The following is a 55917-nucleotide window of genomic DNA, read 5'->3' on the forward strand; positions in this document are numbered from 1 at the left end:
CTCGCGGTGAAGCTGAAGAGCGGCAATGCGACCGCGCTCAAGAACGCCGCTCAGTTCGCGGGCTTCCAGGGCGACGCCGCCGCGCCGAGTGCGGTGCTGCTCGTCAACAACGGCCTGCATGTCGAGGTGAAGATCGATCGTGGCAGCACGATCGGCAAGGACGATCCGGCCGGCGTCGCCGACATGATCATGGAAGCGGCCGTCTCGACCATCCTGGACATGGAGGACTCGGTCGCCGCGGTCGACGCCGAAGACAAGGTGCTGGTCTACCGCAACACGCTCGGCCTGATGAACGGCACGCTGTCGGCCGACTTCGAGAAGGGTGGCAAGACGCTGACGCGTTCGCTCAACGCCGACCGCGTCTACAAGACGCGCGACGGCAAGGGCGAAGTGAAGCTGCACGGCCGCAGCCTGCTGCTCATGCGCAATTGCGGTCACCACATGTTCACCGACGCGGTGCTGGACGAGAAGGGCGAGGAAGTGCCGGAAGGCCTGCTCGATGCCGCCGTCTCCGGCCTGCTCGCGATCCACGACCTCAAGGGCAACTCCACGGTCAAAAACAGCCGCACGGGATCGGCCTATATCGTCAAGCCGAAGATGCACGGCCCCGACGAGGTCTCGTTCACCTGCGAGATCTTCGATCGCGTCGAGAAGATGCTGGGCCTGCCCGAGAACACCCTCAAGGTCGGCATCATGGACGAGGAGCGGCGCACCACCGTCAACCTCAAGGCCTGCATCCAGCGCGCCTCCAAGCGCATCATGTTCATCAACACCGGCTTCCTCGACCGCACCGGCGACGAGATCCACACCTCGATGGAAGCGGGCCCGATGATCCGCAAGAACGAGATGAAGGTGCAGGCCTGGATCAAGGCCTACGAGGACTGGAACGTCGACATGGGCCTGACCTGTGGCCTGCCCGGCCACGCCCAGATCGGCAAGGGCATGTGGGCCGCGCCCGACAAGATGGCGGACATGCTGGCCCAGAAGCTTGGCCATCCGCAGGCCGGTGCCACCACGGCCTGGGTGCCCTCGCCGACAGCAGCGACGCTGCACGCGCTGCACTATCACCAGGTCAACGTGATCGCGCGCCAGCAGGAGCTGACCAAGGGCGGTCCGCGCGCCAAGCTCTCCGACATCCTCACCATTCCGGTGTCGAAGTCGAACTGGGCGCCCGATGACGTCAAGCAGGAGATCGACAACAACTGCCAGGGCATCCTCGGCTATGTCGTGCGCTGGATCGACCAGGGCGTCGGCTGCTCCAAGGTGCCCGACATCCACGATGTCGGCCTGATGGAAGACCGCGCGACGTTACGCATCTCCAGCCAGCATCTCGCCAACTGGCTGCACCAGGGCGTGATCACCGAGGCGCAGGTGATGGAGTCGCTCAAGCGCATGGCCGTCGTCGTCGACAAGCAGAACGCCGCCGATCCGATCTACAAGCCGATGGCGCCGGCCTTCGACGGCGTCGCCTTCAAGGCCGCGTGCGACCTGATCTTCAGGGGACGCGAGCAGCCGAACGGTTACACCGAATACATCCTCACCGCGCGCCGCCGCGAGGCGAAGGCGCAGGGTTGAACCAGGTCACGCCAGTGTCAAAAGCCCCGGCGCGAGCCGGGGCTTTTTTGTTGGACGAAACGTCGCGACAGCTTGCCGGAACGGCTGCACGCGCCTTTGCGTTGTACGGCCAGCAACCCATGGGAGATGGTCATGGACTGGAATCGGATCGAAGGAAACTGGAAGCAGTTCAAGGGATCGGCCAAGGAGAAATGGGGCAGGCTTACTGACGACGATCTCCAACTGATCGAGGGCCGCCGCGAGCAGCTCGAAGGCCGGCTCCAGGAACGCTACGGCAAGGCCAAGGACCAGGTTCGCCAAGACGTCGACGACTGGCTGAAGTCTCTGCACTAGCACAGCATCAATGAAGCCCCGGCTCAGGCCGGGGCTTTTTGTTGAAAACGGTCGCACGCGTGGCCCGGACGGAGCGTAGCGGAATCCGAGCTACGCCCGCGATACCCTCGCTAGAACACCGCGAGATATTTCAGCAAGGACACAATGCCGATGATGATGACGATGACGCGCGCGATCTGCTTGGCGCGGCCGTCCATCGGAAGCATGTTGATGAGATAGAGTACGAGGATGACGACGAGAAAGGTGACGAGGACGCCGATCAGCATTGCAGGGACCCCCCTTCTGGCAAATTGCTAACGGTATCCTAACGCACGTCTCGCGCGCCGGTTCCATCGGTGCAACCCTTTGCAACTTCTAGTAAATGCGTATTTCTACCAGCAGGCCGGCTGCCTAAAACTCTACCCTTTTCCCTTCACTTGCAGAGACCGTCTGGCCTCGCGGCGCCAACGGCATGTGATCGACGATTCTGCTCCGCAACACCGCGGGTGAGATCGCGCCAGACCAACGACCGCCTGCAGGTCGCCGGCAGGGCCTCCCACGACGCCTCCACGACTGTCGACAGCGTCGAGGGTACCAAGAACGTCTCGGACAATATCAACGGCGTGAAGGCCGACGCGGCGGACAACGTCAAGCAGGCCTCCGAAACGCTGGAGACGCAGAGCCGCCAACTCGGCCAGCAGGTCAGCGACTTCCTCGGGAAGATCCGCGCGGCGTAGGACACGCCGGCGTAACACGATCGGTGTCGTCCCGGACAAGCGAGCAAAGCGAGCCGGAACCCATACTCCCGGCGGACAATTGTCGCGCGGTCTGGCAACTCCGGTCTTCGCCAAACCACGCCCAGTGTCTATGGATCCCGGATGCGCGCGCGTTGGGCGCGCTTGTCCGGGATGACATTGGAGGTCGAGGCACGCGCATCGCATCACACGTGATGCCGGCCTACTCCTTCGCCACCACCGGCACCTGACGAAACCTCGCCCGCACCGAATCCGGCAGCGGCGAGAAATTCATCGCGACGCCGCGACGGTCATTGGCGTTGCGGTTCGCAACGACCAAACCGCCCGTACCCGCAACGATGTCACCTTTGCGCAAGGTAGGATCGTCCTGGACCTTGACCTGGGCGAGCCCGACCGGATCCTTGCCGTTGCAGGTACAGCCCGCGACGATCTCGTTGCGGTAGCGGAACGCGTTCGGCAGGTCGGAGTAGGATTTCCCGCTCTCGGTCGCGGCGTCGTCGATATTATTGCCATAGACCAGCGAGGTCTCCGACGTCGGACAGAAGCTTTTGCAGGATTGCGCCTTGCTCAGGGCGTCTGCTCCCTGCGCCGGAAAATACCGGCCATCGCAGCCGCGCACGCAATAGGCCGTGCCGCCGCCATAGGCGGCACGCTGGCGCGGCGCGTCGTAGCGCGGCGGCATGTCGTCGTTCGGGAACGGAGTGCGGATCTCCGGTGGCGGCCGCATCCGGAAGCCGCCGAACAATGCCGAAAAGAAATCCTCCGCATGCGCCGACGGCGCCAATCCCAGACCGGCGGAGACAGCGACCAGACCTGCTGCAGCGCCAGCCAGTTTGCCCATCAGGCGTCTCTTCATATCACCTCACTCGAACTCTTCAGTTCACGGCCGACGTCGAGATGTTCAGCGCCTGCCGGCCCGACGGCAGCGTCGTCGCCGCGGGGCGCTTGTGCCAGGAATCACTCCCCTTGTCGCCGCCCTTCGCCATCAGCGGGGCGTTCTTCGGCAGCACGACCACCTTGGCGCCGACATTGACGCGGCTGAACAGGTCGGTGACGTCCTCGTTGGTCATGCGGATGCAGCCGGACGAGACGAACTTGCCGATGGTGCTGGGATCGTTGGTGCCGTGGATGCGATACTGACTCGATCCCAGATACATCGCGCGCGCACCGAGCGGATTGCCGGGACCGCCGGCGACGAAGCGCGGCAGGTAGGGCTGGCGCGCGATCATCTCGGCGGGCGGGTGCCAGTCCGGCCATTCCGCCTTGCGGCTGATGCTCTGGACGCCCGACCAGGTAAAGCCGTCGCGGCCGACGCCGACGCCGTAGCGAATAGCCCGGCCATTGCCGAGCACGTAGTAGAGGTATGTATTGCCGGTATCAATCACGATGGTGCCGGCCGGCTCGCTGCGGTCGAAACTGACGATCTGCCTGCGCAGGCGGTCGGGCAGCCGGGCATCCTCATCGCTCGCCTGTGCCTCGTCGCTCACATAGTCGTGCGAATAGGTCTGACCCTGCGGATAGCCTTGCGGCTGCATCGGGACATAGCCGAGCGTTTGCGCGCCGGCGGCTCCGAAGGGCACGACAAGCAGAGCGGTCGCGAAGGCAAAAGCGGTGGTGGCGCGCGGCGAGAAGCGGCGGGCTGGAGAGACCATTGTCATGTGCTGCCCCGTTGGATGTGCGCATCAGGGTGATGCGGCTTGCCAACAAACGCAGCCGGAGCGACTCAAGTTCCGCGCCGCAGTGCTGCGGCGACGTCACAGTCAAGCGAGCGCAACCTCACGAAAGCGCGACGGAACCTCGCCGCCGCTTCCGACGTTGTGAGATCATCAATGGGCGCGCGGAAGCTTTCCGTGCGGGAGAGATATTGTGCGCGTCCTTCCCAGTGAACGTCTGATTCCCGGCAGCGGTGAAGGTGACCCGCTCCCCGGCAGCCATGCCGACCTGCCGCCGATCATCCGGCGCACCGAGTTCGTCGCCTTTGCGCTGGCCGGCCTGCTACTGATCGCAGTGGTCGCGGTGCTCTACGTTGCCAGGGCGTTCTTCCTCCCCGTGGTGATGGCCTTTGTCGTCGGCACGATGCTGTCTCCGGCAGCGACCTTCCTGGAGAACCGCAAGGTGCCGCGCGGACTGGGCGCCGTCCTGATCGTGATTGCCGTGAGCGCGCTGGTCGCCTTCGTCGTCGCGCTGATCGCCTCGCCCGTGATGGAGTGGAGCTCGCGCCTGCCGGAGCTCGGCGCGCAGTTGAGGGACAAGCTGCAAGTGTTCGACCGGCCGCTGGCGCTGTGGCGCGAGCTGCAAGCCATGGTCGGCGGCTCGGAGGGACTGCCGAGCTTCCAGCTGCCGAAATTCGATTGGGTGCAGCCGACGCTGGAATTCCTCTCGCCCACCTTTACCGAATTCCTGCTGTTCTTCGTCACGTTGATCCTGTTCATCGCGAGCTGGCGCGACCTGCGGCGCGCACTGATCATGACGTTCAGCGACCGCGACGCGCGGCTGCGCACGCTGCGCATCCTCAACGAGATCGAGGTCCATCTCGGCAACTACCTGCTGACCGTCACGGTCATCAATATCGGTGTCGGGATTGCCACCGGCCTCGTCTGCGCCGTGACCAGCATGCCGAACCCGGCCGGCCTCGGCGCACTTGCAGCAACCCTCAACTTCATCCCGATCATCGGACCGATCGCGATGTTCGCCATATTGGTCGTGGTGGGGCTCGTCGCCTTCCCGACCATCGGCGGCGGCCTGGCTGCGGCCATCGCCTTCGGCGGCATCACGTTCCTGGAGGGACATTTCGTCACGCCGACCATCATCGGTCGTCGCCTGGCGCTGAATGCGCTGGCGGTGCTGCTGGCGCTGGCGTTCTGGACCTGGCTGTGGGGGCCGATGGGCGCCTTCCTGTCGTCGCCGCTGCTGATCGTCGGGCTGATCCTGAAGGAACACCTGCTGCCGGAGGATGCGCCGCAACTGCCGCAGGAGTAACCGGTTTCCGCGATCGGAACTTACCCGCCGACGAAACGTTTTCCGGCTATCTCAGCCGCAAACAGTTCGGAGCTTCCTGATGTCAACGACCACTGCCGAAGCCGGGATGAGCGACTGGACCGACAAAGCCTCCAGAGAACGCCTCGAGAAGGATGTAGCAGCCGTGAAAAGCGATATCGCCGCCCTCACCGACCAGATCACCGACGCGCTCAATACCTTTGCCAACTCCACCAGCAAGCAGGCCAGGCGAGGCTATCGCCAGGCGCGCGAGAACATGGATTCCGCGATCGACGACATGTCCGAGCGCGGCAGCGCCATGATGGACGCGGCGCAGGACGCCTATGGATCCATCGAGGAGACGCTGGAAGAGGCGATCACGCAGCGGCCGCTGGCGACCGTCGGGCTCGCGCTCGGCATCGGCTTCCTGATCGGCGTCGCCTGGCGCCGGTAAGGTCAGGACGCCCAGCGAACGTTGAGGCGGCGCCACGGCGCCGCCAAGGTCGGCGTGTGACGACCAGGCTTGTGGGGGATCCGAGGAGCAAGGCCATGTTTCAGCGCATCATCGACGGCATCAGTGCCTCAACCGGCACGACGGTCCGGCTAACGTCGCTTGCCGCGGGCGCTGCGTTCGCGCTGTTCATCACGACATGCTTCCTCTGCGCTGCCGCCTTCATTTCGGTCCTCGAAAAATATGGCCCGGTGCAGGCTTGCCTCGCCGGCGCGGGCGTCTTCTTTCTGCTGACGCTGACCGCGGCGGTGAGCTACTGGGCCTACAAGCGGCAATTGCGCAAGGAGGCCCACATCGCCGCCGAGCGCGCCGCCAAGTCCGCAGCGCACAGCATGCTCGCCGACCCCATGCTGCTTGCCACCGGGCTGCAGATTGTCCGTGCCATAGGGGTCAAGCGGCTGTTGCCGATCCTGGCCATCGGCGGCGTCGCGCTGGGGATCATGGCGAGCCGCGCCGGCGTCCCCGACGATGCATCGGCCGAACCCGCCGAGTAAAGGCGCGGTACGTTAGATAATTTCGTCGCAAGTCGCTCAAACGCATCTATTGGAAATCAATAGATCGTCGCTTTGTGTTTTTCCGCGCTATTCAGGACAAACCGATCCTGCTCACGCAAACGCTACTCGGATAGGCAGGCGGTTGCCGGTAAAAGCATCACCCTGATTCCCAAAGCTATTTTGCTCAATGAAACCGTCCGTCAAGGCGAACCTCGCCGCATTTCAGCACGACGCCAGGCTCTATCTGACGCTGGGCATCGCCAATTGGTCCGTGTTCGTCGACCATATTCCGAACAACGTGGTCAACCTGCTGACGCTGCGGAATTTCGGCTTCAGCGGCGCGGCCGATCTGTTCGTGTTCGTGGTGGGCTACGGCGTCGCCATCATCCATGGCCGGATGGCGCTGGAGCGGGGCTACGTGGTCGCGGCGACGCGAATCTTTCGCCGCGTCTGGCGGCTCTATGCCGCCTATGTCGTGCTGTTCGTGATCTATATCGATGCGATCGCCTACGTCGCCTCGCAATCGATGGCGCCGGAGATCATCTACGAATACAACATTTCCGGGATTCTCGAGCACCCGCTGCGCATCCTGATCCGCGGCCTCGTTCTCCAGGAAGAGCCGTTGAACCTCGACCTGCTGCAGCTGATGATCCCGCTGATGGCGTTCTTTCCGTTCGTACTGTGGGGGCTGCTGCGCCGGCCGAACCTGACGCTCGCCGCATCGGTCGCGCTGTACGTCGCCGCGCGCTGGTTCGACTGGAATTTCCGGGTCTACCCGGACCAGGAATGGACCTTCAATCCGCTGTGCTGGCAGATGCTGATGGTGCTGGGCGGCTGGTTCGCCGTCACCGGCGCGCCGGGCCGTGCGCTGCGCGGCATGTCCTGGCTGCGGATCCTCGCGGGCGCCTACCTGATCTTCGCGATGGCCGTCACCCTGATGCGCCATTCGCCGGCGCTGTCCGCCCACCTGCCCGATCTGCTCCTCAACAGCTTCGCTCCGACCGACAAGGAAAACCTCGCGCCCTATCGCGTGCTCCACTTCCTGGCCCTCGCGCTGATTGCGACCCATCTCATCCCGGCTGATCATCCCGGCTTGACATGGAGGCCGCTGCAGGCCGTGATCGCATGCGGCGAGGAATGGCTCGCGGTGTTCTGCGTCGCCGTGTTCCTGTCCTTCGCCGGCCACCTCATCCTGATCACCGGGCCGAACCTGGTGCTGATGCAGGTCGCGGTGAGCATCACCGGCTTCGGCGCGATGACCGGGCTCGCCTATTACATCGCCTGGTCGAAACGGCAGGATCTGCCGGCAGCCCTGCGGCGGCAGGCTCAGAGCTGAATCGCTCCGGCCACAAAATCGTGCGATTCTGCTATGCCGAAAGCGGCCGCTGCGCTATGCCGGGGCTCTGCGTGAGGAGACCGGGCGTGGCGATGGCGAAAGGCGGGGGTGAAGAGGCGGAGAGCGCGCCCCGGCGCGGCCGGCCAAGGTCGATCGAGACCACCAACGCCATCCTCGAAAGCGCCTATGCGCTGATGGCGGCCACCGACCTCGCCGCCACCACGATCGATGCGATCGCACGCCACTCCAGCGTGTCCAAGATGACGATCTACAAATGGTGGCCGTCGCGGGAAGCGCTGCTGATCGACGCCTTCCTCCACCATGCCGCGCAGATGCTGCCGCTGCCGCCCGCAAGCGCCGGAACGCCCGCGGTGCGCGCGCGGCGCCATGCCACCGCCTATGCCGAGGCGCTCCAGGGCGAGTTCGGCAAGGTCCAGCTCGCCGTCATCTCCGAATGCATCTCCAAGACCGGCTCGGCGGAGCTGTTCTACGCGCGGTACTTGCAATTCCGCCGCGACGCGCTGGTGGACATGATCGCCGCGGGCCAGAAGGACGGCAGCATTCTGGCCGAGGGGCTCCCCGAGGATCTCTACGACGCGATCTATGGCAGCCTGTTCTACCGCTACATCTTCGGCATCGCGCCGATCACGCCGAGCTACGCGCGCAATCTGGTCGATCTGGTATTGCGGCCGAAAGACTGATCAGCGCACGGGGCGCACCGGCGCCGAGAGCTTGTCCGTGCGATCGCGCTCGGTCATGTCGACCACCGTCTCCATCGGCGCAGTCAGTTCATAGACGTAAGAGACGTCGGTGAAGAAGCGCTTGGCGGTACCGCCCAGCGCCTCTGGCGCGACGCGGTCGAGCAGGATCAGGCCGAAATCGGAGTCGGGCCGGCGCGTCGCCTCGCTGGTGTTGAACTCCTCCCAGCGGAAATGAAAAACCTCCTCGGGCGCCTCGCCGGTCACCGTCCAGTTGGCGGTGATGTGCGGATGCTTGCCGACCAGGGACAGGCCCTCGTCCGAATGCGAGGCGAGCTCGAAGAACAGCAGCGACAGGCTCTGCGCGGCGCGCGCGCTGACCGCGATGTCGGGACCGGTGACGGCGATGCGATCGGCATGCGGGATCGCGCGCGCCTCGAACAGGCCCTTCAGCTTGACGCCCTGCCACTGGCTCTCACTGAGCAGCGAGACCACGTTGGACATGGCGTGGATACGGCCGATCAGGAGATCGCGCGCGACGTCGATGTCCGAACCGTGGCGCAGCGTACGCGTCACGATCGACTGGATCACGGCCAGGATGTTCTTCACCCGATGATTCAGCTCGTCGATGACGGCGGTCAGGCGGCGCTCGAAGCCGATCCGCACCTGGATCTCCCGGCTGAGCCGCAGATTGTTGTAGGCGACATATCCGAACAGGCCGCACACCATCGCGGTGATGGCAAAACCGATCGCCGCCACGATGATGGCGGTCTGCTCGGCGCGGCGCGCCGAATTGGTCTTCGCGTAATAGCTGAGCTGCCAGTCGCGACCGCCGAAGCTGACCGTACGTGTCGCCGACGGCGCCGGCGCCTCTGCCGCCGTTGCACGCGTGGAAACCACACCCTGCTCATTGGCGACGAGCTCGCCGCCGTCCTTGCGTGGATCCCTGAGTGCGACCGAGAACAACGACATGTCGTCATTGGTCAACATCAGCGTGGCAAGCTCGTACGAGAACGTGACGAAACCGGCCGGCTCCGTGGCCCCCTCGGGAATCACGGGAGCAGCCACGATGATGCCGATCGGGCCGTTCGCGCGCAGCAGCGGCACCGGATCGGAAGCAACCGATCGTTTCTCGATCCTGGCCCGGGCGAGCATTGCGCTGCGCACCGGATCCTGGTCATAGCTGCGGCCGGGCAACGCCTTGGTCTCGTCACTGCGCGGCTCGAGGTCCATCAGCACGTCGATCGGATGGGTCAGGGTGGCGGCGGCGATGGGCTTGTCACTGTAGTCACGGATCTCCGGCTTCGGGAAGCCGGCCGCCGCGATCGCCGCCTGCGCCGCTGCGAGCTCGTTCGGCTGAAGCCGGGCAACCCAGCCGGCCACCACGAAGTCCGTCTTGAACGCGTAGATCGCCGAGCGCAGCGGCTCCAGCATGTTGGGCTTCAGCACCGATGGCGCGCGGAACAGGCCTGAGGCGACGCGCGCGAGCAGCTCGCGCTCGGTGAGCCGGTCCTGAACCAGGCTGGCATGGACGTCGATCGCACGGGCGAGCGCGATGCGGTCCAGCGCCAGCTCCTGGTCGTGGACGCGATAGGCCGCAAGCCCGGAAAGCAAGGCTCCGAGCAGAGCGATGAAGCCGATGATGAAACCCAGCCGGACCACGCGACTACTCAGACGGAAGCGGGAGGTCGGCAATAAACACGGAGCATATGAACGCCGCTCGAACGGCCATGTGCCGAAACAGGGTGAACCCCAATGGCGCAGATAATGGAGGAGGAGGCATCAGTACGCAACTTGGGTCGCCTGGAAAGCTTAATTCGCCCGGCCGAGGGTCCGGCCGGGGTGGAGTTGCCCCGGGCACCGGAGGTATTCAATCGCCGTGTCCGAAATTTGTTCCGCAAGCCGCGGCCCCGCCCCAGGCGTTAACGGCGAAAACCGCCTGCGCCAAGTCGTCGCGTCGGTCAGCCTGCCCGTTTCAGCCCGCCTTTGGCCTCGATGAAGCCGACGATGCGGTCGAGCCCCTCGCTCTTCTTCAGGTTGGTCATGACAAAGGGGCGCTCACCGCGCATGCGCCTCGCGTCCGTCTCCATCTTCTCCAGCGAGGCGCCGACATGGGGTGCAAGATCGATCTTGTTGATCACCAGCAGGTCGGACCGGGTGATGCCGGGACCGCCCTTGGACGGGATCTTGTCGCCGGCGGCGACGTCGATGACGTAGATGGTGAGGTCGGCAAGCTCCGGGGAAAAAGTGGCAGCGAGATTGTCGCCGCCGGACTCGATCAGCACGAGGTCGAGGCCCGGGAATTTCGCGCGCATGTCCGCGACCGCGGCGAGGTTCATCGAGGCGTCCTCGCGGATCGCCGTGTGCGGGCAGCCGCCAGTCTCGACGCCGGCGATGCGATCCGGCGTCAGCGAACCCGAACGCACCAGGAATTCCGCATCCCATTTGGTGTAGATGTCGTTGGTGATCGCGGCGATGTCATAGTGCTCGCGCATGGTCTTGCAGAGCAGGTCCATCAGCGCGGTCTTGCCTGACCCGACCGGGCCGCCAACGCCGACACGCAAGGGGCCGTGAGAAGTCGCCATTCTCTCTCCTTTTAATGTCGTCGCGGCCTAGTGCGCGGTGCGCACGGGGGCCGGGACCCAGAGCCACCGAATTCGATTGTCGCGGCAAGGTGTGGCCCCTGCCGTCCATAATCACAGGTATTCCTGGTTATGGGTCGTCGCCGGGACGACACTGAGAGCCTCGCATTCATGACCTGAACAGCCGCGTATATTGCGTCTCATGCCGCAGGCTGGCGAGATCGGCGCGGAACGTGGCGCTGCCGAGATCGTCCAATGTCGCGTTCAGCGCACGATTGGCGGTGGCGGCCACCGCCGCTTCCAGCCGCACCAGCACGCGCTGGCTGTCGGTCTGGCCGAGCGGAATGAGGCGGCTCGCCGCCGAGATCCAGTTCGAGACCAGCGCATGCAGGAAGGCGTGCAGCGTCGGCGCCAGCGGCACGCCGTGCTTGGCTGCGACCAGGCCGACGGCGACGGGATAGACCAGTGGCGTGCCGCATGCCGCGACCATCGCATCCAGGCCTTCCGCATCCCACGCGGCGCGGGAGATGTCGATGAAGGCGCGTCCCTGCGAGGCCGTCTCCAGCTGACGCTCGCGCGACGGCACGAAGGCGCTCGCGAGTTCCGCGATGTCGCGCAAGGAGGCCTGCTCGCCCGACTCGGTGGCGCGATAGGCATGGACCAGGAAGATCGCATCGCAGAAGCCCGAGCCGTCGCCGAGCATCGCATCGAGCCAGTCGGCGAGCGTCGCGATGTCCAGGATGTCGCCCGCCTCGACCGCCCATTCGATGCCGCTGGAATAGGAGAAACCACCGACGGGGAACGCCGGAGACAGCCAGGTCATCAGCCGGTACAGCGCCGCCGCCTCGCGCTCGGCGAGGCCTCCGGCACCGACAGGCTCATTTGTGGTCATGAGCATGCTTGTGGCCGTGGTGATGGTCCGGATGGTCGCAATGCTCGTCGTGGTGATGGTGGTGCTCGTGGCCATGGTCATGCGCGGCGTGATCATGATGATGGTCATGGCCGTGATGATCATGGTGATCGTGACTATGATGATGGCCATGATCGTGATGTGCATGACCATGATGCGCATGGTCGTCGTGTCCATGCGCGTGCCCGGCATCGGCGTAGGCGCCGCCTTCGGGATCGAACGGCGCCTCGATCTCGATCACACGCGCACCGAGGCCTTTCACCATGGCCTCGATGACGTGGTCGCGGCGGATGCGCAGGCTCTTGGCCATGATCTGCGTCGGCAGATGACGGTTGCCGAGATGCCAGCCGACGCGGATGAGGTGATGCGGATCGCGGCCGCGGATCTCGAGCAGCGGCTCCGGCGCCGCGACCACTTCGACCAGCCTTCCGTCCTCGAGCACCAGCGCATCGCCGCCGCGGAGCGCGACGGCGTTCTCCAGGTCGAGCAGGAATTCGAGGCCACGCGTCCCCGTCATTGCCATGCGGCGGCGGTGCCGATCGTCGAAATCGAGCACGACCGTGTCCACCGGCGCTTCCGTGAAGCGGTGTTGTCCCCTGACCTGCGTCGCCCGGATCATGCGTTTGACCTCTTTACCGTGTCTCGACCTTCTCGGGCGTAATGATCTCGATCTTCGGCGGCGCCGCGAAACACTTCACAGCGATGCGGCCGAACGTCTTCATGTGCTCCATGGCGCGATGGGGCACCAGCGCCTCGGCATTCTCCCACTGCTCGACGAACACCATCTTGCTGGGATCGGTGACGCTCTCATGCAGATCATAGGCGATGTTGCCGGGCTCCTTCCGCGTCTCCTTGATGCAGGCGGTGGCACCTGCAATGAATTCGGCGCGCGTCTCGGGCTTGATGGTCAGGGTTGCAACGACGTAAATCACGAGAAATCCTCCCGGCTTTTCTTCTCAGGGTTCGATACCGGGCGGGACATTAGACCAGGCGGGACCGAACGCAACACCGGAAAAGCCGTCGCCGGACGCGCACTCAAGCCATATTCCCGGGACATGCGTCGAGGCGCTATTTCAGTACATGAAATATCGCTGCGCCATCGGCAACACCTCCGCCGGCGCGCAGGTCAACAGCTCGCCCTCGGCGCGGACCTCATAGGTTTCCGGATCGACCTCGATATTGGGCGTGGCGTCATTGTGGATCATGCTCTTCTTGGAGATTTTTCCGCGGGTGTTCTGGACCGCATAGAGTTTCTTCTCGATGCCGAGCTTTCGCGCGAGGCCACCAGTCACCGCCGCCTTCGAGGTGAAGACGACCGAGGACGCGGTCCTCGCCTTGCCGAAGGCGCCGAACATCGGCTGGTAGTGCACCGGCTGCGGCGTCGGGATCGAGGCGTTGGGATCGCCCATGGGCGCCGCGACAATGGTGCCGCCCTTGACGATGCAGTCCGGCTTGACGCCGAAGAAGGCCGGCGACCACAGCACGAGATCGGCGAGCTTGCCCTTCTCTACCGAGCCGATCAGCTTCGACACGCCATGCGCGATCGCGGGGTTGATCGTGTATTTGGCGATGTAGCGCTTGACGCGGAAATTGTCGTTGTCCTTGCCCTTGTCCTGCGGCAGCGAGCCCCGCTGCTTCTTCATCTTGTCCGCGGTCTGCCAGGTCCGGATGATGACCTCGCCGAGGCGCCCCATGGCCTGCGAGTCCGACGACATCATCGAAAGCGCGCCGAGATCGTGCAGGATGTCTTCTGCGGCGATCGTCTCCTTGCGGATGCGGCTTTCGGCGAAGGCCAGGTCTTCCGCGATCGAGGGATCGAGGTGGTGGCACACCATCAGCATGTCCAGATGCTCGTCGATGGTGTTGCGCGTGAAGGGGCGCGTCGGATTGGTCGAGGACGGCAGCACGTTCTTCAGCCCGGCAACCTTGATGATGTCAGGCGCGTGGCCGCCGCCGGCGCCTTCGGTGTGGAAGGCGTGGATGGTGCGACCCTTGAAGGCCTTGATCGTGTCCTCGACAAATCCGGATTCGTTCAGCGTGTCGGAATGCAGCATGACCTGAATGTCGTAGTCATCAGCCACCGACAGGCAGTTGTCGATCGCGGCCGGCGTCGTGCCCCAGTCCTCGTGCAGCTTCAGCGCACAGGCGCCGGCCTTGATCATCTCGACCAGCGCGGCGGGCCGCGAGGCGTTGCCCTTGCCGGAAATGCCGAGATTGACCGGGAAGGCGTCGAACGACTGAATCATCCGCCCAATGTGCCACGGCCCCGGCGTGCAGGTGGTGGCGAAGGTGCCGTGCGACGGGCCGGTGCCGCCACCCAGCATCGAGGTGACGCCACTCATCAGCGCGTGCTCGATCTGCTGCGGACAGATGAAATGGATGTGGCTGTCGAAGCCGCCGGCCGTGAGGATCTTGCCCTCACCCGCGATCACATCGGTGCCGGGCCCGATGATGATGGTGACGCCCGGCTGGATGTCCGGATTGCCGGCCTTGCCGATTGCCGAAATCATGCCGTCCTTGATCGCGACGTCGGCCTTCACGATGCCCCAGTGATCGACGATCAGCGCATTGGTGATGACGGTGTCGGCCGCGCCCTGCTTGTTGGTGACCTGCGACTGCCCCATGCCGTCGCGGATCACCTTGCCGCCACCGAACTTCACCTCCTCGCCATAGGTGGTGAAATCCTTCTCGACCTCTATGATGAGGTCGGTGTCGGCGAGCCGCACCTTGTCGCCGGTGGTCGGGCCGAACATGTCGGCATAGACGGAACGCTTTATTTTGACGGACATCACAAGCCCCGTTTGCGATTGAACTGTTGGCTGCTCACAGCAAGGCCCTCGCTGCTTTCACGGCATCGTCGAATTTCGTATCGAGCCACGCATTGCCGCCGCGGCAACCCGCCACGACCCGCGTGGCCCAGTCGCTGTAGTCGGCGAGATCGTCGCGCTCTTCAGCGGTCGGATCGGTTTGAATGCGCGCGCCGATGTTGCTGATCTTGTCGGCTATCTTGATCAGCTTGGCGCCGGGGGATTTGTGCGGCGCGTCCTCGATCTGCTTCCGCCGCCGCTCCGCCTTCGGCAGGCTCATGTCGTCGGTGCATTCGACGACGAGGGACGCGACACGCTCGGAGAATGTCTGCGCGAGCTCCTCGCGCGTGGTGTCGGTATCCTCGATCGAATCGTGCAGCCAGCCGGCCGCGACCAGCTCGGCATCGGCACCATCGGTCGCGGTTGCAAGCAAGTTCGCGACCTCGGCGAGGTGATTGATATAGGGCTCGTTGCCCCGCCCCTTGCGCGCCATGCCGTTGTGGCGGCGCGCGGCGAGGTCGGCGGCTTCGGAGACGAGGCGGATTGGGGACAGCATGGCAAATACCTCCGTTTCCGCCTCAACGGTGCCGCGCCGTGCTCGTTCCTGTGGAGGTCACAGCTTCCCCATGACGCCGCCGCGGAAGCCGTAGATCGTCTTCTTGCCGGCGAGCGCGACGAGCTGGACCTCGCGGGTCTGGCCGGGCTCGAAACGGACGGCGGTGCCGGCGGCGATGTCGAGGCGCATGCCGCGCGATTTCTTGCGATCGAACTTCAGCGCGGGGTTGGTCTCGAAGAAATGGTAGTGCGAGCCGACCTGGATCGGCCGGTCGCCGCTGTTGGCGACCGTCAGCGTCACGGTCTTGCGGCCGGGATTGAGCTCGATCTCGCCGTCCTGGATGAAGAGTTCGCCGGGGATCATGCTCTTGCTCCTACCTGATCGGGTCGTGCACGGTGACGAGCTTGGTGCCGTCGGGAAAGGTGGCCTCGACCTGGATGTCGTGGATCATCTCGGGAATGCCCGGCATCACCTGGTCGCGGGTCAAGACCTGCGCGCCGGATTGCATCAGCTCGGCGACGGTGCGGCCGTCGCGCGCGCCTTCGAGGATGAAATCGGAGATGATCGCGATCGCCTCGGGATGGTTGAGCTTGACACCGCGGTCCAGCCGGCGGCGCGCCACGATCGCCGCCATCGAGACCAGAAGCTTGTCCTTTTCGCGGGGAGACAGGTTCATGCGAAATCTCTTCCGTTCAACACGTCAATTCAGCCAGTCATCAGTTCAGCCAGAGCCGCGGCAGGGCCGCGCCGGTGCGCGCCAGCACGGTCATCATGTCGGCGCGCAAACGCGCCGCATCTTGGGCACAGAACCGCGCGATTGCAAAGCCATTCCATGCCGAGATTCCGACCTCGCCGGAGAAGGACTCCGACGCCTCCCGGATGCGCTCGACCAGGGCCTCGTCAGCGGGCACGATCAGGGCCGTGCCGATCGCCGCACCGCCCTTTGCCACGGCCGATCGCGCGAGCTTGGCGCCGATATCACCGTCGAGCCGGACGGTTTCTGCGAACACCAGCCTGCCGCCGCGGCGCATTCGCCAGCGGTCGACGAACTCGCCCTGCTCCATCCGCTCGCCCATGGCGGTGCGGCCGAAGACTACGATCTCGCAGAGTAGGAGCGAGGCCGCCTCGTCGACCTCGATGTCGAAGCGGCGTTGCACGCGCGCGCGGTCGAACAGGATGGTCTCCTGCGGCAGCCAGCCAAGATGCGCGCCTGCGGCGGCCTTCAGGGAGATATTGAGCTGCGCCGCCGGCCCCGGCGCGCGATAAACCTTTTCTGCGGCCGCCGTGGTCAGCGTCAGCCGCGCGCGATCGCCTGCCGATATCTCGACATCGAAGCGATCGCCGCCGGCGACCCCGCCAGCGGTGTTGACGAACACGCCGGACAGGCCCTGATCTTCCGGCGAGGGAAACCGTACGCGGAGCGAACCGGACTCATGCAGGGCACCGCGCCGCGTCACGCCATCTCGCGCATGCACGTCGAAGCGCACCGCGCCACGGGCACGGTTGGCTTCGAATATCGTGGACGTGGCTGACAGTTCGCTGCGCATCCGTCTCCCCAGCCGGTCGCGGCAGGATTTTGCGGCTTACAGCGCCATCTGGCGGCTGATTTCGCTCGCGTCGAGACTGGAGCGGTCGCAGGTGAATTTCACCGCGCCGCGATCCATCACCGCGAAACTGTCGCCGAGTTCACAGGCAAAGTCGAGATATTGTTCGACCAGCACGATGGCGATGTTGCCGAGGTTGCGCAGGTACGAGATGGCGCGGCCGATGTCCTTGATGATCGAGGGCTGGATGCCTTCAGTCGGCTCGTCGAGCAAAAGCAGTTTTGGCCGCATCACCAGCGCGCGGCCGATCGCGAGCTGCTGCTGCTGGCCGCCCGAGAGGTCGCCGCCGCGCCGGCCGAGCATGGATTGCAGCACCGGAAACAGCGAGAACACGTCGTCCGGAATGTGCTTGTCCTCGCGCTTGAGCGGGCCGAAGCCGGTCTTGAGGTTCTCCTCGACCGTCAGCAGCGGAAAGATCTCGCGACCCTGCGGCACGAAGCCGATGCCCTTGCGCGCCCGCTCGTAGGGCTTGAGGCCGGTGATGTCGCTGCCGTCGAACACGATCGCGCCCGAGGAGATCGGATATTGCCCGACCATGGCGCGCAGCAGCGACGTCTTGCCGACGCCATTGCGCCCGAGCACGCAGGTCACCTTGCCGGGCTCGGCCGAGATCGAGACGCCGCGCAGCGCCTGCGCCGCGCCGTAGAACAGGTTGATGTCCTTGACCTCAAGCATCGCTCAGCGTCCCAGATAGACTTCGATGACCCGCTCGTTCGACGAAACCTGGTCGATGGTACCTTCCGCGAGCACCGTACCTTCGTGCAGGCAGGTGACCTTGACGCCGAGCTCGCGCACGAACGTCATGTCGTGCTCGACCACCATGACGGTGTGGGTCTTGTTGATCTCCTTGAGCAGTTCGGCGGTGAGATGCGTCTCGACGTCGGTCATCCCCGCGACGGGCTCGTCGACCAGCAGCAATTTCGGATCCTGCGCCAGCAGCATGCCGATCTCGAGCCACTGCTTCTGGCCGTGGCTGAGGCTGCCGGCGAGACGGTTGCGGGCCTCGGTGAGGCGGATCGTCTCCAGCACCTTGTCGATACGCTCGGACTCCGCCTTGCTGCCGCGCCAGAACAGCGTGCCGCGGACGGAGTGGTCGACATTGAGCGCGAGCAGGAGATTGTCCTGCACCGTCTGGCTCTCGAACACGGTCGGTTTCTGGAATTTGCGGCCGATGCCGAGCTCGGCGATACGGGTCTCGTCGAGCCGCGTCAGGTCGGTGACTCCGTCGAACAGCACGGTGCCCTCGTCCGGCTTGGTCTTGCCGGTGATGATGTCCATCATCGTGGTCTTGCCGGCGCCGTTCGGACCGATGATGGCGCGCATCTCGCCGGGGCCGAGCGTCAGCGACAGATTGTTGATGGCGTGGAAGCCGTCGAAGGAGACGTGCACGCCGTCCAGATAGAGCATCGCGGAGGTCGCGCGGGTGTCCATGACGTTCATGACCGCTTACTCCGCCATCTTGGGTTCGGTAACGCCGTCTTCGGCTGCGGCGCTCATCATGGTCGCGGCGGCGCGTTTCTCCTTCGACGAGGCCCACCAGGCATTGAAGGTGCCGACGATGCCCTTGGGCAGCAGCAGCGTCACCAGGATGAACAGCGCGCCCAGCATGAACAGCCAGTACGGCGCCAGCACGCCCGAGGTGAAGAACGTCTTGGCGTAGTTGACGACGACGGCGCCGAGCGCGGCGCCGACCAGCGTGCCACGGCCGCCGACCGCGACCCAGATCACCGCCTCGATCGAATTGCCCGGCGCGAATTCGGACGGATTGATGATGCCGACCTGCGGCACGTAGAGCGCGCCGGCGACGCCGGCCATGCAGGCCGACACCGTGAACACGAACAGCTTGTAGGATTCGACGCGGTAGCCGAGGAACCGCGTGCGCGATTCCGCGTCACGCACGGCGATCAGCACCTTGCCGAGCTTGGAGGAGACGATCGCGCGGCAGATCAGGAAACCGACGATCAGGGCCAGGCAGCTCAGCGCGAACAGCGCCGCGCGGGTGCCTTCGGCCTGCACGTTGAAGCCCAGAATGTCCTTGAAGTCGGTCAGGCCGTTGTTGCCGCCGAAGCCGAAATCATTGCGGAAGAAGGCGAGCAGCAGCGCATAGGTCATCGCCTGGGTGATGATCGACAGATAAACGCCGGTGACGCGGGAGCGGAACGCGAGCCAGCCAAAGCAGAAGGCGAGCAGGCCGGGCACGACCAGCACCATCAGCGCGGCGAACCAGAACATGTCGAAGCCGTACCAGTACCAGGGCAGCTTCTGCCAGTTCAGGAACACCATGAAGTCCGGAAGGATCGGATTGCCGTAGACGCCGCGGGTGCCGATCTGCCGCATCAGGTACATGCCCATTGCGTAGCCACCGAGCGCGAAAAAGGCGCCGTGGCCGAGCGAGAGGATGCCGCAATAGCCCCAGATCAGGTCGATCGCGAGCGCCAGAATCGCGTAGCAGACATATTTGCCCCAGAGCGCGACGAGATAGGTCGGCACCTGCAGGAACGAGCCGGCAGGCAGCAGCAGGTTGGACAGCGGGATCAGCACGCCGAGCGCGGCGACAACGAGCAGGAAGATCGTCGCGCCACGGTCCAGCGATCGCGTCAGCATGTGAGGGGTCATGCTTCCACCGCACGGCCCTTGAGCGCGAACAGGCCGCGCGGGCGCTTTTGAATGAACAGGATGATGAGAACGAGGATCGCGATCTTGCCGAGCACGGCGCCGGCGACCGGCTCCAGGAACTTGTTGGCGATACCGAGCGTGAAGGCGCCCACGAGGGTCCCCCAGAGATTACCCACGCCGCCGAACACCACGACCATGAAACTGTCGATGATGTAGCTCTGGCCGAGATTGGGGCTGACATTGTCGATCTGCGACAGCGCCACGCCGGCGATGCCGGCAATACCCGAGCCGAGCCCGAAGGTGAGCGCGTCGACGCGCGAGGTGGCGATGCCCATCGAGGCCGCCATGCGACGGTTCTGCGTCACCGCGCGCATTTCGAGACCGAGCGCGGTGTAGCGCAACATCGCGAGCAGGATCGCGAAGACGGCCAGCGTGAAGCAGAGGATCCAGAGCCGGTTATAGGTGATGGTGATCTGGCCGAGCTCGAAAGCGCCGCTCATCCAGGAAGGATTGCCGACCTCGCGGTTGGTCGGGCCGAACATGGTGCGCACCGCCTGCTGCAGCACCAGCGACAGGCCCCAGGTGGCGAGCAGCGTCTCCAGCGGACGGCCATAGAGGAAGCGGATGATGCTGCGCTCGATCAAGACGCCGATCGCGCCCGCGACCAGAAAGGCGAGCGGCACGGCGATCAGCAGCGAATAGTCGAACAAGGCGGGATAGCGGGTACGGATCACCTCCTGCACCACGAACGTGGTGTAGGCGCCGATCATCACCATCTCGCCATGGGCCATGTTGATGACGCCCATCACGCCGAAGGTGATGGCAAGCCCGATCGCGGCGAGCAGCAGCACCGAGCCGAGCGACAGGCCGTACCAGGCGTTCTGCACCGTGGACCAGACCGCGAGCGAAGACTGGATCGAGCTGATTGCACTGGCTGCAGCCTTGGTCACCGAGGGCGGCTGGTCGCCCATGCCGGTGAGCAGCGCCATCGCCTCCTGGTCGCCGCGCGCCTTGAGGGTGGCGACCGCCTCGAGCTTCTCGACCTCCGTGGCATCGGACTTGAACAGCAGGATCGCCGCGCGGGCCTCGCCGAGCGCAGCCTTGACGGACTTGTTGGTTTCCTTGGTGAGCGCGGCATCGACCGCCTCGAGCGCGGTTTCCTCGTGCGACTTGAAGACGGATTGCGCGGCCTGCAGGCGCGTTCCGACATCCGGCGACTGCAACGTCAGGCTGCCGAGTGCGGCATCGACGCTGCGGCGCAGGCGGTTGTTGAGACGGACCGCACTCGCACTGTCGGGAACGCTGGCGACGGCCTCGCCGGTCGCGGCGTCGATCGACTTACCGTCGGTGCCGGTGACGTAGACCTTCTTGTTGTCAGAATCGGCCATCAACCGGCCGTCCTGGAGCGCGCTGATAATGGGAAAAGCCAGCTTGTTGCCGCTGCTTGCGACCGCACCGATCGCCTCTTCCGTGTCGGAAAAATCGTCGTTGGCGAATTTGGCGACCGCATCCTCGAACGGACCCGCAAAGGCCGGCAGTGCGAACGCAATCAGAAGCAACGAGAGCAGCAGCGAACAGAGACGGGCGGGCAATTTGGCTGGCACTGTGAATGACCCCGGCAGAAATGGGTGGAGAAGGCGGCGGCATCGCCGCCTTCCCCCGATCGTGCAGTGGATGTCAGACCCGGATCAGGAGCCCGAGCCGAGGCACTTGTTCGTCTTGGTGTTGAAGTTGCCGCACTTCTTGCCGACCCAGTCGCCGATCAGGTCCTTGGAACCGTCGAGCTCCTTCGACCAGGCGTCGCCCGCCACGAGGCCCGGGGTCTTCCAGACCACGTCGAACTGGCCGTTGCCCTTGATCTCGCCGATGAACACCGGCTTGGTGATGTGGTGGTTCGGCAGCATCTTCGACACGCCGCCGGTCAGGTTCGGCGCCTCGATGCCGGGTAGCGCATCGATCACCTTGTCCGGATCGGTCGACTTCACCTTCTCGACCGCCTTCACCCACATGGCGAAGCCGATCACGTGCGCTTCCATCGGATCGTTGGTGACGCGCTTCGGATTCTTGGTGTAGGCCTGCCAATCCTTGATGAACTTCTCGTTCGACCCGTCCTTGGTCTTGATCGACTGGAAGTAGTTCCAGGCGGCGAGATGGCCGACCAGCGGCTTGGTGTCGATGCCGGCGAGTTCTTCCTCACCCACCGAGAACGCCACCACCGGGATGTCCTTCGCCTTGATGCCCTGGTTGCCGAGCTCCTTGTAGAACGGAACGTTGGCGTCGCCGTTGATGGTCGAGACCACCGCGGTCTTCTTGCCGGCCGAGCCGAACTTCTTGATGTCGGCCACGATCGTCTGCCAGTCGGAGTGACCGAACGGCGTGTAGTTGATCATGATGTCTTCCTGGGCGACACCCTTCGACTTCAGATAGGCTTCCAGGATCTTGTTGGTGGTGCGCGGATAGACGTAGTCGGTGCCCGCGAGCACCCAGCGCTTCACCTTCTCTTCCTTCATCAGATAGTCGACGGCGGGAATCGCCTGCTGGTTCGGCGCAGCACCCGTGTAGAACACGTTGCGCTCGCTCTCCTCGCCCTCGTACTGCACGGGGTAGAACAGGATGTTGTTGAGCTCCTTGAACACCGGGAGCACCGACTTGCGCGACACCGAGGTCCAGCAGCCGAACACGACCGAGACCTTGTCCTTGGTGATCAGCTCGCGCGCCTTCTCGGCGAACAACGGCCAGTTCGAGGCGGGATCGACCACGACGGCTTCGAGCTTCTTGCCGAGCACGCCGCCCTTCTTGTTCTGTTCGTCGATCAGGAAGAGGATGGTGTCCTTCAGCGTGGTCTCGCTGATGGCCATGGTGCCGGAGAGGGAGTGAAGCACGCCGACCTTGATGGTGTCGTCCGCGGCCTTGGCGCCGGTCAATGAGGCCAGACCGAGCATCAGTCCGGCGGTCGCGGCGAGCACGCCGCGGCGGCTAAATGACGCCGCTCTATCGCGAGTGGATTTGGTAAGCATTTGGTATCATCTCCCTGACGCAGACGTGAAAAGACGCTGCGAAACGGCCCCACGGCCGCCTGCGATTAATCGAATCGCAAGAACCATGCCATGGGCTGAACACGCCGCAATATATTGATTTCGCTTCGGAATTCGGCAAAAATCAAAGTTTCGCCGCAGTCACAATGCTCAAAACTTAAGCGGACGAAATGTATGCTCATGGGGCATACAGCCCATTTTTTGACCAGAATGGTAATTCTGTCTAAATTTCCGGCACAATTATTTCTGCATTGCGACCTCGGTTTGAGGCGGACTTGCCTTGAAAGCGCCCCGTCGATGTTCCATATGAACGGCCGAGACCTCTTGCGAATCAAGGGGTCGTAGCGAGCCGCGTGTTCTTAAGCCCCCTCCGGGCCTCTGGCTTGCCCCATATCATCCAAGCCATCCGACACCCCAAACACGCAGGTGTCTTCTCGACACCCTTTTGCGCGCGCCGCGCTGAATGCGCCGGGCGCCCGCTTTTCACATGGAAAGAACCCATCTTTTGACTTCGTTTCAGGACTTCGGCCTCGCCGAACCCATCGCGCGCGCTCTTCGTGAAGAGAATTACGTCACCCCAACCCCGATCCAGGCCCAGACCATCCCGCTGGCGCTGACCGGCCGCGACGTTGTCGGCATCGCCCAGACCGGCACCGGTAAGACCGCCTCCTTCGCGCTGCCGATCCTGCACCGCCTGCTCGAGAACCGCATCAAGCCGCAGCCCAAGACCGCCCGCGTCCTGGTGCTGTCGCCGACCCGCGAGCTTTCGGGGCAGATCCTCGACAGCTTCAGCGCCTATGGCCGCCACATCCGGCTGTCCTCGACCCTCGCCATCGGCGGCGTTCCGATGGGCCGCCAGGTCCGGGCCCTGATGCAGGGCGTCGACGTGCTGGTCGCCACGCCCGGCCGCCTGCTCGACCTCGTGCAGAGCAACGGATTGAAGCTCTCGAGCGTTGAATTCCTGGTGCTCGACGAGGCCGACCGCATGCTCGACATGGGTTTCATCAACGACATCCGCAAAATCGTCGCCAAGCTGCCGATCAAGCGGCAGACGCTGTTCTTCTCGGCCACCATGCCGAAGGACATCGCCGAGCTCGCGGACTCCATGCTGCGCGATCCCGCCCGCGTCGCGGTGACCCCGGTCTCCTCGACCGCCGAGCGGATCAATCAACGCATCCTGCAGGTCGACTTCTCGGCCAAGCCCGGCTTCCTGACCAAGCTGCTGCAGGACGAGCCGATCAACCGTGCGCTGGTCTTCACCCGCACCAAACACGGTGCCGACAAGGTCGTGAAGACGCTCGAAAAGGCCGGCATCCCCGCCAGCGCCATCCATGGCAACAAGTCGCAGAACCATCGCGAGCGCACCCTGGCGCAGTTCCGCTCCGGTGAAATCCGCACCCTGATTGCCACCGACATCGCTGCCCGCGGCATCGACGTCGACGGCATCACCCACGTCATCAATTTCGACCTGCCCAACGTGCCCGAGACCTATGTCCACCGCATCGGCCGTACCGCACGCGCCGGGGCCGACGGCACCGCGATCTCGCTGGTCGCCGGCGGGGAGGAGCTCAGCTACCTCCGCGACATCGAGCGGCTGATCAAGGTGGCGCTGCCGCGCGAAGACCTCCGCACCGATGCCGGCCGCCGCGATGCGGGTCCTCCCGCGCCGCAGCAAAGACATGGCCGCGGAGGCCGCCCCGGCCAGCGTCCGCAAGGCGCACGGCACGGGGACGGACGTCGGGCCGACGAAAGGCACGGCGACGGACGTCACCATAGCGCCGGCAAGCAGGGCGACGGACGCCCCGGTGAAGGCCGCCACGGCGGCGATGCGCGGCATGTCGACGGACGATTCAACGACGGCCAGAACGCCTCGAAGGGGTCCCGTCGCCGCCGCTCCGGCGCTAATAAGCTGGGACATTCGCAAACCGATCGGTCGGAACAGCGTCCCGCGCATAGCGCCGGCAGGCCTGATGGGATACAAGGCGTGGCCTTTCTGCGCCGTGAGAGTCGGCCGAACGGCCAATCGACCCGCAAACCCTATTCGCACTAGCCGTCCACGACCTGGAGATATCAATGGCTAAGGAAGAGCTGATCCAGTTCGAAGGACTGGTCACCGAAATCCTCCCCGATGCCCGCTACCGCGTGCAGCTCGACGCCGGACACGAGATCGTCGCCTACACCGCCGGCAAGATGAAGAAGAACCGTATCAAGACGCTCGCGGGCGACCGCGTGACGGTGGAGATGTCGCCCTACGACCTCGAGAAGGGCCGGCTGATTTTCCGCCACAAGGATGAGCGTCCCGCAACGCCGGGCGGACCGCCACGCGGTGGGCCGCAGCGCGGTGGCCAGTTCCGCCGCCGCTAAGCGCCGAAACGCCGATCCGCGCGCAAGCGTGGAAGTAAAATCCGACCTAAATGCTGATCTGCCGCGCTCACCGCGGCGGATCAAAAAATCGTGCACCTCACGATTGTTTTGAAGCCTCATTTCCAATAAAATGAATTAATCGATTTTCGGCCGGACGACATTGGCATCCACCGGTACAGCCGGTTCAGACACGCTGACGACCCTTCCAGAAATTCGATCTAACCCGTCCGCGCGAGCGGGCTTTTACATTGTTTATCTGAGAGGGAACTACCCCGTGAGCATGGGAACCGTGAAGTGGTTTAACGCGACCAAGGGCTTCGGCTTCATCCAGCCCGACGATGGCGGCAAGGACGTATTCGTGCACATCAGCGCCGTCGAGCGCGCCGGCCTCGGCACGCTGCGCGAAGGCCAGAAGATCTCCTACGAGATCGTCGCCGATCGCCGGTCCGGCAAGTCGGCCGCCGACAACCTTCGCTCCGCCGGCTGAGCCCACGGACCTTCAGTCCGGATCGGCTCGAACGAGCAAGCGAAATCAACGATGGAAAAGGCCGTGCGCGACGCACGGCCTTTTCTCATGTTGGACGAGCGACGCCTCAGTAGGTCGTGCAGGCACACTGATCCTGCCCAAGCACCTCGCCGATCTGACTGGCTAGTTGGTCTTGCTAGTTGGTCTTGCTAGTTGGTCTTGGCACCCGCGCTGGCGTTGCCGCTGGCATTGCTGCTCAGCGAACCGGCCTGGCCCATCGTGGTGCTGAAGTAGCTGTCGCTGTCGCCCAGCGTCACGCGGCGCTGGCAAAGCGGCAGGCAGCTGTAGGACTCGCGCTCAACCCCGCGATAGACGGTCACGACCCGGTCGCTCGGGCCTTCGACCTGGATCTGGCGATCGACCAGGATCTCGCCCGCCCGGTCGAGCGCGATGAAATTGGTGGCGCCGTAGCCCTTTCCGGTCACGACGATCATGCCGCCGGGCTGGAGCGTGACGTCGGCGATCAGGGGATTGCCGACCACGATGGTCGCCACCTTGCCGGGCAGCCGGACCAGCTTGGCCTGGTCGACATTGACGGCGATGGTGTCGGCGGTGGATTCGGCAAGGCCGGCAGAAGGCCATGCCAGCGCCGTGGACGCAACCAGAAGACAGACGCGCGCATGGCGGCGCAGCAGTTGTTTACGCATACTCTTACCCCCGGGACGTCACAAACCGGCAGAAGGAGATACAGCGGAGCCGGTGCCCGACCTCGCTAACCTGCCTTCAATTCGTGAATGTTCCGCAAACTCGCCGACTATTGTTTGAACGGACTGACGATTTGCCGCTCGGATGCACCCTAAAGCGCGACGAGATTGGGATAAATCATCATCACGCTTTGGATTGTTGTTTACGCATGATCTTTCCGGAAAACCGCTTCGCACTTTTCCGGATCATGCTTTAGCGGCGGAACGGATAGGCAAGCTGCCCTCCGATCTCCTTCGGCATGGTCGCTTCGTCCTTGCCGTAGTCCTGTGGCAGTTTCCCCTCCGGCATGCGGAAGGTGCCGAACAGCACGTCCCAGATCGGGAACGTCCCGGCGAAATTGGTGTCGCCACCCTCTTCGAGCGGGGTGTGGTGCCAGCGGTGGAATACCGGCGTCGCCAGCACGTATTTGAACGGCCCGAACGTCCAGTTCAGGTTGGCGTGCACGAATGCCGAATGGAACGTCGTGAACGGGGAAACCCAGATCATGACGTTCGGGGAGATGCCGGCCATCAGCAGCACGACATCGACCCCGATCGTGCCGAGCACGAGATTGACGGGATGGAAGCGGGCCGCCGAAATCCAGCTGATCTCCTCGGAGGAGTGATGGATCGCGTGGTACTTCCAGAACTCGCCGCCATGGAAGAGCCGGTGCAGCCAGTACAGCATGAAGTCCGACAGCACCAGGAACAGCGCGGCCTGAACCCAGAGCGGCAGTTGCGCCAGCGGGCCGTGGCCGTTGTCGTAGAAGGCGATGAGACCGTCGGCGTCGTGGATGTTGAAGAAGACGCCCGCCCCGACGATCAGGAGCCCGATTCGCATGGTCCGGGCGAATACGGGGACGAAGAACCAGTAGCAGATGTCGGTGACGATCTCCCGCTTGCGCCACCACGGCACGCCCGGATTGCAGGCCCAGAAATGCTCGAGCACCGTGAAGACCAGCGCGAGAACGAAGGTGACGGGGACCACCTTCGCGATGGTCTCGCCGAGCATCAGGGCGACTTGCATTGGCAGGCTCGACATCGTCGCCTCTCTTCCGAATTGCTGGTCTTCCTACGCCTACTCCGCGAAATTTAAGGGAGGGTGAAGCCTATCGACGCAGTTGCAGCGCGTCCGGAACGGGAGCGAGTTTCGACGGGTGCCTTAAGGCGAAATTCACTCTGGGCAAAAGCATCGCGCAGCGATCGGGTTTACGCGATCGAATTAACTCCACCGAAAGAGCTCGGCTCTCATGGTCATCGCGTCAACGACAGCGCCGAACGAGGCGATCCCACCCAAGACGGAGTTTGTTCATGAAGAACTTGATTGCACGTTTCGCCAAGGATGAATCCGGCGCCACCGCCATCGAATACGGCCTGATCGCCGCCGGCATCGCGCTGGCCATCATCACCGTCGTCAACAACCTCGGCAGCACGCTGAACACCAAGTTCGGCTCGATCAGCTCTTCGCTGAAGTAAGCGACCGACAAACGACGGCAAAGCCCCGGACCTCCGGGGCCTTTTGTTTTTGCGAGTACGGCGAGTTCCAGTGGCGTTGCGCAAGTACAGAACCGATGCCTCGGTTGCGGCGAGCGAGGCGCAGGCGGCGCCGAACGGCTCGCCGGCCTATTGGGTGTGCCTTGCGCTGCTGCTCGCAACGATCGCGCTCGCCGCGCGCATCGCGAGCCTCTGGTGAGCATGACTCTGGCGGGCCATCGCCCGTCCAGGCCGCTGCTGCCGTTGTCGGTTTGTTTAGCACTGCCGGCTAGCATCGCGCGACGCCAGATCCCGCGACAACCCAGGCCTCAAGACGCAGCCCATGATCCTCGACCTTGCGCGCCTCCTGCTCTTCCCGGCCCTGATGGCGTTCGCCGCTGCGAGCGATCTCTTCACGATGACCATCTCGAACCGTGTGTCGCTGGCGCTGGTCGCAGGCTTCTTCGTGCTCGCCTTCGCCGGTGGCATGGCACCTTATGAGATGCTCACGCATGTCGGCGCCGGCGCGCTTCTGCTGGTCGTGGCCTTCACCTGCTTCGCGATGGGCTGGATCGGCGGCGGCGACGCCAAGGTCGCAGCCTCCGTCGCGCTCTGGTTCGGCTTCGCGCATCTGATGAACTTCCTGCTCTACGCCTCGCTCTTCGGCGGAGCGCTGACGCTGCTCCTGCTCCAGCTCCGGCAATGGCCGCTGCCCTACGGCCTCGCGGGCCAGGCCTGGCTTGCACGGCTGCACGCCAAGGAGAGCGGCATTCCCTACGGCATCGCGCTCGCGCTGAGTGCGCTGATGGTCTACCCGGAGACCGAATGGGTGAAGGCGATCGACCTCGCTCACCTCGCCCTGCGCTGAACGCCTCGGGTAAACCCGGCGTTAAGGCGATTTAGATACGCCTCATTAACCATGCTTTGACGAATAGCTGGTCAACTGCCGATTACGGCGGCGGCAGCGTCGCGGCGGCTTGTTGGAAAGTGAAGCGTATGAATAGGGCACGCATTGTCGTCCTGGCGGTCGCCATCTGCGCCGGCGGTGTCGCCGCGTACCTGGCGAGCGGCTCGGACAGTTCTGCGCCGCCTCCGCCGGCTCCGGTCGCGCAGCTTCCGACCGTCGACGTGCTGGTGGCCAAGAATGACATCGGCCTCGGCCAGACCGTCAAGCCTGAAGACGTGCAATGGCAGACCTGGCCAGCCGCGAGCGCCAGCGCCACCTTCATCCGCCGCAACGAGCGCCCGGAGGCCGCGACCCAGGTGACGGGCTCGATCGCGCGCGCCCCCTTCATCCAGGGTGAGCCGATCCGCGACCAGAAGCTGGTCAAGCCGGAGGGCTCCGGCTTCATGGCGGCAATCCTGCCCACCGGCATGCGCGCGATCTCGACCGAAATCTCGCCCGAGACCGGCGCAGGCGGCTTCATCCTGCCCAACGATCGCGTCGACGTGCTTCTGACCCGCCGCCTCAAGAACCCCGACCAAGGCAGCGGCGCCCCCGACATCGTCACCTCCGAGATCATCCTGGCCAACATTCGCGTCCTGGCCATCGACCAGGCGCCGAAGGAAAAGGACGGCCAGAACGCGGTGGTCGGCAAGACCGTCACCCTCGAGCTCAATCCCGCACAGACGGCGACGCTGTCCACCGCGCGGCAGAGCGGCACGCTGTCGCTGGCGCTGCGCAGCATCGTCGACGTCAAGATGAGCGAAATCACGCTCGATGATTCCGCACAGAAGCGCGATGGCGTTTCGATCATTCGCTACGGTATCCCGAGCGCGACGGCAAAGGCACGATGAGGGCAGTCGATATGAAATGCAGGGTTGATTTGCCGACGATGCGAACCACCGTGGTCCGCGCCCTGTCGTACTCGGCCGCCCTGGCGCTGGTGCTCAACTCGGCGCCGACCCCCGCGGTCGCCGCCGACTACCGCCCCGTGGCGCCGGCCGCCGCCGACAGCCAGATGAACGCGCGTTTCCTTTCGCTCGGCGTCGGGAAGTCGATCGTGATCGACCTGCCGCGCGACATCAAGGACGTGCTGGTCGCCGACCCCAAGATCGCCAACGCAGTGGTGCGCTCGGCGCAGCGCGCCTACATCATCGGCGCCTCGGTCGGCCAGACCAACATCGTGTTCTTCGATTCCGCCGGACAGCAGATCGCGGCCTACGACATCGCGGTCAAGCGCGACCTCAACGGCGTGCGCGCCGCATTGAAGCAGGTCCTGCCCAATTCCGACATCCAGATCGACGGGCTCGGCGAGGGTGTCGTGCTGAGCGGCAGCGTGGCGAGTCCAATGGAGGCGCAGCAGGCCAACGAACTCGCCGCGCGGCTCGCCGGCGGCGCCGACAAGGTGTTGAACTCGATCGTGGTCCGCGGCCGCGACCAGGTCATGCTGAAGGTGACGGTGGCCGAGGTCCAGCGCAACATCGTCAAGCAGCTCGGCATCGACCTCTCGGCGAACCTGAACTACGGCACCTCGGTGGTGAGCTTCACCAATTCCAACCCGTTCACCGCGCTCGGCCACAATCTCGTGGACGGCAACAACCTGACCACCAGGTTCGGCGCGACGCCCTCGGTGCAGGCCACCCTGCGCGCGATGGAGGCCGCCGGCGTGATCCGGACGCTGGCGGAGCCGAACCTGACCGCGATCTCCGGGGAGTCGGCGACCTTCATCGCGGGCGGCGAATTCCCGGTCCCCGCAGGCTATGCGTGCGATCCCACCACGCATGTCTGTACCACCCAGATCAGCTTCAAGAAGTTCGGCATCTCGCTCAACTTCACTCCGGTGGTTCTGACCGAAGGCAAGATCAGCCTGCGCGTGATGACCGAAGTCTCGGAGCTTTCGAACGAGAATTCGATCACGCTGTCGCAGGCCGTGACCTCGACGTCGGTGAACTCGGTGACGGTACCCTCGATCCGGACCCGCCGCGCCGAAACCTCGCTGGAAATTCCCTCCGGCGGAGCGATGGCGATGGCCGGCCTGATCCAGCAGCAGACCAAGCAGGCGGTGAGCGGACTGCCGGGCCTGATGCAGCTTCCGGTCCTTGGCACGCTGTTCCGCAGCCGCGACTTCGTCAACAACGCGACCGAGCTGGCCGTGATCGTGACGCCCTATGTCGTTCGCGCGGCGGCGCCGAAGGATCTGTCGCGGCCGGATGACGGCTTCGCCGCGCCTGCCGACCCGCAGGCCGAACTGATCGGCAACATCAACCGCATCTATGGCGTGCCCGGCCGGACCGAACCGGCCCGGAACTACCGTGGCACCTACGGCTTCATCACCGACTGAGGCGGAACGGGGACTTCAAGATGATCACAAGACCACCCCAGCTTCGCAAACGCGCCATCGGCTTCGGTGGCGCGCTCGTCGGCATCGCGCTTGCGCTCGGCGGCTGCCAGCACGACGAGGTGACGACCGCCTCCATTCCCGACGACTACAAGCAGCGTCACCCGATCGCGGTCGAGGAGCAGAACCGCTCGATCGTCGTCTTCGTCGGCCACGCCCGCGGCGGGTTGACCGCCGCCCAGCGCGCCGACGTGATGGGCCTGGCATCGGCCTGGCTGCACGAAGGCACCGGCGCCATCCATATCGACGTGCCGTCCGGTACGCCGAATGCGCGCCCGGCCTCGGGGTCGATGCGTGAGATCCAGGCCCTGCTGACGGCCGCGGGCGTTCCCCCACGCGGCATCATCACCCGCTCCTACCAGCCGGAAGACAAGCGCTTCCTGCCGCCGATCCGGCTGACCTATTCCAGGATCGCCGCGGTCGCGGGTCCCTGCGGTCTGTGGCCGGAGGACATCGGCCCCTCGATGAAGAACAAGCGCTGGTTCGAGAACAAGGACTATTACAATTACGGCTGCGCCTATCAGCGCAACATGGCCGCCATGGTCGACAACCCGGCGGACCTCGAGCAGCCGCGTCCGGAAACGCCGTCCTACACGACGCGGCGCACTGCCTTCTTCGAGAAGTACCGCAAGGGAACTCCGACGGCAGTCATGTATCCTGAAGCCGAAAAGGCCAAACTCAGCGACACCGGCAGATGATCAGTTACGCTCGCCAGCCCCAAGAAGAGCAGCCGGAAGCATCGCTCCCGCCGGTCGAGGAGCATATTGCGCCAGCGCCGCGCGTTTCGGTCCAGGCTTTCTGCGAGACCGTGGAGACCGCTGCCGCGGTGCAATCGGCCGGCGAGGATCGCCGCCTCGGCAAGGCCCACCTCAAGATCCAGATGGGCGGCATGGCGGCCGCGATCGAAGCCTACCGCTCGGCGCCCACGCCGAACGTGATCGTGCTCGAGAGCGATGGCCGCAACGACCTCTTGGGCGGCCTCGACCAGCTCGCCACCGTCTGCGACGCCGGCACCCGCGTCGTGGTGATCGGCCGCATCAACGATGTCACGCTCTATCGCGAGCTGGTGCGTCGCGGCGTCAGCGACTACGTGCTCGCGCCGGTCGGCCCCATCGACGTCGTACGCTCGATCTGCAACCTGTTCTCCGCACCGGAAGCCAAGGCGGTCGGCCGCATCATCGCGGTGGTCGGCGCCAAGGGCGGCGTCGGCGCATCTACGATCTCCCACAACGTCGCCTGGGCGATCGCGCGCGATCTCGCCATGGACGCGGTGGTGGCCGATCTCGACCTCGCCTTCGGCACCGCCGGGCTCGACTACAATCAGGACCCGCCGCAGGGCATTGCCGACGCGGTGTTCTCGCCCGATCGCGTCGATACTGCCTTCATCGACCGCCTGCTGTCGAAATGCACCGACCACCTCAGCCTGCTGGCGGCGCCGGCGACGCTCGACCGGGTCTATGATTTCGGCACCGACGCCTTCGATGCCGTGTTCGACACGTTGCGCTCAACCATGCCGTGCATCGTACTCGACATCCCGCACCAATGGTCGGGCTGGACCAAGCGCGCCCTGATCGGCGCCGACGACATCCTGATCGTGGCGGCGCCCGACCTCGCCAATCTGCGCAATACCAAGAACCTGTTCGATCTGCTGAAGGCCTCGCGCCCGAACGACCGGCCGCCGCTCTACTGCCTGAACCAGGTCGGCGTCCCCAAGCGGCCCGAAATAGCCGCCACCGAGTTCGCCAAGGCGATCGAGAGCCAGCCGGTCGTCTCGATCCCGTTCGAGCCGCAGATCTTCGGCTCGGCAGCCAACAACGGCCAGATGATCGCGGAGATCTCCGCCAACCACAAGTCGATCGAGATGTTCCTCCAGATCGCCCAGCGCCTGACCGGCCGCAGCGAGACGAAGAAACAAAAGTCGTCCTTGCTTTCACCCCTGATTGAGAAGTTGCGGGGAAAATAAGCCGCCGCATGGAGTCGTTAAGTGTTCGGTAAGCGTAGCGGAACAGACACCGACCTACGGGCCCCCAAGCCCGGCGCCGTGTCGCCAGAGCCTGTCGCGGCTCCGGCGCCGACGGTGTCGCGCGCCCCGCCCCCGCCGGCCGTCGCCTCACCGCCGCTCGCCCCGATCAAAGCCCCGCCGCCGCCTCCCATGGAGAACCGGCGCTCTGACAATTATTACGAGGTCAAGGCGACCATCTTCGGCGCGCTGATCGAGGCGATCGACCTCGCCCAGCTCGCCAAGCTCGATTCTGAATCGGCCCGCGAGGAAATCCGCGACATCGTCAACGAGATCATCGCGATCAAGAACATCGTGATGTCGATCGCCGAGCAGGAGGAGCTGCTCGACGACATCTGCAACGACGTGCTCGGCTATGGTCCGCTGGAGCCGCTGCTGTCGCGCGACGACATCGCGGACATCATGGTCAACGGCGCCAACACGGTCTACATCGAGGTCGCCGGCAAGATCCAGCGTACCGGCATCCGCTTCCGCGACAACCAGCAGCTCCTCAACATCTGCCAGCGCATCGTCAGCCAGGTCGGCCGGCGCGTCGACGAATCATCGCCGATCTGCGACGCACGCCTCGCCGACGGCTCCCGCGTCAATGCGATCGTGCCGCCGCTGTCGATCGACGGGCCCGCGCTCACCATCCGCAAGTTCAAGAAAGACAAGCTGACGCTGGACCAGCTCGTCAAGTTCGGCGCGATCTCGCCGGAAGGCGCCGAGATCCTCCAGATCATCGGCCGCGTCCGCTGCAACGTACTGATCTCCGGCGGTACCGGTTCTGGCAAGACCACGCTGCTCAACTGCCTTACCAACTACATCGAGCACGACGAGCGCATCATCACCTGCGAGGACGCCGCCGAGCTCCAGCTGCAGCAGCCCCATGTGGTGCGCCTCGAGACCCGCCCGCCCAACATCGAGGGCGAGGGCCAGGTCACCATGCGCGAGCTGGTGCGCAACTGCCTGCGTATGCGTCCTGAGCGGATCATCGTCGGCGAAGTCCGCGGACCCGAAGCGTTCGACCTGCTGCAGGCCATGAACACCGGCCATGACGGCTCGATGGGCACGCTGCACGCCAACAATCCGCGCGAGGCGCTCTCGCGCTGCGAATCCATGATCACGATGGGCGGCTTCTCCCTGCCCTCGCGCACCATCCGCGAGATGATCTGCGCCTCGATCGACGTCATCGTCCAGGCGGCGCGCCTGCGCGACGGTTCGCGCCGCATCACCCACATCACCGAGGTGATGGGCATGGAAGGCGACACCATCATCACCCAGGACATCTTCGTCTACGACCTGATCGGCGAGGACGCCAACGGCAAGATCATCGGCCGGCACCGCTCGACCGGCATCGGCCGTCCGAGGTTCTGGGAACGCGCCCGCTATTACGGCGACGAGAAGCGCCTTGCCGCCGCGCTGGACGCTGCGGAAGTGGCGCCGACGAAATGAGCGGGTCAGCGACGCCATGAACATGCAGGTCCTCGCCCTCGCCTTCCTCGCCACCGCCGCCGTAGGCGGCATCGCCTGGGTCTTCCTCTATCCGCTGCTATCGGGAGAACGGCAGGCGGAGAACCGGCGCGCCTCGATCGCGCGCGCCGACGCGCCGGCGACCAAGCAGGCCGAAAAGAGCCAGCGATCGCGCCGCGAGCAGGTCGAGAACTCGCTCAAGGATCTCGAAGCACGGCGTCAGCAGGAAAAGAGCGTTCCGCTCAGCGTCCGCCTGTCCCAGGCAGGGCTGGACTGGACACCGCAGAAATTCTGGATCGTGTCCGCCGTCGTGGCGGGCGTGCTGTTCACGGCCGCCATGTTCGTCGGCGGCGGCCTGCTCGGCGCCGCCGGCCTTGCCTTTGCCGGCGGCCTCGGCCTGCCGCGCTGGGCACTCGGCTTCCTGAAGAAGCGTCGAGAAGCCAAATTCCTGCAGGCGCTGCCCGACGCCGTCGACGTGATCGTCCGCGGCATCAAGGCGGGCCTGCCGCTGTTCGAATCGATCAAGGTCGTCGCCGCCGATTCGCCCGAGCCGCTGCGCAGCGAGTTCCTGGCGATCATCGAGACGCAGGCGATCGGCATGCCGCTCGGCGAAGCCTGCTCGCGCCTCTACGAACGCATGCCGCTGCCGGAAGCCAATTTCTTCGGGATCGTCATCTCGATCCAGCAGAAGTCGGGCGGCAATCTCTCCGAAGCGCTCGGCAACCTCTCGAAGGTGCTGCGCGACCGCAAGAAGATGAAGGAAAAGATCCAGGCGATGTCGATGGAAGCCAAGGCCTCTGCCGGCATCATCGGCTCGCTGCCGCCGATCGTGATGTTCCTCGTCTATCTCACGACGCCGCACTACATCTCGCTGCTGTGGACCCATCCTACCGGCCAGCTCATGCTGGTCGGCTGCGTCATCTGGATGTCGATCGGCGTCATGGTGATGAAGAAGATGATCAACTTCGATTTCTGACGGTGGCGCATGGTCGAATTTCTCGTTTCGAAACTTCATGACGTCCGCTTCATGACCATGCTGCTGGCGGCCATCGCCGCCAGCGCCACCGTCTATACGCTGGTGATGCCGCTGTTTGCCGGTGAAGGCCTCTCCAAGCGCATGAAGGCGGTCGCAAGCGAACGCGAACGCATCCGGCAGCGCGAGCGCGACCGCCTCAACAAGAACGAGAAGGTCTCGCTGCGCCAGACGCCGAAGCAGATCGTCTCCAAGGTCGTCGAGGACTTCAATCTCACCAAATGGCTCGCGCAGGAAGCCGCCCGCGACAAGCTCATCATGGCGGGCTACCGCGGCCAGGCGCCCTACATCACCTTCCTGTTTGCGCGCATGGTCGCTCCGCTCGTGCTGTTCATGGGCTCGATCCTGTACGTGTTCCTGATCGCGCACATGGACAAGCCGCTGCCGGTCAAGATCGGTATCTGCATCGGTGCCGCCTATGCCGGCCTGCAGGCGCCGATGCTGTTCCTCAAGAACGCCATCTCCAAGCGCCAGCTCTCGATCAGGCGCGCCTTTCCCGACGCGCTGGACCTGCTGCTGATCTGCATCGAATCCGGCATGTCGGTCGAAATGGCGTTCCGGAAGGTCGCCGCCGAGATCGTCGGCCAGTCGATCGCGCTGTCGGAAGAGTTCGCGCTGACCACCGCCGAACTGTCCTATTTGCAGGACCGCAAGGTGGCCTACGAGAACCTGGCGCGGCGCACCGGGCTCGAGGGCGTCAAATCGGTGTGTCTGGCGCTTCAGCAGGCGGAACGTTACGGCACTCCGCTCGGGCACTCGCTGCGCGTCATGGCGCAGGAAAACCGCGACATGCGCATGAACGAGGCCGAGAAGAAGGCCGCGGCGCTGCCGCCGAAGCTGACGGTGCCGATGATCCTGTTCTTCCTGCCGGTGCTGTTCGTCGTCATTCTCGGGCCAACCGGCATCAAGATCTCCGAGCTGCAATGACGCGAAAGGCGGACCGCGCGCGGTCCGCGTTCCGTGAAGTCAGGCCAAGGCGATCAGGGACGATCAGTCGGACTGGCTGAGCGAGGCGACCGGGGTCCGCTTCGGCGCGCCGCGCTGGCCCTCGCTGCGGTTCAGCATGTCCTTGAGATAAGCGACGTTGGCGGCGGCCTGGTCCGGCGGCAGGTCCGCCTTCACGATGGTCTCGGCCTCGGCGAAGCGGCCCTGGAGACCGACGACCAGACCGAGGTTCTGCCGCACCCGACTGCTGGCCCGCGGCGACGCATAGGCCTGCCGCAGTGCTTCCTCGGCCTTGGGCAGATCCCTCGACAGCATGTAGGACAGGCCGAGATTGGAGAGCACGCCGGGGTCGCCCGGTGCGATCTTGAGCGCGCTCGCATAATAGGAACGCGCCTCCTCGTGACGGCCCATCTGATCGAGTGCCGTGCCCTGCACCGAGAGCAGGCGCCAGTCCGGATTGTCGGGCGAATGCGCCTTCGACAGCACGTCGAAGGCCTGCTGGAAATTGCCGTTGTCGGCGAGCGCACGGCCGTATTGGGCGAGCAGCGGCTTGTTGCCGGGATTGGCGATGGTCGCCTGCTCGAGCACGGCGGCGGCCTGGGCGCGCTGGCCGTTGGCGCGCAGGGCCTGGCCATAGCCGAGCGCGGCTTCGGCGTCCTTGGGATTGGCACGGTAGCGCTCGCCATAGACTTCGATGGCGCGCGCGGGATCGGTGGGCGCTGCCTCCGCGCGCGACCCGCTCGACCCGATCGTGACGTCGGAGAGCTTTGACATTGCCGTGCAGCCGCCGAGGCTGACCGCCACCATCGCGACGAGCGAGGCAGACGCAAGAAGCCGGGCAGGACTGAACCGTTGACGCATGACGCTTTGACTCTCGAGCGGATGGATCGAGCCGAACGCGCCAGCAATAGACTGTTAACCCTAATGCCCGGTTAACGCCGCCCGGGCAGGGATTACTCGGCTGCATACCTGCGCTCGATGCGTGCAGAAACACAGGTTACAATCTAAAGTGCTGGCCAATAACTCCACAACCGAAGCGCTAGTAAAGCCCTGCGAGCGCGCTCTCATGAGCGGCAGTTCTCAACGTGGATACGAGAGCTGCCGCACCGCGTTCGTTTCGTCCGATCAATATTCGATGGCAAGCCGCTTGCGGATTTCGTCGACGCGCTTGTCGAGGGCATCGAAGCGTGCGTGGACGGAGCGATCGTGAAGATAAAAGACGTAGCCGCCGGCAAGAAAGGCAAAGATCCAATGATGATGCTCGACATAGCCAAAGATCGCCTCGACGGCCTGGCCGATGAATGTGACCACGCTCCACAGAAATTCCATTGCATTTCCTCCCGGCAGGGCTCGCCTTCGGCTGCCGGCGATCTCCGTACACCTGGCAGCCATTGCCGGAACCTAGCATGGCCCACCTGCTGCGAGTAGCGGCTCACCGAGCGGTGACGGCAAAGCCGATTGCGGCCATGGCAAAACTCTGCGAAGTCTTCTGGCGTTCGCATGACCTGCCTGACCTGACGATCCGGACCCGCCAATGCCCTCTGTCTTCGAGACGTCCTCGACCGCCATTCCGATCACCTTCGTCACCAAGTCGAGCTGGGATGGGTTGCGTGAGTCGCTGCCGCCGGTCCAACGCCAGTTCGCGACCGCCAGCGCCTATTCCGCCAAGCCCGGCGGCTATCTCGCGCTGCCCGCATCCGATGGGACGATCACACAAGTCCTGTTCGGCCTTGAGGACGATGGGGCAAGGTCGCGCGACCTGTTCCGGCCGGGCGCCCTGCCCGGCCTGCTGCCGCCGGGGACCTATCGCTTCGCCAATTCACCGCACGATGCGCGGCTCGCCGCGCTCGCTTTTGCATTGGGGCGCTACCGCTTTTCCCGCTATCGCAAGGCCGATCGGCCCGAGGTCCGGCTGGTGCCGCCCGACGGCGTCGAGGTTGCCGAGATCGATCGCATCGCGGACGCTGCGATGCTGGCGCGCGACCTCATCAACACGCCCTCCAACGACATGGGCCCGGAGCAGCTCGCCGCAGCCGCACAAGCGCTCGCCGCCGAGTTCGGCGCGAGCTTTGCCTGCACCATCGGCGAGGATCTGAAGACCAATTTCCCGCTGATCCATGCCGTCGGCATGGCCTCCGACCGCGCACCGCGGCTGATCGACATCGGCTGGGGCGATCCTGCCCATCCCAAGGTGACGCTGGTCGGCAAGGGCGTCTGCTTCGACACCGGCGGGCTCGACCTCAAGCCGTCGAGCGGCATGCTGATCATGAAGAAGGACATGGGCGGCGCCGCGAACGTGCTGGCGCTGGCGCGCATGGTGATGGACGCGAAGCTGAAGGTGCGGCTGCGTGTGCTCATCCCCGCGGTGGAAAATGCGGTCGCCGGCAACGCCTTCCGCCCCCTTGACATCTTTACCTCGCGCAAAGGGATCACGGTCGAAATCGGCAACACGGATGCGGAAGGCCGGCTCGTCCTCGCCGACGCATTGGCGCTGGCCGATGAGGAAAAACCCGACCTGCTGATCGATCTGGGCACGCTGACCGGTGCCGCGCGTGTCGCGCTGGGGCCGGATTTACCGCCCTTTTACACCAATGATGAGACGCTGGCCGCTGAGGTCGCGCGCTGCGCGGTAAAAGAGAACGATCCGTTGTGGCGCATGCCGCTGTGGCCGCCTTACGATGCTTGGCTGGATTCCAAGATCGCCACCATCACCAACGCACCATCCGGCGGCTTCGCCGGCTCGATCACCTGCGCGCTGTTCCTGCAACGCTTCGTCGAGCACGCCGGCAGCTGGCTGCATGTCGACATCTATGGCTGGACGCCGTCGGCCAAGCCGGCGCGGCCCGAAGGCGGCGAGTGCCAGGCCGCGCGCGCCATCTACGCATTGCTGAGCGAGCGCTATGCGTGATCCAGGATACGACCCACGGCTGACGCCGGCGCGGGGTGACCTCGCCGCGAAATATCTCGAAGGCAGGGTCGAGGCGCAACGCTTCGTCGAGGGCGAAGAGTTCGAGGTGGTCGAGACGATCGCTTCCGTGCGCGAGCGGCCTTCCTCAGGCGCGACGCTGATGACCGAGGCGCTGCGCGGCGAGCGTGTCACGGTCTACGATCGCAACGGCGAGGGCTGGGCCTGGGGCCAGCTCAATGGCGATGGCTATGTCGGCTGGCTGCCCGATGCCGCGCTGATGAAGCCTACGGCTGCGCCGACGCACAAGGTCAGCGCGCTGCGGACGTTCGCGTTCCCCGGTCCTTCCATCAAGCTGCCGCCGACCGCCACGCTCGTACTGGACTCGAGAATTGCGGTCGCACGCGAGGAGGGCGGCTTCGCCGTCATGCACGATGGGACCTTCGTGCCGAAGACGCATCTCGTCCCGCTCGATCATCGCGAGCCGGATTTCGTTACCGTGGCCGAGCGCTTCGTCGGAACGCCCTATCTGTGGGGCGGCAAGAGCAACCTCGGCATCGATTGCTCGGGTCTGGTGCAGGTATCGCTAACGGCCGCGGGCATCGGCTGTCCGCGCGACAGCGACATGCAGCAGACCGGCCTCGGCCGCGCGCTGGAGCCGCGCGAGCGAAGCGGCTTGCTGCGCGGCGATCTGATCTTCTGGAAGGGCCATGTCGCGATCGTCCGCGATCCCGGCTCGATGGTTCACGCCAACGCGCACCACATGGCGACCGTCATCGAGCCGATCCAGCCGGCGATTGCGCGGATCAAGGCGGCCGGCAGCGAGGTCGTTGCGGTCAAGCGGCTGTAGGGCGTCACCACAACTTGCCGCGTCCGCTTTACTTTCGGGAGGCGATGTCGAAATCGATATGGCCGCAGATGTTGCCGTGCACCCTGCTATCGGCGGCTGCGGCACTCTAGTCTAGCGCAGATGCAGCCCCGAAGTCCGGTACGTTCCGCAACAAGCTCTCAGGGAACACGCGCAACATCATCAGGGCAAACCACCGCTCGAACGGCAGCCGGCTGATAGCACCTCGCGGCGCAGCTACGGAACAACGTTACAACTGAGAGATTCGCGGAACGAAACGCGTCGTCGATCTTTCTCTGGCTTTGGGAGGTCGAAGGTCCCATGAGTTCTCAAGCCAGAGAAGGCGCGTGTGCATTCGCGTGGCGGAACTATTTGCTGCTCCATAGCGGCATCAGCGAGAATGACAACAGGCGTTCCGCCCTCTACCGCTACGTCGCCAATCTTGGCGACGTCGGCGAAGATGACTTCGATCTCTTGCAAATAGCCGCGGTCGCTTATTTGAAGAAATTGTGAACTGCATGACGACCAATGCGCGCGCCTCGCGGCAGACCAGGTTCTCGCCGAGCATTTAGGAGCACGCATTCACGACCACAGGTGACTTGAGGCCATAACACCCAGAGCGAAGGAGCGAGTACGATGGCAGACAAGACCGCTACCACAAACGATCTCGCACGCGATCCACAACGGCGCGTCGCCGCAGCGACAGCAATCGGCATGAATGCCTTGAAGCCGATGATCCACTTTCAGGCCTCGATGCTGAGGATGTGGGCCGATACTATCGAGAAGTTCGCGGGCAATTACGAAAAGAAGCTGGAAGAAGCGGCGACCACCGTCGAGGAACGAGACAAGCAGCGCGCTGTGTAGATCAACCCGATCGGCAGGTGCAGACCCGCTTTGGCTACAAGCAGAAGCATCCCGGGGGACGCTCTACGCGCGCCCCCTGAATGACGAAACGTTACGTCGCCACCGAGCCGTTCCCTGCCGTCTCCAGTCGGAACGCGGCCGCGAACAGCGCGCGCGTGTAATCCGTCTTCGGATTCTTGAACAGCTCGGCGGCCTGGCCCTCCTCGACCACCTTGCCGCCGCGCATCACGATGAGATGGCTGGCGAGCGAGGCGACGACGCGCAAGTCGTGCGAGATGAACATGTAGGTGAGCTCGCGCTTGCGCTGGAGTTCGCGCAGCAGATCGACCATCTGCGCCTGAAACAGCATGTCGAGCGCGCTGGTCGGCTCGTCCAGCACCACGAAGTCGGGCTCCAGCACCACCGCCCGCGCGATACTGATGCGCTGGCGCTGGCCGCCGGAGAACTCATGCGGATAGCGGAAACGCGTATCCGGATTAAGCCCGACATCCTCGAGCGCCTTCACGACGCGCGCCTCGCGCTCTTCGCCCGACAGCTTCGGCTGATGGACCGAAAGACCTTCGGCGATGATGTCGGCGACCGACATGCGCGGGCTGAGCGAGCCGAACGGATCCTGAAACACGATCTGCATGTCGCGCCGGAACGGCCGCATCTCCTTGAAGCGCAGGCCCTGGATGTCCTTGCCGAGGAACACGATGCGGCCGTTCGAGGAGATCAGCCGCAGCAAGGCGAGCCCGAGCGTCGTTTTGCCGGAGCCGGATTCGCCGACGACTCCGAGCGTCTCGCCCTTGCGCACGGCGACGCTGACGCCGTCGACCGCCTTGATGTGACCGACCGTCTTGCGCATCAGACCTCGCTTGATCGGGAACCACACCTTCAGATCATCGGCCGACATCACCACCGGCGCGCTCGGCTGCGGCGGCGCCGGATCGGGCTTCGGCTCGGCCGCGAGCAGGTCGCGCGTATAGGGATGGCTCGGGCTCTTGAAGACCTGCTCGACCGGCCCCTGCTCGACGATCACGCCGCCCTTCATGACGCAGACGGTGTCGGCGATGCGGCGCACGATGCCGAGGTCGTGGGTGATGAAGAGCAGGCTCATGCCGAGCCGCGAACGGATCTCGGCGAGCAGCGCCAGGATCTGCGCCTGCACGGTGACGTCGAGCGCCGTGGTCGGCTCGTCCGCGATCAACAGGTCCGGCTCGTTGGCGAGCGCCATCGCGATCATCACGCGCTGCCGCTGGCCGCCGGAGAGCTGGTGCGGGTAGCTCTTCAGCCGCGTTTCGGGCTCGGAGATGCCGACCTGCGTCAGCAGCTCCAGGGTCCGCTTGCGCGCCTCGGCATTGCTGGTCGGATTGTGCAGCTGGATGATCTCGCCGATCTGCGCCTCGATCGTGTGCAACGGATTGAGCGAGGTCATCGGCTCCTGGAAGATGATGGAGATGTCGCTGCCTCTGATCTCCCGCATCTGCTGCTCGGACTGGTCGATCAGCTCCTGCCCCTTGAAGCGGATGCTGCCCGAGGGATGGGAGGCGTTCGGATAGGGCAGGAGCTTGAGGATCGACAGCGCGCTGACCGACTTGCCGGAGCCGGATTCGCCGACCAGCGCGACGCATTCGCCGCGCTTGATCTGGAACGAGACCTTGTCGACCGCCAGCGTGGAGGCACCGCCCTGGTGGAAGGCCACCGAGAGGTCGCGCACGCTGAGCAGGGGCTGGTTGATCGCGTCCATGGCCTTACCTGAACGTCTTGCGCGGATCGAAGGCGTCGCGCACGGCTTCGCCGATGAAGATCAGGAGCGACAGCATGATGGCGACCGAGAAGAAGCCGGAGAAGCCGAGCCACGGCGCCTGCACATTGGCCTTGGCCTGCGACAGCAATTCACCGAGCGAGGGCGATCCCGGCGGCAGGCCGAAGCCGAGGAAATCGAGCGCCGTCAGGGTCATCACCGAACTCGACACGATGAAGGGCAGGAACGTCATGGTCGCGACCATCGCGTTCGGCAGCAGGTGGCGGAACATGATGACCGGGTTGGAGACGCCGAGCGCCCGCGCCGCCTGGATGTATTCGAAATTGCGCCCGCGCAGGAATTCGGCCCGCACCAGACCGACCAGCGAGACCCAGGAGAACAGCAGCAGAATACCGAGCAGCACGAAGAAGCCGGGCACCAGCACCGAGGAAAGAATGAGGAGAAGGTAGAGCGAGGGAATTGCCGTCCAGATCTCGATGAAGCGCTGGAAGATGAGGTCGACCCGGCCGCCGAAATAGCCCTGCACCGCGCCCGCCGCGATGCCGACGACGGATGAGACGATGGTGAGGCAAAGACCGAACAGCACGGAGATGCGGAAGCCGTAGATCAGCCGCGCCACCACGTCACGCCCCTGATCGTCGGTGCCGAGCCAGTTGTATTCGAGGTCGCGGCAGCTCTTCAGACCCTTCTTCTCCACCACCGGCTGGCACTGCTTCTCCGTCAGCATCCAGGTCGGGGGCGACGGCGCCGGCGTCGGCAGGTCGAGATTGTGCGTATCGTATGAGTAACGGATCAGCGGCCAGACGATGGTGCCGCCCTTGTCCCTGATCAGCTTCTGCAAATAGGGATCGCGGTAGTCGGCCGCCGTCTCGAAATCGCCGCCGAAGGTCGTCTCCGAATAGGTCACGAAGGCCGGCCAATACAGGTGGCCGTCGAACTTGATCAGGAACGGCCGATCGTTGGCGATCAGCTCGGCAAACAGCGAGATGACGAACAGGATGATGAAGATCCAGAACGACCAGTAGCCCCGGCGGTTGGCCTTGAAGTTCTGCCACCGCCGCCTGTTCAGCGGTGATGGCGCGAACGGCTTGCGCGTGATCGGAACGGCGTCGCCAAGCGGCGACTTCGCTGTGGTCTCGATCGGCGTCGGCGCGGTGATCGTCATCAGACCTCCCGTGCCTCGAAATCGATCCGGGGGTCGATCCACATATAGGTCAGGTCGGAGATCAGGTTGATCACGAGTCCGACCAGCGAAAAGATGTAGAGCGTGCCGAACACCACGGGGTAGTCGCGGTTGAGCACGCTCTCGAAGCTGAGCAGCCCCAGCCCGTCCAGCGAGAAGATGGTCTCGATCAGGAGCGAGCCGGAAAAGAACGCGTGGATGAAGGTCCCGGGGAAGCCGGCGATCACGATCAACATCGCGTTGCGGAAGACGTGGCCGTATAGCACCCGGTTCTCGCTGCAGCCCTTGGCGCGCGCGGTCATGACGTATTGCTTGCGGATCTCGTCGAGGAACGAGTTCTTGGTCAGGAACGTCATGGTGGTGAACGCACCTAGCCCCATGGCGATCAGCGGCAGCGTCAGATGCCAGAAATAATCGATGATTTTCCAGTACCAGGGAAATTGCGACCAGCCGTCCGAGGTCAGTCCGCGCAGCGGGAACCAATTGAAGAACGAGCCGCCGGCAAACAGGATGATGAGAAGGATCGCGAACAGGAAGCCGGGAATCGCATAGCCGAGCACGAGCACGGTCGAGGTCCAGGTGTCGAACCGCGCGCCGTCGTTCACGGCCTTGCGAATGCCGAGCGGGATCGAGATCAGATAGGTCAGAAGTGTCAGCCAGAGGCCAAGCGAGATCGAGACCGGCAACTTCTCCTTGATGAGCTGCAGCACGCTGACGTCGCGAAAATAGCTCTTGCCGAAATCGAAACGGGCGAAATTCCACACCATCAGCAGGAAGCGTTCCGGCGCCGGCTTGTCGAAGCCGAACTGCACCTCCAGCTTCTTGATGAAATCAGGGTCGAGCCCCTGCGCGCCGCGATATTTGGAGTTGATGGCATCCCCGCCGGCGCCGACCTGCCCCGGAGCGCGCTGTGCAAAGTCACCGCCGCCCGAGATGCGCGAGGTGCCGCCGGTGTCGGCGCCCGAGAGCTGCGCGATGACGCGCTCGACCGGGCCGCCCGGCGCGAACTGCACCACGACGAAGGAGACAAAGAGGATCCCGAGCAGGGTCGGGATCATCAGGAGGAGACGGCGGGCGATATAGGCGCTCATGATTATTTCGCCTGCTCGAGCTTGGCCGCCTTGGCGGGTTCATACCACCAGATGTCGGGCGCACCGACGCCATTGGCGTAACGCGGCAGCTTTTGGGGGTGGCCGAACTGATCCCAATAAGCCAGCCGATGGGTCTTGTTATACCATTGTGGCACCCAATAGCGGCCAGCGCGGAACAACCGATCGAACGCACGGCAGGCGACGGTCAATTCCTCGCGGCTGTCGGCCGCCATGATCTTCTCGATCATGGCGTCGATGGCCGGGCTGGCGACGCCCGCGAGATTGTACGAGCCCTTGGTGTTCGCGACCTGCGACGAGAAGAACGCGCGCATGGCATCGCCCGGCGTCGCCGACATGCTGAAGCGCTGGATGGTCATGTCGAAGTCGAAATCTTCCTGACGCGCCTTGTGCTGCACGGCGTCGACGACGCGCACGCTCGCCTCGATGCCGAGCGTGCCCAGATTCTTGATGTAAGGCGCGTGATGCGGCTGGAACGAGGGCTCGTCCAGCAGGAACTCGATCCTGAAGACTTCGCCGTTCGGCAGCACCCGCTTTCCGTCCTTGATGGGCACGCCGGCCTCATTCAACAGCTGCTGCGCCCTGCGCAGCAGGCTGCGATCCTGCCCGGAACCGTCCGAGACCGGCGGGGTGAACGGCGCCGCGAACACGTCGTCGGGAACCTGGCCGCGGAACGGCTCCAGCAGCTTCAGCTCTTCCGGCGACGGAGGCCCATTGCCGGCCATCAGGTCAGAGTTCTGGAACGGCGACACCGTACGGGCATAGGCTCCGTACATGATGGTCTTGTTGGTCCACTCGAAATCGAAGGCGTTGATCAGGGCCTCGCGCACGCGCGGATCCCTGAACTTGTCACGCCGCGTGTTGATGAACCAGCCCTGCGCACCGGACGGCGTATCGTCGGGCACGACCTCCATCTTGACCCGGCCGTCCTTCACGGCCGGAAAATCGTAACGCGTCGCCCAGATGCGGGACGTGAACTCCTCGCGGTAGAGATAGTTCTTGCCGGTAAAGCCCTCGAAAGCGACATCGCGATCGCGATAGAATTCGTAGCGCACGACATCGAAATTGTAGCTGCCGCGGCAAACCGGCAGATCGGCGGCCCACCAGTCCTTCACCCGCTCGTATTCGATGTAACGATTGACCTCGAACCTGCCGACCTTGTACGGACCGGAACCCAGCGGGATCTCCAGCGACGATTCGTCGAACGGACGGGACGCATAATACGCCTTCGAGAAGATGGGCAGGCCCGCGACATAGAGCGGCACGTCGCGCGCGCGTCCCCTGGCGAAGGTGACCACGAGCGTCGCATCGTCGAGAGCTTCCGCACTGACCATGTCGCGCATCTGCACGATGATCAGCGGATGTCCCTTTGTCTTAAGCGCCGTCAGCGAAAATGCCGCATCGTGGGCGGTGAGCTTGCTGCCGTCGTGGAATTTCGCCTCGGGCCGCATCGTGAAGCGGTAGACCAGCTTGTCCGCCGATACCTGCACGGATTTGGCAACCAGCCCGTACATCGCATCGGGCTCGTCGTTTGCCCGAACCATCAGCGGCGAAAACGTCATGTCCATGCCTTGCGCGCCGTCGCCTTTCAGGATGTAGGCATTGAGCGAGTTGAAGGTCTGGTAGGACTGATTGTAGGCGCGCACCGACGGGATCAGCGAGAAGGTGCCGCCCTTTGGTGCATCGAGGTTGACGTAATCGAAATGGTGGAAGTCGGCGGGATATTTGAGATCGCCGAAGGCGGAGATGCCGTGGGCTTCGGCTGGCCCTTCCGACGCCGCCGCGCCGCGCAACAAGGCGGCGCTGAGTGCACCGCCGGCACTTAAGGCCAGCACATGCCGGCGTGAAAGCTGCGCCATGCGGGGGATTCCCTTCACGACTTCTTTGCGATCCGCGCCGCCTTGTCTGCGTCGTACCACCAGATGAACGGAAAGCCGGACTGACCGTATTTGGGCAGTTCCGCCGGCCGGCCGAAGCGATCCCATCGCGCGGTGCGCACCTTGTTGTAGGTCCATTGCGGCACGACGTAGTGGTTCCACAGCAGCACGCGATCCAGTGCCTTGGTGGCCGCGACGAGATCGTCGCGATCCCTGGCGTAGATCAACCGCTCGATCAGCTTGTCGACCGCCGGGTTCTTGATCCCCGCGATGTTGCGCGAGCCGGCAATGTCGGCCGACTTGGACGACCAGAACTCGCGCTGTTCGTTGCCCGGCGATTGCGACTCGCCCCAGGAGTTGGTGACGACGTCGAAATCCCACTCGCGCGTCCGGTTCTCGTATTGGGTCGGATCGACCGTCCGCACGCTGACGGCAATGCCGAGCCGCTCTAGCGACGGCTTGTAGAACAGCGTGACCCGTTCGAAGCTCGGATCCTGGTTCAGCAATTCGAGCGAGAATTGTGCGCCGGTCTTGACGTCGATCAGCTTGCGGTCGCGCACCTCGTAGCCGGCCTCCTTGAACAGGCGCAGCGCCTCGCGGAGATTGTCGCGCACGGCTTCGGGACTGCCGCCGACCGGATTGGTGTAGGCCGTCGTGAAGACTTCGGGCGGCACTTCGGCACGAACGGTCTCGAGGATTTCGAGCTCCTTGCCCTGCGGCACCCCGGTCGCCATGAGCTCGTCGATGCCGTCGAAATAGCTGCTGATGCGCTTGTACTGGCCGTAGAAGATCTGCTTGTTCATCTCCTCGAAGTCGAACGCGTAGTTGAGCGCACGACGCACGCGTGGATCGCTGAACTTGGCGCGGCGCAGGTTGGGGACGAAAGCCTGCATCACGCCGGAGCTGCGATTGGCGAACTCCTCGAGGATCACCCGCTTTTCGGCCACGGCCGGGAAGTCGTAGGCCGTCGCCCAGTTCTTGGCGCTGTTCTCGGTGCGCCAGTCGACCTGGTCGGCCTTGAAGGCCTCGATCGCCACGGTGGCGTCGCGGAAATATTCGTAGCGCAGCTCGTCGAAATTGTTGCGGCCGACGTTGACGGCGAGATCGCGCCCCCAATAATCCTTGACGCGCTCCAGCGCGATCGAGCGTCCGGCGACGAATTCCTTGACCTTGTAGGGGCCGGACCCGAGCGGCACTTCGAGCGTGGTCGCGGAGACATCGCGCTTGCGGCCCTGCGCGTCGGTCCCCTCCCACCAATGCTTCGGCAGAACCGTGAGCTGCCCCACGATCTGCGGCAATTCGCGATTGCCCGGCGCGTCGAACACGAACTTCACCTCGCGCTCGCCTACCTTCTCGGCCTTCACGACATGGCTGTAATAGGCCGAATACATCGGGTGATGCTTCTTGAAGGAATCGAGCGAGAAGATCACGTCCTCGACGGTGACGGGCTTGCCGTCGTGCCATTTGGCCTGCGGCCGCAAGCGATAGGTGACGAAGGAGAAATCGTCGGGGTGGCTGACGGCTTCGGCCAGCGCACCATATTCGGTCGAGACTTCGTCGAGCGCAGGGGTGAGCAGGGATTCGTAGATGAACGCGACCGCTCCGGAGACCTGGCCCTTCACCCCAGACACGACGATGTTGAAATTGTCGAACGTGCCGACGGCGATCTGGCGCGCGACGCCGCCCTTCGGGGCTTCCGGATTGACGTAGTCGAAGCGCTTGAAGTCGGCGGGGTACTTGACCTTGCCGAACAGCGACAGCGCATGACGCCAAGGCAACCCATTCGAGGGCAGCTCACTCGCCGACTGCCCCTGCGCGGCGCCGATGACGGGAACGCCCCCCACGGAACCGAGGGCGGGGAGCGCTGCGGCCGCAGTGCCGGTGAGCAGGAGATCGCGTCGGGTAATGGCCAAATCAACAGTCCTGTCTTGAAGGAGGCTACTCCTTTAAGGTCCCAATATAGGCGAGGTTTCGACGGAATATGTTGCTTTTTCCTCATCTTGGAAGGCCGGACGGCCTGTCGGATGCGGCCAAACGCCCCGATAACGAGCCCGCGAGGCCCGGATACGGAAACGGCCAGGCTTTTCAGCCTGGCCGCTCTTCCAAAATCGGTTCTTGAAGCCTTATTTCGACGCCGTCGGCAGCGGCTGCGGATGATCCGACAGCGAGTTCAGATAGGCGATGACGTCGGCGCGCTCGGAATCCTTCGGGATACCGGCGAAGCCCATCGCGGTGCCCGGAATGAACCCCTTCGGATTGGCGATGAACTTGTTGAGATCGTCGAAGGTCCAGGTGCCGCCCTTGCCCTTCATGGCGGCCGAGAAGTTGAAGCCGCGGCCCTCACCCTTCGGCTCGCCGACAACGCCATAGAGGTTCGGACCGACGCGATTCGGGCCGCCCTTTTCGAAGGTGTGGCAGGCGCCGCACTTCTTGGCGGCGGCCGCGCCCTTGTCGACGGAGGCGGTCTGGAGCAGCTTTTCAATCGGCTCGGAGGAAGCCGCGGCCCCGCCGCCTTCCTTGCCGTGGCCGGCGTCTTCCTTCACCGCGATTTCGAAGCCCGGCTTTTCCGGCATCTTGGGGGAGAACAGTGCCTGGGCGGTGAAGCTCGTCACCAGCAGGATGAGACAGGTGCCGAGCACGGCCCCGAGAATCTTGTTCAGTTCAAACGAGTCCATTTCCGGCCAGGCCCCACACCGCTGAGAAGGATTAAGCGGCCGAAGCGGCCGCCAGGACGAGCCTCGGGAGAATCAGAACGTTCCTTGTTGTTTCCCCGAGTTTTGCCACTGAGATATCGGTTTGCCCAGGGTCTGGCAACCCGTATAAGCGACCCGGCTTCGAACCGGTCCCCACCCCATTTCTCGGCGCGGAAAACGCTCCATTTCCAGGCCCTTGAACCCAGGCCCTTGAACCAATGATCGATCCCCGCATCCTGGTGCTGATCCCGGCCCGCATGGCCGCTACCCGCCTGCCCGGCAAGCCGCTCGCCGACATCGCGGGCCTGCCGATGATCGTGCATGTGCTGCGCCGTGCGGAGGCCGCCGGCATCGGCCGGGTCGCGGTCGCCACCGACACGGACGAGATCGCCTCGGTCGTGACGGCCCATGGCGGGGAGGCGGTGATGACCCGCGCCGAACACCCCTCCGGCTCGGACCGCATCCATGAGGCCATGCTGAAGCTCGACCCCGAGGGCAAGGCCGAGATCGTGATCAACCTGCAGGGCGATTTCCCGACCATTACGCCGCAGACCATCCGCGAGGTGCTGCCGCCGTTTGATGACCCCGCGGTCGACATCGTGACGCTGGCTTCGCAGATCCACACCGAGGAGGAGGACCTCGCGCCGAGCGTGGTGAAAGCGATCGGCTCGCCGATCGGGCCGAAGCGGTTGCGGGCACTTTATTTCACCCGCGCCACCGCCCCTTACGGCGACGGACCGCGATACCACCATATCGGTCTTTATGCCTATCGCCGCACCGCGCTGGAGCGATTCGTGTCGCTGCCGCCCTCGCCCCTCGAAAAACAGGAAAGCCTGGAGCAGCTTCGGGCGGTCGAGGCCGGCATGCGCATCGACATCATGATCGTCGACAGCGTGCCCCGCGGCGTCGACACGCCGCCCGATCTCGAAACCGCGCGCAGCATCCTTTCCAAATCCTGAGCCGCTGCTACAAGGCCGACCAGGAGCACTTCGAGACATGAGCAAGATGAAGATCGCATTCCAGGGCGAACCCGGAGCCAACTCCCACATCGCCATCGTCGAGGCCTATCCCGACGCCGAGCCGATGCCCTGCGCCACTTTTGAAGACGCGCTGTCGGCGATCTCGTCCGGCGAGGCCGATCTCGGCATGATTCCGATCGAGAATTCGGTCGCCGGCCGCGTCGCCGACATTCACCACCTCTTGCCGGCTTCCGGCCTGTTCATCATCGGCGAATGGTTCCTGCCGGTCCGGCATCAGTTGATGGCGGTGAAGGGAACCAGGATCGAGGACATCAAGAGCGTCGAGAGCCATGTGCACGCGCTCGGCCAGTGCCGGCGCATCATCCGCAAGCTCGGCATCAAGCCCATCGTACACGCCGACACCGCCGGCAGCGCCCGCGACATCTCCGAGCGCAAGGACAAGACCGTCGCCGCGATCGCCTCGCGTCTCGCCGCCAAGATCTATGGCCTCGACATCCTTGCCGAGGACATCGAGGACGAGGCCCACAACACCACGCGCTTCGTGATGCTGGCCCGCGAGCCGAAATGGGCCGCGCAAGGGTCCGGCCCGCTGGTCACCACTTTTGTATTTCGCGTGCGCAACCTGCCCGCCGCGCTCTACAAGGCGCTCGGCGGCTTTGCCACCAACGGCGTCAACATGACCAAACTCGAAAGCTACATGGTCGACGGCAATTTCTTCGCCACGCAGTTTTACGCCGATGTCGACGGCCACCCCGAGGACAAGGGCCTGGCGTTCGCGATCGAGGAGTTGAAATTCTTCTCGCGCGAGTTTCGTATCGTCGGCGTGTATCCAGGCCACCCGTTCCGCGCGACGTTCAGCGAGACGCAGGATTGATCTGCCACCCTCCCCTGGAGGGTAAGCTATGCCGTCGCTCTAAGCCCGAACGCCTCCGCCACCAGCGAATACGACTTCTTGCGCGCTTCGTGGTCGTACACGGCGGTGATCACCATCAGCTCGTCCGGTTTGCTGGCGTCGATCAGCGGCTGCAGCTTCTGCTGCACCGTCGCGGGATTGCCGACGAACAGGCGCGAACGGTTGCGGGCGATCGAGATCCGCTCGGAATCCGTATAAGGATAAGCCAGCGCCTCCTCGACGCTCGGCAGCGGCAGATATTGGCCGCGGTCGCGGCGCAGGCGATTGAGGTCGAAGGATGTCGCGAGCTTTTCGGCCTCCTCGTCCGTATCAGCCGTAATGACGGCGACCGCGAGGATCGCATGCGGGCTCGGACGCCAGGCCGATGGTTGGAAGCGGTTGCGGTAATGCACCATCGCATCGATCGCATCGTGGGACGCAAAGTGATGCGCGAAGGCGAAGCCCATCCCGACTTGCGCGGCAAGCTCCGACGAATAATCACTGGAGCCGAGCAGCCAGATCGGCGGCAGGGCGGTGTCGTCGGGCATCGCCACGACGTTGTTATAGGGGTGGCCTGCGGGGAATTCGCGGGTCTGCCACAGGATCAGTTCGTGGAGCCGCTCCAGGAAATCGTCGCCCTCGCGGCGGTCGAGCCGGCTGCGCAGCGCGTAGGCCGTGGCACCATCAGTGCCGGGCGCCCGGCCAAGGCCGAGATCGATGCGGCCGGGAAACAGCGCCTCCAGCATCTTGAAGCGCTCGGCCACGGCCAGCGGCGCATGGTTGGGCAGCATCACACCACCTGAGCCGACACGGATATGCTTCGTCACGGCCGCGATCTGCCCGATCATCACGTCGGGCGCGGGGCTCGCGACCGAGGCCAGGTTGTGATGCTCGGCGAGCCAGTAGCGGACATAGCCGAGACCATCGACGTGGCGCGCCAGGTCGATGCTGTTGCGCAGCGCCGCGGCAGGCTTTGTGCCTGTGGTGACGACGGAGAGGTCGAGGACTGAGAGCGGGATCATGGCGCGTTAACGTAGTGGACGGCCGCGCTGCGGCAATGGGCAGACAGCGCAGATCTGGCGTGTGAGAGCCGTGGCTGCGACCGGCGACGCTGCCATCATTGGGACAAGAACGGCGGCAGTTACAACAATTTCAACCTGCCCACCCAAATTCGAACGACATAGTGCATCTCTAAATCGAATCAAGTGCATAAATCTACTATGAAATATAGATACTGGGCCAAAATCCCACATCAGCTTCAAGGCAGCGTAAAATACCACTTCCATCGGCGATAGTGGGCCACTTCCCACCGTGGATGGGCTGTCGGCCAGACTGCCTTTGTCCTATCTTGGGCGCTTCCAAACTAGACCCGACGGCCGGCCGGGAAGACCTGGCGGGACCTTTGAGCGAGTGGTGGCATGACTGACCTGACGACGCCTGCAACAGCCGATCGGCAAGACGGGCACCTGAAGCGGCCAGCGATCTCCTTCGAATTCTTTCCGCCCAAGACCGAGGAGATGGAGCGCAATCTCTGGGAGACCATCAACCGGCTGGCTCCGCTCGATCCGAAATTCGTTTCGGTGACCTATGGCGCCGGCGGCTCGACCCGCGAGCGCACCCATTCCACCATCTCCCGCATCCTCAAGGAAACTGCGCTGCTGCCGGCTGCGCATCTGACCTGCGTCGGCGCCTCGCGCGGCGAGATCGACGAGATCGTCGACCGCTATCACGAGGTCGGCGTCCGTCACATCGTGGCCTTGCGGGGCGATCCCGCCGGCGGCATCGGCACACCCTATTACAGCCATCCCGACGGCTATCAGAGCTCTCCCGACCTCATCGCCGGCATCAAGAAGCGGCACGCGGATATCGAAGTGTCCGTCTCGGCCTATCCCGAGAAGCACCCCGAGGCCCGCGACTTCGACGCCGATATCGACACGCTTCAGGCAAAAGTCGATGCCGGTGCGACGCGCGCGATCACCCAGGTGTTCTTCGACAACGACCTCTACTTCCGTTATCTCGACCGTGTCCGCGCGCGCGGTATCGACATCCCGATCGTGCCGGGCATCATGCCCATGCACAATTTCAAGCAGGCCCGCAATTTCGTGACGCGTGCGGGCACCACCGTGCCCGACTGGTTCGCAGCGAAATTCGAAGGCCTCGATGAGGATGCCGAGACCCGCAAGCTGGTCGCCGCGACGGTTGCGGCCGGCCAGGTGCAGAAGCTGGCCAAGCACGGCGTGGATACCTTCCACTTCTACACCATGAACCGCGCCGATCTCGTGTTCGCGATCAGCCATTTGCTCGGCATTCGCGCCAAGAGCGCCCGGAAGGCTGCGTAAGAGAAAATGACCGCACCCGTTTCCGCCAAGCGAACTGCCCTGCTGAACGCCGCGCGCGAGCGCATCCTCGTGCTTGACGGCGCCATGGGCACGATGATCCAGAACCTGCAGTTCGACGAGAAAGCCTTCCGCGGCGCGCGCTTCAAGAACTTCCATCGCGACCTGCGCGGCAACAATGATCTTCTGATCCTGACCCAGCCGCAGGCGATCGAGGACATCCACGCCGCCTATTTGCGCGCCGGTGCCGACATCGTCGCGACCAACACGTTCTCGACGACGTCGATCGCACAGGCCGATTACGACCTCACCGACATCGTCTACGAGATGGCGCGCGAAGGCGCCCGCCTCGCCGGCAACGCCGCCCGGCGCGTCGCAGCCGAGGACGGCAAGCCGCGCTTCGTCGCCGGTGCCATCGGCCCGACCAACCGCACCGCCTCGATCTCCCCCGATGTTTCCAATCCGGGCTATCGCGCCGTCACCTTCGACGATCTGCGCAAATCCTATGGCGAGCAGATCCGCGGCCTGATCGAGGGCGGCGTCGACCTCTTGCTGGTCGAGACCATCTTCGACACGCTGAACGCCAAGGCGGCGCTCTATGCCATCGCCGAGATCACCGAAGAGCTCGGCATCGATATGCCGGTGATGGTCTCGGGCACCATCACCGACAAGTCCGGCCGCCTGCTGTCGGGTCAGATGCCGGAAGCGTTCTGGAATTCGGTGCGGCACGCAAAGCCCATCACCATCGGCTTCAACTGCGCGCTCGGCGCGGAAGATCTGCGCGCTCATATCGCCGATATCGGCCGCGTTGCCGACACGCTTGTGTGCGCCTATCCGAACGCCGGCCTGCCCAACGAGTTCGGCCAGTATGACGAGACGCCGGAGTACATGGCACGCGTGGTCGGCGAGTTCGCGCGGGACGGCCTCGTCAACATCGTCGGCGGCTGCTGCGGCACCACCCCGGACCATATCGCGGCGATCGCGGCGGCCGTCGCCCCGCACAAGCCGCGCATCGTGCCGGAGATCGAACCGCGCCTGCGGCTGTCCGGCCTCGAGCCGTTCGTGCTGACGGATGCCATTCCCTTCGTCAATGTCGGCGAGCGCACCAACGTCACGGGATCGGCCCGCTTCCGCAAGCTGATCACCGCCGGCGACTACACCGCCGCGCTCCAGGTCGCGCGCGACCAGGTCGAGAACGGCGCGCAGATCATCGACGTCAACATGGACGAGGGCCTGCTCGACTCCGAGGCCGCCATGGTGACGTTCCTCAACCTCGTCGCCGCCGAGCCCGACATCGCCCGCGTCCCCGTCATGGTGGACTCCTCGAAATTCTCGGTGATCGAAGCCGGCCTGAAATGCGTGCAGGGCAAGCCGGTCGTCAACTCGATCTCGATGAAGGAAGGCGAGGAGAAGTTCATCCACGAGGCGAAGATCGCGCGGCGCCACGGCGCGGCCGTGGTGGTGATGGCGTTCGACGAGGCCGGCCAGGCCGACACCTTCGCGCGCAAGACCGAGATCTGCAAGCGCGCCTACGACATCCTGGTGAACAAGGTCGGCTTCCCGCCTGAAGACATCATCTTCGATCCGAACATTTTCGCGATCGCGACCGGCATCGAGGAGCACAACAATTACGGCGTCGATTTCATCGAGGCGACGCGCTGGATCCGCAAGAACCTGCCTGGCGCGCATATTTCGGGCGGCGTCTCCAACCTTTCGTTCTCGTTCCGCGGCAACGAGCCGGTGCGCGAGGCCATGCACTCGGTGTTCCTGTATCACGCCATCAAGGCCGGCATGGACATGGGCATCGTCAACGCCGGGCAGATGATCGTCTATGACGACATCGATCCCGAGCTGCGCCAAACCTGCGAGGATGTCGTCCT

58 protein-coding genes (2 of these 58 only partly in view) are annotated in these 55917 nt (G+C 64.4%); 29 read left to right on the top strand and 29 right to left on the bottom strand.

Features of this window, described 5'->3' with window-relative positions:
* Window positions 1-1575 carry the 3' portion of a malate synthase G gene (locus ACRQ5Q_RS37275; protein ID WP_439394824.1) on the top strand. Its footprint begins 591 nt before the window's first position, so 1575 of the gene's 2166 nt are visible here — the last part of the coding sequence; its start codon lies off the left edge, out of view; its stop codon occupies window positions 1573-1575.
* 132 nt (window positions 1576-1707) lie between these two features.
* Window positions 1708-1908, top strand: coding sequence for a CsbD family protein (locus ACRQ5Q_RS37280; RefSeq protein WP_439370556.1), 201 nt, complete (start codon window positions 1708-1710; stop codon window positions 1906-1908).
* Window positions 1909-2018: 110 nt separating this feature from the next.
* Here ACRQ5Q_RS37280 and ACRQ5Q_RS37285 read toward each other — a convergent pair whose 3' ends face one another.
* Window positions 2019-2174 carry a Thivi_2564 family membrane protein gene (locus ACRQ5Q_RS37285; RefSeq protein ID WP_018646636.1) on the bottom strand — a complete coding sequence of 52 codons (156 nt, stop codon included), beginning with the start codon at window positions 2172-2174 and terminating at the stop codon, window positions 2019-2021.
* Window positions 2175-2393: 219 nt separating this feature from the next.
* Here ACRQ5Q_RS37285 and ACRQ5Q_RS37290 point away from each other — a divergent pair, with 219 nt between their 5' ends.
* On the top strand, window positions 2394-2624 hold the full coding sequence (locus ACRQ5Q_RS37290; protein WP_439399979.1) for a hypothetical protein: 231 nt from the start codon (window positions 2394-2396) through the stop codon (window positions 2622-2624).
* Between the two features lie 220 nt (window positions 2625-2844).
* Here the strand turns inward: ACRQ5Q_RS37290 and ACRQ5Q_RS37295 are convergent, their stop codons facing one another.
* Together ACRQ5Q_RS37295 and ACRQ5Q_RS37300 are read right to left on the bottom strand one after the other, a co-directional pair.
* Window positions 2845-3498: a DUF2865 domain-containing protein gene (locus tag ACRQ5Q_RS37295; protein ID WP_439370557.1), complete on the bottom strand. Its 654-nt coding sequence runs from the start codon at window positions 3496-3498 to the stop codon at window positions 2845-2847.
* 19 nt (window positions 3499-3517) lie between these two features.
* On the bottom strand, window positions 3518-4300 hold the full coding sequence (locus tag ACRQ5Q_RS37300) for a L,D-transpeptidase (RefSeq protein WP_439394826.1): 783 nt from the start codon (window positions 4298-4300) through the stop codon (window positions 3518-3520).
* A gap of 208 nt (window positions 4301-4508) precedes the next feature.
* Here ACRQ5Q_RS37300 and ACRQ5Q_RS37305 point away from each other — a divergent pair, with 208 nt between their 5' ends.
* From ACRQ5Q_RS37305 to ACRQ5Q_RS37325, 5 genes are all read left to right on the top strand, one after another.
* Complete coding sequence (locus tag ACRQ5Q_RS37305) at window positions 4509-5621, top strand: AI-2E family transporter (RefSeq protein ID WP_439370559.1); 1113 nt, start codon at window positions 4509-4511, stop codon at window positions 5619-5621.
* A gap of 79 nt (window positions 5622-5700) precedes the next feature.
* Window positions 5701-6072 (top strand): DUF883 family protein, encoded by a 372-nt coding sequence (locus ACRQ5Q_RS37310; protein WP_439370560.1) that lies wholly within the window; start codon window positions 5701-5703, stop codon window positions 6070-6072.
* A gap of 95 nt (window positions 6073-6167) precedes the next feature.
* A complete protein-coding gene (locus tag ACRQ5Q_RS37315; protein ID WP_439394828.1) occupies window positions 6168-6623 on the top strand; it encodes a hypothetical protein in 456 nt (151 codons plus the stop codon).
* Window positions 6624-6810: 187 nt separating this feature from the next.
* Window positions 6811-7959, top strand: coding sequence for an OpgC domain-containing protein (locus ACRQ5Q_RS37320; RefSeq protein ID WP_439370562.1), 1149 nt, complete (start codon window positions 6811-6813; stop codon window positions 7957-7959).
* A 92-nt stretch (window positions 7960-8051) separates the two neighbouring features.
* The gene (locus tag ACRQ5Q_RS37325) at window positions 8052-8660 is read left to right on the top strand and encodes a TetR/AcrR family transcriptional regulator (protein ID WP_439375700.1); all 609 of its coding nucleotides are present in this window, start codon (window positions 8052-8054) and stop codon (window positions 8658-8660) included.
* On the opposite strand, the gene ACRQ5Q_RS37330 is transcribed toward ACRQ5Q_RS37325, so the two are convergent.
* The 15 genes from ACRQ5Q_RS37330 to urtA all read right to left on the bottom strand — a co-directional run bounded on the left by ACRQ5Q_RS37330 (window position 8661) and on the right by urtA (window position 22749).
* A complete protein-coding gene (locus ACRQ5Q_RS37330; protein ID WP_439370563.1) occupies window positions 8661-10319 on the bottom strand; it encodes a CHASE domain-containing protein in 1659 nt (552 codons plus the stop codon).
* A gap of 299 nt (window positions 10320-10618) precedes the next feature.
* Window positions 10619-11242 carry an urease accessory protein UreG gene (ureG, locus tag ACRQ5Q_RS37335; RefSeq protein ID WP_211413678.1) on the bottom strand — a complete coding sequence of 208 codons (624 nt, stop codon included), beginning with the start codon at window positions 11240-11242 and terminating at the stop codon, window positions 10619-10621.
* 166 nt (window positions 11243-11408) lie between these two features.
* Entirely contained in the window at window positions 11409-12137 is a 729-nt protein-coding gene (locus ACRQ5Q_RS37340) for an urease accessory protein UreF (RefSeq protein WP_439399937.1), read from the bottom strand.
* Window positions 12118-12768, bottom strand: coding sequence for an urease accessory protein UreE (gene ureE / locus ACRQ5Q_RS37345; protein WP_439370564.1), 651 nt, complete (start codon window positions 12766-12768; stop codon window positions 12118-12120). The genes ACRQ5Q_RS37340 and ureE overlap by 20 nt, the downstream gene beginning before the upstream one ends.
* Window positions 12769-12781: 13 nt before the next feature.
* Entirely contained in the window at window positions 12782-13081 is a 300-nt protein-coding gene (locus ACRQ5Q_RS37350) for a putative quinol monooxygenase (protein ID WP_439370565.1), read from the bottom strand.
* Between the two features lie 141 nt (window positions 13082-13222).
* Entirely contained in the window at window positions 13223-14938 is a 1716-nt protein-coding gene (ureC, locus tag ACRQ5Q_RS37355) for an urease subunit alpha (protein ID WP_439394829.1), read from the bottom strand.
* Window positions 14939-14972: 34 nt separating this feature from the next.
* On the bottom strand, window positions 14973-15512 hold the full coding sequence (locus tag ACRQ5Q_RS37360) for an HD domain-containing protein (protein ID WP_439370567.1): 540 nt from the start codon (window positions 15510-15512) through the stop codon (window positions 14973-14975).
* A 57-nt stretch (window positions 15513-15569) separates the two neighbouring features.
* Window positions 15570-15875 (bottom strand): urease subunit beta, encoded by a 306-nt coding sequence (locus ACRQ5Q_RS37365; protein WP_439370568.1) that lies wholly within the window; start codon window positions 15873-15875, stop codon window positions 15570-15572.
* Between the two features lie 10 nt (window positions 15876-15885).
* On the bottom strand, window positions 15886-16188 hold the full coding sequence (locus tag ACRQ5Q_RS37370; RefSeq protein WP_439370569.1) for an urease subunit gamma: 303 nt from the start codon (window positions 16186-16188) through the stop codon (window positions 15886-15888).
* Between the two features lie 40 nt (window positions 16189-16228).
* On the bottom strand, window positions 16229-17059 hold the full coding sequence (locus ACRQ5Q_RS37375; protein WP_439370570.1) for an urease accessory protein UreD: 831 nt from the start codon (window positions 17057-17059) through the stop codon (window positions 16229-16231).
* Window positions 17060-17095: 36 nt separating this feature from the next.
* A complete protein-coding gene (gene urtE / locus ACRQ5Q_RS37380; RefSeq protein ID WP_439394831.1) occupies window positions 17096-17791 on the bottom strand; it encodes an urea ABC transporter ATP-binding subunit UrtE in 696 nt (231 codons plus the stop codon).
* Between the two features lie 3 nt (window positions 17792-17794).
* Window positions 17795-18556: an urea ABC transporter ATP-binding protein UrtD gene (gene urtD / locus ACRQ5Q_RS37385; RefSeq protein WP_439370572.1), complete on the bottom strand. Its 762-nt coding sequence runs from the start codon at window positions 18554-18556 to the stop codon at window positions 17795-17797.
* A gap of 6 nt (window positions 18557-18562) precedes the next feature.
* The gene (gene urtC, locus ACRQ5Q_RS37390; protein WP_439370573.1) at window positions 18563-19732 is read right to left on the bottom strand and encodes an urea ABC transporter permease subunit UrtC; all 1170 of its coding nucleotides are present in this window, start codon (window positions 19730-19732) and stop codon (window positions 18563-18565) included.
* Complete coding sequence (gene urtB / locus ACRQ5Q_RS37395) at window positions 19729-21336, bottom strand: urea ABC transporter permease subunit UrtB (RefSeq protein WP_439370574.1); 1608 nt, start codon at window positions 21334-21336, stop codon at window positions 19729-19731. Before urtB ends, urtC begins: the two co-directional genes overlap by 4 nt.
* 84 nt (window positions 21337-21420) lie before the next feature.
* Entirely contained in the window at window positions 21421-22749 is a 1329-nt protein-coding gene (urtA, locus tag ACRQ5Q_RS37400) for an urea ABC transporter substrate-binding protein (RefSeq protein ID WP_183247104.1), read from the bottom strand.
* Window positions 22750-23230: 481 nt separating this feature from the next.
* Between urtA and ACRQ5Q_RS37405 the strand changes: the two genes are divergently transcribed.
* From ACRQ5Q_RS37405 to ACRQ5Q_RS37415, 3 genes are all read left to right on the top strand, one after another.
* Window positions 23231-24817: a DEAD/DEAH box helicase gene (locus tag ACRQ5Q_RS37405; protein WP_439394833.1), complete on the top strand. Its 1587-nt coding sequence runs from the start codon at window positions 23231-23233 to the stop codon at window positions 24815-24817.
* 23 nt (window positions 24818-24840) lie between these two features.
* Complete coding sequence (gene infA / locus ACRQ5Q_RS37410; protein WP_439370577.1) at window positions 24841-25131, top strand: translation initiation factor IF-1; 291 nt, start codon at window positions 24841-24843, stop codon at window positions 25129-25131.
* A 274-nt stretch (window positions 25132-25405) separates the two neighbouring features.
* Window positions 25406-25618, top strand: coding sequence for a cold-shock protein (locus ACRQ5Q_RS37415; RefSeq protein WP_011084262.1), 213 nt, complete (start codon window positions 25406-25408; stop codon window positions 25616-25618).
* 188 nt (window positions 25619-25806) lie between these two features.
* Here the strand turns inward: ACRQ5Q_RS37415 and ACRQ5Q_RS37420 are convergent, their stop codons facing one another.
* Together ACRQ5Q_RS37420 and ACRQ5Q_RS37425 are read right to left on the bottom strand one after the other, a co-directional pair.
* Complete coding sequence (locus tag ACRQ5Q_RS37420; RefSeq protein ID WP_439394834.1) at window positions 25807-26304, bottom strand: pilus assembly protein N-terminal domain-containing protein; 498 nt, start codon at window positions 26302-26304, stop codon at window positions 25807-25809.
* 250 nt (window positions 26305-26554) lie between these two features.
* Window positions 26555-27382, bottom strand: a complete 828-nt coding sequence (locus ACRQ5Q_RS37425; protein ID WP_439370579.1) for a sterol desaturase family protein — start codon at window positions 27380-27382, stop codon at window positions 26555-26557.
* Window positions 27383-27651: 269 nt separating this feature from the next.
* Between ACRQ5Q_RS37425 and ACRQ5Q_RS37430 the strand changes: the two genes are divergently transcribed.
* The 10 genes from ACRQ5Q_RS37430 to ACRQ5Q_RS37475 all read left to right on the top strand — a co-directional run bounded on the left by ACRQ5Q_RS37430 (window position 27652) and on the right by ACRQ5Q_RS37475 (window position 36586).
* Complete coding sequence (locus ACRQ5Q_RS37430; protein ID WP_018646598.1) at window positions 27652-27816, top strand: Flp family type IVb pilin; 165 nt, start codon at window positions 27652-27654, stop codon at window positions 27814-27816.
* A gap of 70 nt (window positions 27817-27886) precedes the next feature.
* A complete protein-coding gene (locus ACRQ5Q_RS37435; protein ID WP_439370580.1) occupies window positions 27887-28033 on the top strand; it encodes a hypothetical protein in 147 nt (48 codons plus the stop codon).
* A 123-nt stretch (window positions 28034-28156) separates the two neighbouring features.
* Complete coding sequence (locus tag ACRQ5Q_RS37440) at window positions 28157-28681, top strand: A24 family peptidase (RefSeq protein ID WP_439370581.1); 525 nt, start codon at window positions 28157-28159, stop codon at window positions 28679-28681.
* 128 nt (window positions 28682-28809) lie between these two features.
* Entirely contained in the window at window positions 28810-29610 is an 801-nt protein-coding gene (gene cpaB, locus ACRQ5Q_RS37445; RefSeq protein ID WP_439370582.1) for a Flp pilus assembly protein CpaB, read from the top strand.
* Between the two features lie 11 nt (window positions 29611-29621).
* Window positions 29622-31097, top strand: coding sequence for a type II and III secretion system protein family protein (locus ACRQ5Q_RS37450; protein ID WP_439394836.1), 1476 nt, complete (start codon window positions 29622-29624; stop codon window positions 31095-31097).
* Window positions 31098-31117: 20 nt separating this feature from the next.
* On the top strand, window positions 31118-31852 hold the full coding sequence (locus ACRQ5Q_RS37455; RefSeq protein ID WP_439370584.1) for a CpaD family pilus assembly protein: 735 nt from the start codon (window positions 31118-31120) through the stop codon (window positions 31850-31852).
* Window positions 31849-33117: an AAA family ATPase gene (locus ACRQ5Q_RS37460; RefSeq protein WP_439370585.1), complete on the top strand. Its 1269-nt coding sequence runs from the start codon at window positions 31849-31851 to the stop codon at window positions 33115-33117. The genes ACRQ5Q_RS37455 and ACRQ5Q_RS37460 overlap by 4 nt, the downstream gene beginning before the upstream one ends.
* 21 nt (window positions 33118-33138) lie before the next feature.
* Window positions 33139-34608 carry a CpaF family protein gene (locus ACRQ5Q_RS37465; RefSeq protein WP_439370586.1) on the top strand — a complete coding sequence of 490 codons (1470 nt, stop codon included), beginning with the start codon at window positions 33139-33141 and terminating at the stop codon, window positions 34606-34608.
* Window positions 34609-34624: 16 nt separating this feature from the next.
* A complete protein-coding gene (locus ACRQ5Q_RS37470; RefSeq protein WP_439394838.1) occupies window positions 34625-35602 on the top strand; it encodes a type II secretion system F family protein in 978 nt (325 codons plus the stop codon).
* 9 nt (window positions 35603-35611) lie between these two features.
* On the top strand, window positions 35612-36586 hold the full coding sequence (locus ACRQ5Q_RS37475; RefSeq protein WP_439394839.1) for a type II secretion system F family protein: 975 nt from the start codon (window positions 35612-35614) through the stop codon (window positions 36584-36586).
* A gap of 63 nt (window positions 36587-36649) precedes the next feature.
* On the opposite strand, the gene ACRQ5Q_RS37480 is transcribed toward ACRQ5Q_RS37475, so the two are convergent.
* Window positions 36650-37465, bottom strand: coding sequence for a tetratricopeptide repeat protein (locus tag ACRQ5Q_RS37480; protein ID WP_439394841.1), 816 nt, complete (start codon window positions 37463-37465; stop codon window positions 36650-36652).
* A gap of 264 nt (window positions 37466-37729) precedes the next feature.
* On the bottom strand, window positions 37730-37933 hold the full coding sequence (locus ACRQ5Q_RS37485; RefSeq protein WP_018646585.1) for a hypothetical protein: 204 nt from the start codon (window positions 37931-37933) through the stop codon (window positions 37730-37732).
* A gap of 205 nt (window positions 37934-38138) precedes the next feature.
* Between ACRQ5Q_RS37485 and ACRQ5Q_RS37490 the strand changes: the two genes are divergently transcribed.
* From ACRQ5Q_RS37490 to ACRQ5Q_RS37505, 4 genes are all read left to right on the top strand, one after another.
* Entirely contained in the window at window positions 38139-39512 is a 1374-nt protein-coding gene (locus ACRQ5Q_RS37490) for a leucyl aminopeptidase family protein (RefSeq protein WP_439394843.1), read from the top strand.
* Window positions 39505-40359, top strand: a complete 855-nt coding sequence (locus tag ACRQ5Q_RS37495; RefSeq protein ID WP_439394845.1) for a C40 family peptidase — start codon at window positions 39505-39507, stop codon at window positions 40357-40359. Before ACRQ5Q_RS37490 ends, ACRQ5Q_RS37495 begins: the two co-directional genes overlap by 8 nt.
* 318 nt (window positions 40360-40677) lie before the next feature.
* On the top strand, window positions 40678-40869 hold the full coding sequence (locus tag ACRQ5Q_RS37500; RefSeq protein WP_439394847.1) for a hypothetical protein: 192 nt from the start codon (window positions 40678-40680) through the stop codon (window positions 40867-40869).
* A 123-nt stretch (window positions 40870-40992) separates the two neighbouring features.
* Window positions 40993-41220 (top strand): hypothetical protein, encoded by a 228-nt coding sequence (locus ACRQ5Q_RS37505; RefSeq protein WP_439370594.1) that lies wholly within the window; start codon window positions 40993-40995, stop codon window positions 41218-41220.
* 91 nt (window positions 41221-41311) lie between these two features.
* Here the strand turns inward: ACRQ5Q_RS37505 and ACRQ5Q_RS37510 are convergent, their stop codons facing one another.
* The 6 genes from ACRQ5Q_RS37510 to ACRQ5Q_RS37535 form a co-directional block, all read right to left on the bottom strand.
* The gene (locus ACRQ5Q_RS37510; protein ID WP_439370596.1) at window positions 41312-42949 is read right to left on the bottom strand and encodes an ABC transporter ATP-binding protein; all 1638 of its coding nucleotides are present in this window, start codon (window positions 42947-42949) and stop codon (window positions 41312-41314) included.
* Window positions 42950-42953: 4 nt separating this feature from the next.
* Window positions 42954-44132, bottom strand: a complete 1179-nt coding sequence (locus ACRQ5Q_RS37515; RefSeq protein ID WP_439370597.1) for an ABC transporter permease — start codon at window positions 44130-44132, stop codon at window positions 42954-42956.
* A complete protein-coding gene (locus tag ACRQ5Q_RS37520) occupies window positions 44132-45241 on the bottom strand; it encodes a microcin C ABC transporter permease YejB (RefSeq protein ID WP_439370598.1) in 1110 nt (369 codons plus the stop codon). The genes ACRQ5Q_RS37515 and ACRQ5Q_RS37520 overlap by 1 nt, the downstream gene beginning before the upstream one ends.
* Before the next feature lie 2 nt (window positions 45242-45243).
* Window positions 45244-47118, bottom strand: coding sequence for an extracellular solute-binding protein (locus ACRQ5Q_RS37525; protein ID WP_439394849.1), 1875 nt, complete (start codon window positions 47116-47118; stop codon window positions 45244-45246).
* Window positions 47119-47132: 14 nt separating this feature from the next.
* Complete coding sequence (locus tag ACRQ5Q_RS37530) at window positions 47133-49049, bottom strand: extracellular solute-binding protein (RefSeq protein WP_439370601.1); 1917 nt, start codon at window positions 49047-49049, stop codon at window positions 47133-47135.
* Between the two features lie 210 nt (window positions 49050-49259).
* Window positions 49260-49811 (bottom strand): c-type cytochrome, encoded by a 552-nt coding sequence (locus tag ACRQ5Q_RS37535; protein WP_439394851.1) that lies wholly within the window; start codon window positions 49809-49811, stop codon window positions 49260-49262.
* 236 nt (window positions 49812-50047) lie between these two features.
* On the opposite strand from ACRQ5Q_RS37535, the gene ACRQ5Q_RS37540 reads away from it, so the two are divergent.
* On the top strand, window positions 50048-50788 hold the full coding sequence (locus ACRQ5Q_RS37540) for a 3-deoxy-manno-octulosonate cytidylyltransferase (protein WP_439370604.1): 741 nt from the start codon (window positions 50048-50050) through the stop codon (window positions 50786-50788).
* Window positions 50789-50825: 37 nt separating this feature from the next.
* The gene (locus ACRQ5Q_RS37545) at window positions 50826-51683 is read left to right on the top strand and encodes a prephenate dehydratase (RefSeq protein ID WP_439394853.1); all 858 of its coding nucleotides are present in this window, start codon (window positions 50826-50828) and stop codon (window positions 51681-51683) included.
* 26 nt (window positions 51684-51709) lie between these two features.
* Here the strand turns inward: ACRQ5Q_RS37545 and ACRQ5Q_RS37550 are convergent, their stop codons facing one another.
* A complete protein-coding gene (locus ACRQ5Q_RS37550; protein WP_439394855.1) occupies window positions 51710-52723 on the bottom strand; it encodes an LLM class flavin-dependent oxidoreductase in 1014 nt (337 codons plus the stop codon).
* A gap of 396 nt (window positions 52724-53119) precedes the next feature.
* Here ACRQ5Q_RS37550 and metF point away from each other — a divergent pair, with 396 nt between their 5' ends.
* Both metF and metH read left to right on the top strand, forming a co-directional pair.
* Complete coding sequence (gene metF, locus ACRQ5Q_RS37555; RefSeq protein WP_439370609.1) at window positions 53120-54040, top strand: methylenetetrahydrofolate reductase [NAD(P)H]; 921 nt, start codon at window positions 53120-53122, stop codon at window positions 54038-54040.
* 6 nt (window positions 54041-54046) lie between these two features.
* Window positions 54047-55917: the start of a methionine synthase gene (gene metH / locus ACRQ5Q_RS37560; RefSeq protein ID WP_439394857.1), read on the top strand. 1975 nt of this gene lie beyond the right edge of the window; the window shows 1871 of its 3846 coding nt (coding positions 1-1871); the start codon lies at window positions 54047-54049; its stop codon lies beyond the right edge, outside the window.

This window comes from Bradyrhizobium sp. PMVTL-01, assembly GCF_051861855.1.
Lineage (GTDB): Bacteria > Pseudomonadota > Alphaproteobacteria > Rhizobiales > Xanthobacteraceae > Bradyrhizobium.

Excerpts from the sequence above, each read along its gene's own strand:
- ACRQ5Q_RS37280 (WP_439370556.1), top strand. The coding sequence starts at position 1,708 with ATGGACTGGAATCGGATCGAAGGAAACTGGAAGCAGTTCAAGGGATCG.
- urtE (WP_439394831.1), bottom strand. The coding sequence starts at position 17,791 with ATGCTTGAGGTCAAGGACATCAACCTGTTCTACGGCGCGGCGCAGGCG.
- infA (WP_439370577.1), top strand. The coding sequence starts at position 24,841 with ATGGCTAAGGAAGAGCTGATCCAGTTCGAAGGACTGGTCACCGAAATC.
- metF (WP_439370609.1), top strand. The coding sequence starts at position 53,120 with ATGACTGACCTGACGACGCCTGCAACAGCCGATCGGCAAGACGGGCAC.
- ACRQ5Q_RS37510 (WP_439370596.1), bottom strand. The coding sequence starts at position 42,949 with ATGGACGCGATCAACCAGCCCCTGCTCAGCGTGCGCGACCTCTCGGTG.
- ACRQ5Q_RS37285 (WP_018646636.1), bottom strand. The coding sequence starts at position 2,174 with ATGCTGATCGGCGTCCTCGTCACCTTTCTCGTCGTCATCCTCGTACTC.
- ACRQ5Q_RS37360 (WP_439370567.1), bottom strand. The coding sequence starts at position 15,512 with ATGCTGTCCCCAATCCGCCTCGTCTCCGAAGCCGCCGACCTCGCCGCG.
- ACRQ5Q_RS37405 (WP_439394833.1), top strand. The coding sequence starts at position 23,231 with ATGCGCCGGGCGCCCGCTTTTCACATGGAAAGAACCCATCTTTTGACT.
- ACRQ5Q_RS37485 (WP_018646585.1), bottom strand. The coding sequence starts at position 37,933 with ATGGAATTTCTGTGGAGCGTGGTCACATTCATCGGCCAGGCCGTCGAG.
- ACRQ5Q_RS37475 (WP_439394839.1), top strand. The coding sequence starts at position 35,612 with ATGGTCGAATTTCTCGTTTCGAAACTTCATGACGTCCGCTTCATGACC.
- ACRQ5Q_RS37480 (WP_439394841.1), bottom strand. The coding sequence starts at position 37,465 with ATGCGTCAACGGTTCAGTCCTGCCCGGCTTCTTGCGTCTGCCTCGCTC.
- ACRQ5Q_RS37535 (WP_439394851.1), bottom strand. The coding sequence starts at position 49,811 with ATGGACTCGTTTGAACTGAACAAGATTCTCGGGGCCGTGCTCGGCACC.
- ACRQ5Q_RS37495 (WP_439394845.1), top strand. The coding sequence starts at position 39,505 with ATGCGTGATCCAGGATACGACCCACGGCTGACGCCGGCGCGGGGTGAC.
- urtD (WP_439370572.1), bottom strand. The coding sequence starts at position 18,556 with ATGAACGTCATGGACACCCGCGCGACCTCCGCGATGCTCTATCTGGAC.
- ACRQ5Q_RS37325 (WP_439375700.1), top strand. The coding sequence starts at position 8,052 with ATGGCGAAAGGCGGGGGTGAAGAGGCGGAGAGCGCGCCCCGGCGCGGC.
- ACRQ5Q_RS37460 (WP_439370585.1), top strand. The coding sequence starts at position 31,849 with ATGATCAGTTACGCTCGCCAGCCCCAAGAAGAGCAGCCGGAAGCATCG.
- cpaB (WP_439370582.1), top strand. The coding sequence starts at position 28,810 with ATGAATAGGGCACGCATTGTCGTCCTGGCGGTCGCCATCTGCGCCGGC.
- ACRQ5Q_RS37540 (WP_439370604.1), top strand. The coding sequence starts at position 50,048 with ATGATCGATCCCCGCATCCTGGTGCTGATCCCGGCCCGCATGGCCGCT.
- ACRQ5Q_RS37440 (WP_439370581.1), top strand. The coding sequence starts at position 28,157 with ATGATCCTCGACCTTGCGCGCCTCCTGCTCTTCCCGGCCCTGATGGCG.
- ACRQ5Q_RS37515 (WP_439370597.1), bottom strand. The coding sequence starts at position 44,132 with ATGACGATCACCGCGCCGACGCCGATCGAGACCACAGCGAAGTCGCCG.
- ACRQ5Q_RS37470 (WP_439394838.1), top strand. The coding sequence starts at position 34,625 with ATGAACATGCAGGTCCTCGCCCTCGCCTTCCTCGCCACCGCCGCCGTA.
- ACRQ5Q_RS37545 (WP_439394853.1), top strand. The coding sequence starts at position 50,826 with ATGAGCAAGATGAAGATCGCATTCCAGGGCGAACCCGGAGCCAACTCC.
- ACRQ5Q_RS37455 (WP_439370584.1), top strand. The coding sequence starts at position 31,118 with ATGATCACAAGACCACCCCAGCTTCGCAAACGCGCCATCGGCTTCGGT.
- ACRQ5Q_RS37520 (WP_439370598.1), bottom strand. The coding sequence starts at position 45,241 with ATGAGCGCCTATATCGCCCGCCGTCTCCTCCTGATGATCCCGACCCTG.
- ureC (WP_439394829.1), bottom strand. The coding sequence starts at position 14,938 with ATGTCCGTCAAAATAAAGCGTTCCGTCTATGCCGACATGTTCGGCCCG.
- ACRQ5Q_RS37550 (WP_439394855.1), bottom strand. The coding sequence starts at position 52,723 with ATGATCCCGCTCTCAGTCCTCGACCTCTCCGTCGTCACCACAGGCACA.
- ACRQ5Q_RS37525 (WP_439394849.1), bottom strand. The coding sequence starts at position 47,118 with ATGGCGCAGCTTTCACGCCGGCATGTGCTGGCCTTAAGTGCCGGCGGT.
- ACRQ5Q_RS37320 (WP_439370562.1), top strand. The coding sequence starts at position 6,811 with ATGAAACCGTCCGTCAAGGCGAACCTCGCCGCATTTCAGCACGACGCC.
- ACRQ5Q_RS37505 (WP_439370594.1), top strand. The coding sequence starts at position 40,993 with ATGGCAGACAAGACCGCTACCACAAACGATCTCGCACGCGATCCACAA.
- ACRQ5Q_RS37490 (WP_439394843.1), top strand. The coding sequence starts at position 38,139 with ATGCCCTCTGTCTTCGAGACGTCCTCGACCGCCATTCCGATCACCTTC.
- ureE (WP_439370564.1), bottom strand. The coding sequence starts at position 12,768 with ATGATCCGGGCGACGCAGGTCAGGGGACAACACCGCTTCACGGAAGCG.
- ACRQ5Q_RS37430 (WP_018646598.1), top strand. The coding sequence starts at position 27,652 with ATGAAGAACTTGATTGCACGTTTCGCCAAGGATGAATCCGGCGCCACC.
- ACRQ5Q_RS37340 (WP_439399937.1), bottom strand. The coding sequence starts at position 12,137 with ATGCTCATGACCACAAATGAGCCTGTCGGTGCCGGAGGCCTCGCCGAG.
- ACRQ5Q_RS37295 (WP_439370557.1), bottom strand. The coding sequence starts at position 3,498 with ATGAAGAGACGCCTGATGGGCAAACTGGCTGGCGCTGCAGCAGGTCTG.
- ACRQ5Q_RS37500 (WP_439394847.1), top strand. The coding sequence starts at position 40,678 with ATGAGTTCTCAAGCCAGAGAAGGCGCGTGTGCATTCGCGTGGCGGAAC.
- ACRQ5Q_RS37365 (WP_439370568.1), bottom strand. The coding sequence starts at position 15,875 with ATGATCCCCGGCGAACTCTTCATCCAGGACGGCGAGATCGAGCTCAAT.
- ACRQ5Q_RS37375 (WP_439370570.1), bottom strand. The coding sequence starts at position 17,059 with ATGCGCAGCGAACTGTCAGCCACGTCCACGATATTCGAAGCCAACCGT.
- ACRQ5Q_RS37370 (WP_439370569.1), bottom strand. The coding sequence starts at position 16,188 with ATGAACCTGTCTCCCCGCGAAAAGGACAAGCTTCTGGTCTCGATGGCG.
- ACRQ5Q_RS37315 (WP_439394828.1), top strand. The coding sequence starts at position 6,168 with ATGTTTCAGCGCATCATCGACGGCATCAGTGCCTCAACCGGCACGACG.
- ureG (WP_211413678.1), bottom strand. The coding sequence starts at position 11,242 with ATGGCGACTTCTCACGGCCCCTTGCGTGTCGGCGTTGGCGGCCCGGTC.
- urtA (WP_183247104.1), bottom strand. The coding sequence starts at position 22,749 with ATGCTTACCAAATCCACTCGCGATAGAGCGGCGTCATTTAGCCGCCGC.
- ACRQ5Q_RS37450 (WP_439394836.1), top strand. The coding sequence starts at position 29,622 with ATGAAATGCAGGGTTGATTTGCCGACGATGCGAACCACCGTGGTCCGC.
- urtC (WP_439370573.1), bottom strand. The coding sequence starts at position 19,732 with ATGACCCCTCACATGCTGACGCGATCGCTGGACCGTGGCGCGACGATC.
- ACRQ5Q_RS37425 (WP_439370579.1), bottom strand. The coding sequence starts at position 27,382 with ATGTCGAGCCTGCCAATGCAAGTCGCCCTGATGCTCGGCGAGACCATC.
- ACRQ5Q_RS37420 (WP_439394834.1), bottom strand. The coding sequence starts at position 26,304 with ATGCGTAAACAACTGCTGCGCCGCCATGCGCGCGTCTGTCTTCTGGTT.
- ACRQ5Q_RS37300 (WP_439394826.1), bottom strand. The coding sequence starts at position 4,300 with ATGACAATGGTCTCTCCAGCCCGCCGCTTCTCGCCGCGCGCCACCACC.
- ACRQ5Q_RS37310 (WP_439370560.1), top strand. The coding sequence starts at position 5,701 with ATGTCAACGACCACTGCCGAAGCCGGGATGAGCGACTGGACCGACAAA.